Annotated in this window: 43 protein-coding genes and 4 pseudogenes; 15 read left to right on the forward strand and 32 right to left on the reverse strand. The window is 70.2% G+C overall.

Features of this window, described 5'->3' with window-relative positions; genetic code table 11:
• A partial coding sequence (locus tag ACWD6R_RS27810) for an HpcH/HpaI aldolase/citrate lyase family protein (protein WP_451821213.1) occupies nt 1-348 on the forward strand: 348 nt, incomplete at its 5' end.
• Nucleotides 349-471: 123 nt separating this feature from the next.
• Here ACWD6R_RS27810 and lgt read toward each other — a convergent pair.
• The 11 genes from lgt to hisI form a co-directional block, all read right to left on the reverse strand.
• Nucleotides 472-1485, reverse strand: a complete 1014-nt coding sequence (gene lgt, locus ACWD6R_RS27815) for a prolipoprotein diacylglyceryl transferase (protein WP_451821214.1) — start codon at nt 1483-1485, stop codon at nt 472-474.
• Between the two features lie 122 nt (nt 1486-1607).
• Nucleotides 1608-2435 carry a thioredoxin domain-containing protein gene (locus ACWD6R_RS27820; protein WP_451821215.1) on the reverse strand — a complete coding sequence of 276 codons (828 nt, stop codon included), beginning with the start codon at nt 2433-2435 and terminating at the stop codon, nt 1608-1610.
• A gap of 76 nt (nt 2436-2511) precedes the next feature.
• Entirely contained in the window at nt 2512-3324 is an 813-nt protein-coding gene (gene trpA, locus ACWD6R_RS27825) for a tryptophan synthase subunit alpha (RefSeq protein WP_451821216.1), read from the reverse strand.
• Entirely contained in the window at nt 3321-4607 is a 1287-nt protein-coding gene (gene trpB / locus ACWD6R_RS27830; protein ID WP_451821217.1) for a tryptophan synthase subunit beta, read from the reverse strand. The genes trpA and trpB overlap by 4 nt, the downstream gene beginning before the upstream one ends.
• 136 nt (nt 4608-4743) lie before the next feature.
• Nucleotides 4744-4962, reverse strand: a complete 219-nt coding sequence (trpM, locus tag ACWD6R_RS27835; protein ID WP_266986747.1) for a tryptophan biosynthesis modulator TrpM — start codon at nt 4960-4962, stop codon at nt 4744-4746.
• A gap of 8 nt (nt 4963-4970) precedes the next feature.
• Complete coding sequence (gene trpC, locus ACWD6R_RS27840) at nt 4971-5780, reverse strand: indole-3-glycerol phosphate synthase TrpC (RefSeq protein WP_451821218.1); 810 nt, start codon at nt 5778-5780, stop codon at nt 4971-4973.
• Nucleotides 5781-5895: 115 nt separating this feature from the next.
• Entirely contained in the window at nt 5896-6432 is a 537-nt protein-coding gene (locus tag ACWD6R_RS27845) for a DUF2752 domain-containing protein (protein WP_451821219.1), read from the reverse strand.
• Nucleotides 6433-6487: 55 nt separating this feature from the next.
• Nucleotides 6488-6739, reverse strand: a complete 252-nt coding sequence (locus tag ACWD6R_RS27850) for an HGxxPAAW family protein (protein ID WP_451821220.1) — start codon at nt 6737-6739, stop codon at nt 6488-6490.
• 187 nt (nt 6740-6926) lie between these two features.
• Nucleotides 6927-7580, reverse strand: a complete 654-nt coding sequence (locus ACWD6R_RS27855; RefSeq protein WP_451821221.1) for a TIGR02234 family membrane protein — start codon at nt 7578-7580, stop codon at nt 6927-6929.
• 14 nt (nt 7581-7594) lie between these two features.
• Nucleotides 7595-9082, reverse strand: coding sequence for an anthranilate synthase component I (locus tag ACWD6R_RS27860; protein ID WP_451821222.1), 1488 nt, complete (start codon nt 9080-9082; stop codon nt 7595-7597).
• Nucleotides 9083-9093: 11 nt separating this feature from the next.
• Entirely contained in the window at nt 9094-9474 is a 381-nt protein-coding gene (hisI, locus tag ACWD6R_RS27865; protein ID WP_451821223.1) for a phosphoribosyl-AMP cyclohydrolase, read from the reverse strand.
• A gap of 85 nt (nt 9475-9559) precedes the next feature.
• Here hisI and ACWD6R_RS27870 point away from each other — a divergent pair, with 85 nt between their 5' ends.
• The gene (locus tag ACWD6R_RS27870; RefSeq protein WP_451821224.1) at nt 9560-10192 is read left to right on the forward strand and encodes a TIGR03085 family metal-binding protein; all 633 of its coding nucleotides are present in this window, start codon (nt 9560-9562) and stop codon (nt 10190-10192) included.
• 201 nt (nt 10193-10393) lie between these two features.
• On the opposite strand, the gene hisF is transcribed toward ACWD6R_RS27870, so the two are convergent.
• Genes hisF through hisD form a run of 8 tightly spaced genes read right to left on the reverse strand, consistent with a single transcriptional unit; the run spans nt 10394 to nt 16161 of the window.
• Nucleotides 10394-11149 carry an imidazole glycerol phosphate synthase subunit HisF gene (gene hisF, locus ACWD6R_RS27875; protein WP_366690769.1) on the reverse strand — a complete coding sequence of 252 codons (756 nt, stop codon included), beginning with the start codon at nt 11147-11149 and terminating at the stop codon, nt 10394-10396.
• Entirely contained in the window at nt 11146-11544 is a 399-nt protein-coding gene (locus tag ACWD6R_RS27880) for a RidA family protein (protein WP_406418554.1), read from the reverse strand. The genes hisF and ACWD6R_RS27880 overlap by 4 nt, the downstream gene beginning before the upstream one ends.
• A complete protein-coding gene (priA, locus tag ACWD6R_RS27885; RefSeq protein ID WP_266986723.1) occupies nt 11541-12269 on the reverse strand; it encodes a bifunctional 1-(5-phosphoribosyl)-5-((5-phosphoribosylamino)methylideneamino)imidazole-4-carboxamide isomerase/phosphoribosylanthranilate isomerase PriA in 729 nt (242 codons plus the stop codon). The genes ACWD6R_RS27880 and priA overlap by 4 nt, the downstream gene beginning before the upstream one ends.
• Nucleotides 12269-12910 carry an imidazole glycerol phosphate synthase subunit HisH gene (gene hisH / locus ACWD6R_RS27890; protein ID WP_451821225.1) on the reverse strand — a complete coding sequence of 214 codons (642 nt, stop codon included), beginning with the start codon at nt 12908-12910 and terminating at the stop codon, nt 12269-12271. The genes priA and hisH overlap by 1 nt, the downstream gene beginning before the upstream one ends.
• Before the next feature lie 11 nt (nt 12911-12921).
• A complete protein-coding gene (locus tag ACWD6R_RS27895; protein ID WP_451821226.1) occupies nt 12922-13089 on the reverse strand; it encodes a hypothetical protein in 168 nt (55 codons plus the stop codon).
• Complete coding sequence (gene hisB, locus ACWD6R_RS27900; RefSeq protein WP_451821227.1) at nt 13086-13682, reverse strand: imidazoleglycerol-phosphate dehydratase HisB; 597 nt, start codon at nt 13680-13682, stop codon at nt 13086-13088. Before hisB ends, ACWD6R_RS27895 begins: the two co-directional genes overlap by 4 nt.
• Entirely contained in the window at nt 13679-14815 is a 1137-nt protein-coding gene (locus ACWD6R_RS27905) for a histidinol-phosphate transaminase (protein ID WP_451821228.1), read from the reverse strand. The genes hisB and ACWD6R_RS27905 overlap by 4 nt, the downstream gene beginning before the upstream one ends.
• Complete coding sequence (gene hisD, locus ACWD6R_RS27910) at nt 14812-16161, reverse strand: histidinol dehydrogenase (RefSeq protein ID WP_451821229.1); 1350 nt, start codon at nt 16159-16161, stop codon at nt 14812-14814. Before hisD ends, ACWD6R_RS27905 begins: the two co-directional genes overlap by 4 nt.
• 169 nt (nt 16162-16330) lie before the next feature.
• Here hisD and ACWD6R_RS27915 point away from each other — a divergent pair, with 169 nt between their 5' ends.
• From ACWD6R_RS27915 to ybaK, 4 genes are all read left to right on the forward strand, one after another.
• The gene (locus ACWD6R_RS27915; protein WP_451821230.1) at nt 16331-17944 is read left to right on the forward strand and encodes an oxidoreductase; all 1614 of its coding nucleotides are present in this window, start codon (nt 16331-16333) and stop codon (nt 17942-17944) included.
• Nucleotides 17945-18176: 232 nt separating this feature from the next.
• Entirely contained in the window at nt 18177-19214 is a 1038-nt protein-coding gene (locus ACWD6R_RS27920; RefSeq protein WP_451821231.1) for a hypothetical protein, read from the forward strand.
• Between the two features lie 5 nt (nt 19215-19219).
• Nucleotides 19220-19969 (forward strand): LON peptidase substrate-binding domain-containing protein, encoded by a 750-nt coding sequence (locus ACWD6R_RS27925; protein ID WP_451821232.1) that lies wholly within the window; start codon nt 19220-19222, stop codon nt 19967-19969.
• A gap of 17 nt (nt 19970-19986) precedes the next feature.
• Nucleotides 19987-20496, forward strand: coding sequence for a Cys-tRNA(Pro) deacylase (gene ybaK / locus ACWD6R_RS27930; protein ID WP_451821233.1), 510 nt, complete (start codon nt 19987-19989; stop codon nt 20494-20496).
• A 612-nt stretch (nt 20497-21108) separates the two neighbouring features.
• Here ybaK and ACWD6R_RS27935 read toward each other — a convergent pair.
• The 4 genes from ACWD6R_RS27935 to ACWD6R_RS27950 all read right to left on the reverse strand — a co-directional run bounded on the left by ACWD6R_RS27935 (nt 21109) and on the right by ACWD6R_RS27950 (nt 25122).
• Nucleotides 21109-21843 (reverse strand): ABC transporter permease, encoded by a 735-nt coding sequence (locus ACWD6R_RS27935; protein ID WP_451821234.1) that lies wholly within the window; start codon nt 21841-21843, stop codon nt 21109-21111.
• Between the two features lie 34 nt (nt 21844-21877).
• Complete coding sequence (locus tag ACWD6R_RS27940; protein ID WP_451821235.1) at nt 21878-22771, reverse strand: ABC transporter permease; 894 nt, start codon at nt 22769-22771, stop codon at nt 21878-21880.
• 19 nt (nt 22772-22790) lie between these two features.
• Nucleotides 22791-23765, reverse strand: a complete 975-nt coding sequence (locus tag ACWD6R_RS27945; protein ID WP_451821248.1) for an ABC transporter ATP-binding protein — start codon at nt 23763-23765, stop codon at nt 22791-22793.
• A gap of 91 nt (nt 23766-23856) precedes the next feature.
• Nucleotides 23857-25122, reverse strand: a complete 1266-nt coding sequence (locus ACWD6R_RS27950; protein WP_451821236.1) for an NYN domain-containing protein — start codon at nt 25120-25122, stop codon at nt 23857-23859.
• Nucleotides 25123-25345: 223 nt separating this feature from the next.
• Between ACWD6R_RS27950 and ACWD6R_RS27955 the strand changes: the two genes are divergently transcribed.
• Nucleotides 25346-25525 (forward strand): hypothetical protein, encoded by a 180-nt coding sequence (locus tag ACWD6R_RS27955; protein WP_393305241.1) that lies wholly within the window; start codon nt 25346-25348, stop codon nt 25523-25525.
• Nucleotides 25526-25615: 90 nt separating this feature from the next.
• Here the strand turns inward: ACWD6R_RS27955 and ACWD6R_RS27960 are convergent.
• Nucleotides 25616-25963, reverse strand: a pseudogene (locus ACWD6R_RS27960) (DNA polymerase III subunit alpha); the annotation flags it as partial.
• 643 nt (nt 25964-26606) lie between these two features.
• On the opposite strand from ACWD6R_RS27960, the gene dnaE reads away from it, so the two are divergent.
• The gene (dnaE, locus tag ACWD6R_RS27965) at nt 26607-30149 is read left to right on the forward strand and encodes a DNA polymerase III subunit alpha (RefSeq protein WP_451821249.1); all 3543 of its coding nucleotides are present in this window, start codon (nt 26607-26609) and stop codon (nt 30147-30149) included.
• A gap of 135 nt (nt 30150-30284) precedes the next feature.
• Here dnaE and ACWD6R_RS27970 read toward each other — a convergent pair.
• Nucleotides 30285-30784, reverse strand: a pseudogene (locus tag ACWD6R_RS27970) (RNA-guided endonuclease InsQ/TnpB family protein); the annotation flags it as partial.
• Nucleotides 30675-30917: a recombinase family protein gene (locus ACWD6R_RS27975; RefSeq protein ID WP_451821237.1), complete on the reverse strand. Its 243-nt coding sequence runs from the start codon at nt 30915-30917 to the stop codon at nt 30675-30677. The gene ACWD6R_RS27975 and the pseudogene ACWD6R_RS27970, both read right to left, overlap by 110 nt.
• A gap of 202 nt (nt 30918-31119) precedes the next feature.
• Between ACWD6R_RS27975 and ACWD6R_RS27980 the strand changes: the two genes are divergently transcribed.
• From ACWD6R_RS27980 to ACWD6R_RS28005, 6 genes and pseudogenes are all read left to right on the forward strand, one after another.
• Nucleotides 31120-32448 (forward strand): DUF2252 domain-containing protein, encoded by a 1329-nt coding sequence (locus ACWD6R_RS27980; RefSeq protein WP_451821238.1) that lies wholly within the window; start codon nt 31120-31122, stop codon nt 32446-32448.
• A 66-nt stretch (nt 32449-32514) separates the two neighbouring features.
• Entirely contained in the window at nt 32515-33246 is a 732-nt protein-coding gene (locus ACWD6R_RS27985) for a hypothetical protein (RefSeq protein WP_451821239.1), read from the forward strand.
• A 45-nt stretch (nt 33247-33291) separates the two neighbouring features.
• On the forward strand, nt 33292-34107 hold the full coding sequence (locus tag ACWD6R_RS27990; protein WP_451821240.1) for a DsbA family protein: 816 nt from the start codon (nt 33292-33294) through the stop codon (nt 34105-34107).
• A gap of 240 nt (nt 34108-34347) precedes the next feature.
• Nucleotides 34348-34503, forward strand: a pseudogene (locus ACWD6R_RS27995) (alkaline phosphatase D family protein); the annotation flags it as partial.
• Nucleotides 34502-34642, forward strand: a complete 141-nt coding sequence (locus ACWD6R_RS28000) for a hypothetical protein (RefSeq protein ID WP_451821241.1) — start codon at nt 34502-34504, stop codon at nt 34640-34642. The pseudogene ACWD6R_RS27995 and the gene ACWD6R_RS28000, both read left to right, overlap by 2 nt.
• Before the next feature lie 286 nt (nt 34643-34928).
• The gene (locus ACWD6R_RS28005) at nt 34929-35912 is read left to right on the forward strand and encodes a zinc metalloprotease (protein ID WP_451821242.1); all 984 of its coding nucleotides are present in this window, start codon (nt 34929-34931) and stop codon (nt 35910-35912) included.
• Between the two features lie 58 nt (nt 35913-35970).
• Here ACWD6R_RS28005 and ACWD6R_RS28010 read toward each other — a convergent pair whose 3' ends face one another.
• From ACWD6R_RS28010 to ACWD6R_RS28035, 6 genes and pseudogenes are all read right to left on the reverse strand, one after another.
• Nucleotides 35971-36540 carry a dienelactone hydrolase family protein gene (locus tag ACWD6R_RS28010; protein WP_406418590.1) on the reverse strand — a complete coding sequence of 190 codons (570 nt, stop codon included), beginning with the start codon at nt 36538-36540 and terminating at the stop codon, nt 35971-35973.
• Between the two features lie 94 nt (nt 36541-36634).
• Nucleotides 36635-38220 (reverse strand): annotated as a pseudogene (locus tag ACWD6R_RS28015) (Na+/H+ antiporter).
• A gap of 142 nt (nt 38221-38362) precedes the next feature.
• Complete coding sequence (locus ACWD6R_RS28020; protein ID WP_451821243.1) at nt 38363-38842, reverse strand: GNAT family N-acetyltransferase; 480 nt, start codon at nt 38840-38842, stop codon at nt 38363-38365.
• A complete protein-coding gene (locus ACWD6R_RS28025) occupies nt 38839-39780 on the reverse strand; it encodes an RluA family pseudouridine synthase (protein WP_451821244.1) in 942 nt (313 codons plus the stop codon). The genes ACWD6R_RS28020 and ACWD6R_RS28025 overlap by 4 nt, the downstream gene beginning before the upstream one ends.
• A gap of 23 nt (nt 39781-39803) precedes the next feature.
• Entirely contained in the window at nt 39804-40418 is a 615-nt protein-coding gene (lspA, locus tag ACWD6R_RS28030) for a signal peptidase II (RefSeq protein ID WP_451821245.1), read from the reverse strand.
• A 58-nt stretch (nt 40419-40476) separates the two neighbouring features.
• The gene (locus ACWD6R_RS28035; RefSeq protein ID WP_451821246.1) at nt 40477-41337 is read right to left on the reverse strand and encodes a TraR/DksA family transcriptional regulator; all 861 of its coding nucleotides are present in this window, start codon (nt 41335-41337) and stop codon (nt 40477-40479) included.
• Between the two features lie 538 nt (nt 41338-41875).
• On the opposite strand from ACWD6R_RS28035, the gene ileS reads away from it, so the two are divergent.
• The gene (ileS, locus tag ACWD6R_RS28040) at nt 41876-45034 is read left to right on the forward strand and encodes an isoleucine--tRNA ligase (protein WP_451821247.1); all 3159 of its coding nucleotides are present in this window, start codon (nt 41876-41878) and stop codon (nt 45032-45034) included.
• Nucleotides 45035-45242: the final 208 nt, after the last annotated feature.

Consider the following 45242-nt stretch of genomic DNA (forward strand, 5'->3'; position numbering starts at 1 on the left):
CTGGACTGGTCGCGCAGCCGGGTGGTGGTTGCCGCCCGCGCGGCGGGGCTTGCCCCGCCGACCCAGTCGGTGTTCCCGGACGTCCTGGACCTGGACGGGCTGTGGCAGTCCTGCGTGCACGGGAGGGCGCTGGGGTTCGTCGGCCGGGCGGCGATCCACCCCCGGCAGCTGCCGGTCATCGAACGGGCATTCCGGCCGACGGCGCAGGAGATCGAGGCGGCGCAGGAGATCGTGGCGGCTGCACTGACGGACGCGGGTGCGCTGGCGCTGCCGGACGGCCGATTCGTGGACGCGGCGGTGGTGGCCTCGGCCCGCCGGACGCTGGCGCTGGCGGAACGGGTGGGGTGACGGCGGAAAATCCAGCCCCTCCGGCGATCGAGGGGCGGGGGTCCGGGCGTACAGACCCCGGTGGGGGAACAGCGAAAGGCCCCGAGCCGTTTGGTTCGGGGCCTTTCGTACAGATGGGTGGCGTCAGACCTTCTTCGCTGCCTCTGCGGTGCCGTTCTTCTCCGGCGCCTCGGCATCGGGCGCCTCCGCATCCGGCGCCTCAGCATCGGGCGCCTCCACATCGGGCGCTTCCGCATCGGGCGCCTCCGCATCGCCGTCACGGTCCGTGTCACCGGCGGCATTCGCGTCGGGCGCCGCGTCCTCGACACCCTCGGTGTCCTCGGCCGCTCCCGGCTCGACGACCTCCTCGCGCCCCGGCCGTACCTTCGCCGAGATCACGATGTACGTCACCGCCAGCACGAACACGATGAGCGCGGTCCACACGTTCAGGCGCAGGCCCAGGATGTGGTGCGCCTCGTCGACCCGCAGGTACTCGATCCAGGCGCGACCCGCGCAGTACGCCGCGACGTACAGCGCGAACGCCCGCCCGTGTCCGAGCTTGAAGCGGCGGTCCGCCCAGATCACCAGCAGGGCGACGCCCACGCACCACAGTGACTCGTACAGGAACGTCGGGTGGTACGTGCCGGCGACCCGGTTGGGACCTTCGCTGATCTTCAGTGCCCACGGCAGATCCGTCGGCTTGCCGTACAGCTCCTGGTTGAACCAGTTGCCCCAGCGGCCGAACGCCTGGGCGATGGCGATGCCGGGGGCGAGCGCGTCGGCCCAGGCGGGCAGCGGGATCCCTCGACGGCGGCAGCCGATCCAGGCGCCGACCGCGCCGAGCGCGATCGCGCCCCAGATACCGAGGCCCCCCTGCCAGATCTTGAAGGCGTCGACCCAGTTCTCACCGTCGCTGAAGTACAGCTGGTAGTCGGTGATGACGTGGTAGAGCCGGCCGCCGACGAGACCGAAGGGCACGGCCCAGACGGCGATGTCGGCCACCGTGCCGGCTCTGCCGCCCCGGGCGATCCAGCGCTTGTTGCCGAACCAGACGGCGACAAACACACCGATGATGATGCAGAACGCGTAGCCGCGAAGCGGGATCGGGCCGAGATTGATCACGCCGGTCGACGGGCTGGGAATATAGGCAAGGTCCATGACAGGGTCGACGCTACCCTGCCGGGCGGGAGGTGCGGCAACCCGCCCGACAACTTCTGGGTAACGAGCCGGTCATCTGTTCCCCACCCCGGCCGGCCCGGAGCCCACGTCCACGCGGTGCCTCAGGAACCGGACGGCGACGGGGTGACCTTCGCCGGCTGCTTGCCCTTGTTCGCCTCGGCGACCCACTTCTTCAGGTTCGCCACGGTGATCGTTTCGTTCCCCTTCTTCGGGAAGATCGATTCACCGTTGAGGAGCGCGGTCGGCGTGCCCTGGAATCCACCGTTCTGGAACGCGGTGTTGGACTTCTGGACCCAGGTGTTGTGCGTGCCGTCCTCCACGCAACTGCGGAAGGCGGGCGTGTCGAGGCCCCCGACCTTGCCCGCCAGCTCGATCAGCTTGCTGCTCTTGCCGAAGGCGTCGTCGGTCTCCGGCGGCTGATTGCGGTAGAGGACGTCGTGGTACGCGGAGAACTTCCCGACGTCCTGTGCGCAGGCGGCCGCATTGGCCGCGTCCAGCGATCCGGTGCCGCCGAGGTTGCCGTCGATGAGCGTGGCCAGGTGGTACTGGACCTTGATCTGTCCGGTGTTTTCCAGCTCGTGGATCGTGTCCCGGAACGCATTCTCGAACTGGGCACAGACCGGGCAGCGGAAGTCCTCCCAGACCGTGAGCGTGGACGGGGCGTCGTCCGCGCCCACCTGGATGGCCAGGCTGTCCTTGCCGGTCGCCCCCGACGGTGCGACCGCGGGCCCCGACCCGCTCGCCTTGTTGCCCTTGCCCCCCGAATTCGCGGCGATCACGCCGATGACGGCGGCCAGCGCCAGCACACTCACCACAGCGGTGGAGACGATCAGCGTGCGCCGGCGGCGCTCGCGCGCCTTCTCCTGCTCGCGCTGCTGGACGAGCCGGTCGCGCGCGGCCCTTTTTCCCTCTTCGTTCTTCTCGCTCACACCCGCAGCAACGAACCGGGGAGGCACGTGCGTGCCTCCCCGGCCCCAGATCCACTCGTATGGATTACACCCGATGTCAGCGCTTTCGAACGCCTTCGGCCAATTCGCCCGCCAATGAGCGGACCGCGGCGAGACCGGACGCCTCGTCGGGGGCGTCCAGGATCCGCTTGACGAAGGCGGAGCCGACGATCACCCCGTCGGCGAAGACGGCGACCTCGGCGGCCTGCTGGGCGTTGGAGACGCCGAGGCCGACGCAGACCGGGAGCTCGGTCGTGGCGCGGGTGCGCCGGACCAGGTCCTGGGCCTGCTCGCCGACCGATTCGCGGGTGCCGGTGACCCCCATCAGCGAGGCCGCGTAGACGAAGCCGGAGCCGGCCGCGGTGATGGTGGTGAGGCGCTCGTCCTTGCTGCTCGGTGCGACGACGAAGACGGTCGCGAGACCGTGCTTGTCGGCGTGCTCGCGCCACACCGAGGACTCCTGGACCGGCAGGTCGGGCAGGATGCACCCGGCGCCGCCCGCCTCGGCGAGCTCGGCGGTGAACCGCTCGATGCCGTACCGGTCGATGGGGTTCCAGTACGTCATGACAAGGATCGGGGCTCCGGTCGCCTCGTACGCCTCGCGGACCGTACGCATCACGTCGGCGATCTTCACGCCGCCGCGCAGAGCGATGTCGTCGGCGGTCTGGATGACCGGTCCGTCGAGCACGGGGTCGCTGTGCGGCAGGCCCACCTCGACGACATCGGCGCCACCGGCGACGACGGCCTTGACGGCCTCGATGCCGCCGTCGACCGTCGGGAACCCGGCCGGCAGGTAGGCGATGAGCGCGGCACGGTCCTCCGCCTTGGCGGCGGCGAGGGCGGCGCTCAACAGCTCGATGTTGCCACTCACTTGGCGTCCTCCTCGATCTCGGCGTCGCCGTTCCCCGCGTCCGCCTCGACGGTCGCGTCCACGTCGTACAGCCCGAAGTAGCGGGCCGCCGTGTCCATGTCCTTGTCGCCGCGGCCGGACAGATTGACCACGAGCAGTCCGTCCTTGCCGAGCTCCTTGCCGACCTCCAGGGCTCCGGCCAGCGCGTGGGCGCTCTCGATGGCCGGGATGATCCCTTCGGTGCGGGAGAGCAGCAGCAGCGCCTGCATGGCGGCGTCGTCGGTGACCGCGCGGTACTCGCCGCGGCCGATGTCCTTGAGGTACGCGTGCTCCGGGCCGATGCCTGGGTAGTCCAGACCGGCCGAGATGGAGTACGGCTCGGTGATCTGGCCTTCGTCGTCCTGGAGGACGTAGCTGCGCGAGCCGTGCAGGATGCCGGGCTCGCCCGCGGTCAGGGTCGCCGCGTGCTCGCCGGTCTCCACGCCGTGTCCGGCGGGCTCGCAGCCGATCAGCCGGACGTGCGCGTCCGGGATGAAGGCGTGGAACAGGCCGATGGCGTTGGAGCCGCCGCCGACACAGGCGATCGCGGCGTCCGGCAGCCGGCCGGTCCGCTCCAGGATCTGCCGGCGGGCCTCGACGCCGATGACACGGTGGAAGTCGCGGACCATCACCGGGAAGGGATGCGGGCCGGCGACCGTACCGAAGAGGTAGTGGGTGCGGTCCACATTGGCGACCCAGTCGCGGAACGCCTCGTTGATGGCGTCCTTGAGCGTGCGGGAGCCGGACTTCACGGCGACGACCTCGGCGCCGAGCATCCGCATCCGCGCCACGTTCAGCGCCTGCCGCTCGGTGTCGATCTCACCCATGTAGATGGTGCATTCGAGGCCGAAGAGGGCACACGCGGTCGCGGTGGCGACGCCGTGCTGGCCGGCGCCGGTCTCGGCGATGACCCGGGTCTTGCCCATGCGCTTGGTGAGCAGCGCCTGACCCAGCACGTTGTTGATCTTGTGCGAGCCGGTGTGGTTCAGGTCCTCGCGCTTGAGGAAGATCCGGGCGCCGCCCGCGTGCTCGGCAAAGCGTGGGACCTCGGTCAGCGCACTGGGCCTGCCGGTGTAATTCACCATGAGCTCATTGAGCTCGGCGGCGAAGGCAGGGTCGGCCTTCGCCTTGTCGTACTCGACGGCGACCTCGTCCACGGCGGCGACGAGCGCCTCCGGGATGAACTTGCCGCCGAACGCGCCGAAGTAGCCCTCGGCGCTGGGGACCAGACCCTCGGGGTCCGGAATGAAGAAGTCAGATGACATCCGACGTGCTCCTCGTCATGGCAACGGGTGGGTTCACCGTATGCGCCGTCAACGGAGCTCCGCCGCGACCGGGGGCGGTCGGACGGTTCGGTCGTACGTACGAGAGGGGTGATGCGGGTACGTCGGCCGGGGCTCGCTACAGCGCGGTCCCCGTGCGCCATCGCATGCCGTTGACCTGGCCGGGCTCGTCGCCGATCACATACCGCACCCGCCGTCCGTGCACGCGGCGCGCGGGGGCGCGGCAGCCGCGGGGGCGGCAGCCGCGCGCCAGCGGCGCGTGCGGGTCCCGGGCAGCCGTCACCATGGCCAGGCGCAGGCGCGGCCGGGTGCGGGGCAGGGGACGGTCGGCGGACATGGTGCGGGTCAGCCCCGTCCGTGCCGCAGGGCCGGGTGGGCGCCCGCGGCTACCAGGTCGGCGACAGCGGCCCGCGGGTCGCGGCCGGTGACCAGGGACTCGCCGACGAGTACGGCGTCGGCGCCGGCGTTGGCGTAGGCGATGAGGTCGTGCGGGCCGCGGACGCCGGACTCGGCGACCTTGACGATGCCCGCCGGGATCTCGGGGGCGACACGCTCGAAGATGGAGCGGTCGACCTTGAGGTCCTTCAGACTGCGCGCGTTGACACCGATGATCTTCGCTCCGGCGTCGACGGCGCGCTCCGCCTCCTCCTCGTCGTGCGCCTCGACCAGCGGCGTGAGGCCGATGGACTCGGCGCGCTCGATCAGGGAGACGAGGGCCTCCTGGTCGAGGGCGGCGACGATCAGCAGGGCGAGGTCGGCGCCGTAGGCGCGGGCCTCCCAGAGCTGGTACGAGGTGACGATGAAGTCCTTGCGCAGGATCGGGATGTCGACCTTGGCGCGGACGGCTTCCAGGTCGGCGAGCGAACCTCCGAAGCGGCGCTCCTCGGTGAGGACGGAGATGACGGACGCGCCACCGGCCTCGTAGTCCGCGGCGAGCGCGGCCGGGTCGGCGATCGCGGCCAGGGCCCCCTTGGAGGGGCTGGAGCGCTTGACCTCGCAGATGACGGTCACGCCCTCGCCACGCAGGGCGGCGACTCCGTCCTTGGCCGCCGGAGCGCGCGCCGCGCGTTCCTTGAGCTCGTCGAGGCTGACACGCGCCTGCCGCTCTGCGAGGTCGGCGCGGACGCCGTCGATGATCTCGTCGAGCACACTCACGCGAGCGGCCCCCTTCCGGGACGGTGATGAGGGAACAGGATCAGCCATCTCGATGGTATCCGTAGGAGGGCCGAGGGCCCGCATCCGGCCACCGAAACTCCCACCAGCTGGGCGTTCACGGCGCCAGTACTGATCCGAACGGCAGATTCCGGACGACGGTGAAGATCAGCAGCACGGCGCCGATCCCCCACCAGTAGACCGGTGCGAGGTTGATCCGTACGGGCATTCCTCTGCTCGCGCGGACCATCCAGACCACCCAGACGGCGGCGAAGATCGCGTAGCCGACGACGGCGAGGGCATTGGAGCCGAAGGCGGCGGCGATATCGCCGTGGGCGACGGCGTGGGCGCTGCGCAGCCCGCCGCAGCCGGGGCAGAACAGGCCGGTGACCTGCAGCATCGGGCAGACCGGGTAGTGGCCGGGCTGGTTGGGGTCGACGGCGCCGACGTAGCCGAAGGCCGCGATGACGGCCGCCATGACCGCCACCGGGGTGGCGAGCCGCCGGAAGGGTGCTGCGGGCACGGGCGCCGGCGGGAAGGCCGGCGCGGGCTGACCGGGCGCCGGAACGAAGACCGGCGCGGGCTGCCGGCCGGGCGGGCCCGGTGCGGCTGCGGGAGAAGGCGAGGCGTCCACCCGGTGATTGTCCCCGCTCACGCGGAAAGGCGCAGCCCGGGTCGGGCTGCGCCTTTCACGATGGCTCCGACCGGGGTCAGGAGGACGTCTGGGCCTGCCCGGCTCGCGCCCGGGCGGCGGCCATCTCCGCCGACTCCTTCGGCATGCCGAGACCGGCGGCCTTCATCGCGAGACCGACGATTCCGCCGATGACGATGACCGCGATACCGCCCCAGAAGCCGAGCGGGTTGGCCGCGACCATGAAGACGCCTGCGACGCAGAAGCCGATGAACGCGATGATGACACCGGTCCAGGCGGCCGGGGTGTGTCCGTGGCTGCTGCCCGCCATGAGTTGCTCCTCGTTGGTGTTGCGCTGTGGGTATCGCTGTATCGCTGTACGCAAAGCTGGTGGCGCTGTGCTGCCGCTGTGCAGAAAGCTCGCCGCCATTGTCCCGTACGGACGGGTGCGGCGTGAGCTGGGGGTCGCATCCGGGGCGTGTCCCCCCGGTCACGCCCCGCTCGTGCCGGGAGGTCCTTCAGTGCGTCGGGTCCTCGCCGCGGTCCAGGGCCTTCCACAGGTCCTCGGGCCGGTCCGGGTCCGGGGCGGCGCGGGGGGCCTTGCGGGGGCGCGGAGTGCCGTCGCGTTCGTACCGGCCCGACATGGTCGGCCAGAGCTTCCCGTACCGCAGGGCGAGCAGCCCTGCGATGAGGATCAGCAGTCCGCCGGCGGCGGTGACGTACGGCCAGGCGGTGTGGCTGAGGGCGTCGATGGTGGCGGAGGTGTCGCCGGTGGTCTGCGCCGCCTTCTCGTCGAGGGCCGCTCTGTCGGAGGCGCCGAGGTAGGCGCTCAGTCCGGCACCGAGGCCGCTGAGGGCGAGCAGCCCGGCGACGAGCAGCCGGCCGGCGCTGCGGACGGCGAAGACGGCGACGAGGGCGGCCAGGCCGACGATGGCGAGGGCCGCCGGGAGTCCGGTGACGTCCTGGCCGTCGGCGGTCAGAGGCAGGGAGCCGCCGCCGACGGCGGCCTTGCCCTCGGCCCAGGTCTGGCCGGAGGCGAGGAGGACGACGGTGGCACCGACCGCCCCGAGAAGCAGGCCGGCGGCCAGGCTGCGGCGGCTTCCCGGGGCGTCGGGCGCGGTGGCGGCTTGGGCACGGGGCTGGGGTACGGGGACAGCACTCACGTACTCCACTATCCCTTACCGTGTCACCGCTCGTGGAGGCGGTTGGCCGTATGCACGGCCCGCAGGACCGCGGCGGCCTTGTTGCGGCATTCGGTGTCCTCGGCGACCGGGTCCGAGTCGGCGACGATTCCCGCTCCGGCCTGGACGTACGCGGTGCCGTCGCGCAGCAGAGCCGTACGGATCGCGATCGCGGTGTCGGAGTCCCCGGCGAAGTCGAGGTAGCCGACGCAGCCTCCGTACAGTCCGCGGCGGGTGGGTTCGAGCTCCTCGATGATCTGCATGGCCCGCGGCTTGGGGGCGCCGGAGAGCGTCCCGGCCGGGAAGCACGCGGTCAGGACGTCGAAGGCGGTACGGCCTTCGGCGACGCGGCCGGTGACCGTGGAGACGATGTGCATCACATGCGAGTACCGCTCGATCGACATGAAGTCGACGACCTCGACGCTGCCGGGCACGCAGACCCGTCCCAGGTCGTTGCGGCCGAGGTCGACGAGCATCAGGTGCTCGGCGCGTTCCTTCGGGTCGGCGAGGAGCTCGTCGGCGAGCGCCTGGTCCTCCTGCGGGGTGGTGCCGCGGGGCCGGGTCCCGGCGATCGGGTGGACCATCGCCCGCCCGTCCTCGACCTTGACGAGGGCTTCGGGGCTGGAGCCCGCGACATCGAAGCCGTCGAACCGGAAGAGATACATGTACGGCGACGGGTTGGTCGCGCGCAGCACCCGGTAGACATCCAACGCGCTTGCCGTGCACGGGGTTTCGAAGCGCTGGGACGGGACGACCTGGAATGCTTCGCCGGCCCTGATGCGCTCCTTCACGTCGACGACGGCGTCCTGGAAGGCCTGGCCGCCCCAGAGCGCGGTGTACGGCGGGAGCTCGGACGGCGGGAGGGTGGCGGGGGCGCTCTCGACCGTGCGGGAGAGGTCCGCCTCCATGGCGTCGAGCCGGGCGACGGCGTCGGCGTACGCCTCGTCGACCCCGGTCTCCAGGTCGTTGTGGTTGATCGCGTTGGCAATGAGCAGGACGCTGCCGTCCCAGTGGTCGAGGACGGCCAGGTCCGAGGTGAGGAGCATGGTCAGCTCGGGGAGCTGCAGGTCGTCGCCTCCGTGCTCGCCGATCCGCTCCAGTCGGCGCACGATGTCGTAACCGAGATAGCCGACCATGCCGCCGGTGAACGGCGGCATGCCGGAGTGCAGGTCGCGCGGGGTGTGCAGGGCCTCGACGGTGGCGCGCAGGGCGTCCAGCGGATCCCCGTCGACGGGGACGCCGACGGGCGGGGTGCCGAGCCAGTGCGCCTGCCCGTCGCGGACGGTGAGGGTGGCGGCGCTGCGGACGCCGATGAAGGAGTAGCGGGACCAGGTGCGGCCGTTCTCCGCGGATTCGAGGAGGAACGTGCCGGTGCGCTCGCCCGCGAGCTTGCGGTAGAGCGCGACCGGGGTGTCGCCGTCCGCGAGGAGCCGGCGGCTGACGGGGATGACGCGCCGGTCGGCGGCCAGCTTGCGGAAGGTATCGAGATCCATGGCGGCTGACCCTACTGAGCGAGCGGGAGTACGTCTGCGTCGAAGCAGGTCCGGTCGCCGGTGTGACAGGCGGCACCCGTCTGGTCGACCTTGACGAGGACGGTGTCCGCGTCGCAGTCGAGGGCGACGGACTTGACCACCTGGATGTGGCCCGAGGTGTCGCCCTTGACCCAGTACTCCTGGCGGCTGCGCGACCAGTAGGTGCAGCGGCCGGTGGTCAGGGTGCGGTGCAGGGCCTCGTCGTCCATCCAGCCGAGCATGAGCACCTCACCGGTGTCGTACTGCTGGGCGATGGCCGGGACCAGTCCGTCGGCGCCGCGCTTGAGGCGGGCGGCGATGGCGGGGTCCAGGCTGCTGGCGGGCGGGGTGCTGGGCGCGGGCATGCTGGTCATAGGCCCCATTCTGCCGTGGCCGCGAGGGCGGTTCCGTGAGGCGTCCACTGGGCGGACCGCGGGACCCGGTCGTACGCTGGCGGTCATGTCGACCCATGCGAAGCGCGAACGACTTCTGCTTGCCGACCTGTTGGAGGCGGCGGGCCCCGAAGCCGCCACCCTGTGCCACGGCTGGACGGCCCGGGACCTGGCGGCCCATGTCGTGGTGCGCGAGCGCCGACCGGATGCGGCGGCCGGGGTGCTGCTGAGCCCGCTGAAGAACCGGCTCGAACGGGTGCAGGCCGAGTTCGCCGAGAAGCCGTACGACGAACTCATCCAGCTGATCCGTACGGGGCCGCCCCGGATGTCGCCGTTCGGGCTGAAGCAGCTGGACGAGGCGGCCAACACGGTGGAGTTCTACATCCACGCCGAGGACGTGCGCCGGGCGCAGCCCGACTGGTCGCAGCGGGAGCTGGACCCGGTCTTCGCCGATGCGCTCTGGTCGCGTATGGAGAAGGCGGCGCGGCTGATGGGACGCAAGGCGCCGGTGGGTCTTGTGCTGCGCCGCCCGGACGGGCAGACCGCGGTGGCGCACAAGGGCACTCCGGTGGTGACGGTCACCGGCGAGCCGGGCGAACTACTGCTCTTCGCGTCCGGGCGGCAGGACGCGGCCCGGGTGGAGGTCGAGGGCGACAAGGAGGCGGTGGCCCGGCTGCGGACGGCGGAGCTCGGCATGTAGGACGACGGGTCGCGCGGCCGCCGGTGCCCGGCGGCGATTCCGCCGGCGTGCCGTACGCGCGGCCCGCCGCCCGATGTCAGTGCGGCAGTTCCGCGCGGCGCAGTCGGGTGAACAGCAGGCCGACCACGGCCCCCGCCCCGCCCAGCGCCGCGCTGACGGCGAAGACCGGCGCGGTTCCCCAGGCGGCGACGGCCGCGCCGGTCAGCGGACCGGGTGTCCGGCCTCCCGCAGCGCGTCCTTGACCTCGGAGATCCGCAGATCGCCGAAGTGGAAGACGGACGCGGCGAGAACCGCGTCGGCGCCTGCCGCGATGGCGGGTGCGAAGTGCGCGAGCCGGCCCGCGCCGCCGGAGGCGATGACGGGGACGGTGACGTGTGTGCGGACCGCCGCGATCATCTCGGTGTCGTAGCCGTCCTTCGTGCCGTCGGCGTCCATCGAGTTGAGCAGGATCTCGCCCGCGCCCAGCTCGGCGGCCCGGTGCGCCCACTCGACGGCGTCGATGCCGGTGCCTTTGCGGCCGCCGTGTGTGGTGACCTCGAAGGTGCCCGCGGGGGTACGCCGGGCGTCGACGGACAGCACGAGGACCTGCCGGCCGAACCGCTCGGCGATCTCCCGGATGAGGTCCGGGCGGGCGATCGCCGCGGTGTTGACGCCGACCTTGTCGGCGCCGGCCCGCAGCAGTTTGTCGACGTCGTCGGCGGTACGGACACCGCCGCCTACGGTGAGCGGGATGAAGACCTGCTCCGCGGTGCGGCGCACCACGTCGTAGGTCGTCTCCCGGTCGCCGCTGGACGCGGTGATGTCGAGGAAGGTCAGCTCGTCGGCGCCCTCGGCGTCGTACAGCTTGGCCATCTCGACAGGGTCACCCGCGTCGCGCAGGTTCTGGAAGTTGACACCCTTGACGACCCGGCCGTTGTCGACGTCCAGGCACGGGATGACACGTACCGCGAGACTCATTGCGCACCTTCCCGGTAGGCCTCGATCTCGACCTCGACGACCAGGCTGGGGTCGACGAAACCGGAGACGATGATCATGGAAGCGGCGGGGCGGACGTCATCGAACAGCTCCTTGTGGGCGCGGCCGACTTCGTCCACGTCCCGGGCGTGCGTGAGGTACATCCGGGTACGGACGACGTCCTCGCGGCCCAGCCCCACCTGCTTCAGCGCGTCGAAGGCGACGTTGAAGGAGGCGACGGCCTGCTCGTACGGGCCGCCCGCGGAGATCTGTCCGTTGACGATCGACGTGCAGCCGGCGACCAGGACCAGCCCGTTCGGCAGCTGCACCGCGCGGGAGTAGCCGAACTTGTCCTCCCAGGGGGCGCCGGAGGAGATGCGGTTGACGGAGTCGGTCATCCGGAGACCACCTGCAGCGCCTCTTCGAGGGTGAACGCCTTCGCGTACAGCGCCTTGCCGACAATCGCGCCCTCGACGCCGTCCGGCACGAGCGAGGCGATCGCCCGCAGGTCGTCCAGTGAGGAGACGCCGCCGGAGGCGACGACGGGCTTGTCGGTGGCGGCGCAGACGTTCTTCAGGAGCTCCAGGTTGGGGCCCTGGAGCGTGCCGTCCTTGGCGATGTCGGTGACGACGTAGCGGGCACAGCCCTCGGAGTCGAGGCGGGCAAGGGTCTCGTAGAGGTCGCCGCCGTCGCGGGTCCAGCCGCGGCCGCGGAGCGTCGTACCGCGGACGTCGAGGCCGACAGCGATCTTGTCGCCGTGCTCGGCGATGACCTTGGCGACCCACTCGGGGGTCTCCAGCGCGGCGGTGCCGAGGTTGACCCGGGTGCAGCCGGTGGCGAGGGCGGCGGCGAGCGAGGCGTCGTCACGGATGCCGCCGGACAGCTCGACCTTGATGTCCATGGAGCGGGCGACCTCGGCGATCTGCGCCCGGTTGTCACCGGTGCCGAACGCGGCGTCCAGGTCGACGAGATGCAGCCACTCGGCGCCCGCCTTCTGCCAGGCGAGGGCGGCCTGCAGGGGGTCGCCGTACGAGGTCTCGGAGCCGGACTCGCCGTGCACGAGGCGGACGGCCTGGCCGTCGCGGACGTCGACGGCGGGGAGGAGCTCAAGCGTGGTGGACATCAGAGTGTTCCGATCCAGTTGGTCAGCAGCTGGGCGCCGGCGTCGCCGGACTTCTCGGGGTGGAACTGGGTGGCCCACAGGGCGCCGTTCTCCACGGCGGCGACGAACGGCTCACCGTGGGTGGCCCAGGTAACCCGGGGGGCGCGGATCCTGGCGTTCGTGACTTCGAGGCTCCAGTCGTGCACCGCGTACGAGTGCACGAAGTAGAACCGGGCCTCGGGGTCGAGACCGGCGAAGAGCTCGGAGTCCTCGGGGGACCGCACGGTGTTCCAGCCCATGTGCGGGACGACCGGGGCCTGCAGCGGGGCGACGGTGCCGGGCCACTCGTCGAGGCCCTCCGTCTCCACGCCGTGCTCGATGCCGCGCTCGAAGAGGATCTGCATGCCGACGCAGATGCCCATCACGGGCCGGCCGCCGGAGAGCCTGCGGCCGATGACCCATTCGCCGCGGGCCTTCTTCAGCCCCTCCATGCAGGCGGAGAACGCGCCGACGCCGGGCACCAGCAGCCCGTCGGCGTTCATCGCCCGGTCGAAGTCGCGGGTGATCTCGACGTCCGCGCCGACGTGGGCGAGGGCGCGCTCGGCGGAACGGACGTTGCCGAAGCCGTAGTCGAAGACGACGACCTTCTTCTTCTCACTCACAGGTCGCTCCCTCAGTCCCAGAGTCCCTGGATCCGCATGACACCTGCGACCAGGCACATCACGGATCCGATCCCGAGCAGCACGACGACGCCCTTGGGCATCTTCTGCTTCGAGAAGGAGTAGACGCCACCGGCCAGGAAGAGGCCGAGGACGATCAGAACGGTATTGAGGCCGGTCACAGCGCGCCCTTCGTGGAGGGAAGAATTCCGGCGGCACGCGGGTCGTGCTCGCAGGCGTACCGCAGGGCGCGGGCGAGCGCCTTGAACTGGCACTCCACGATGTGGTGGGCGTTGCGGCCGTACGGGACGTGGACGTGCAGGGCGATCTGCGCCTGGGCGACGAACGACTCCAGGATGTGCCGGGTCATCGTGGTGTCGTACGAGCCGATCATCGGCGCGATGTTCTCCGGCTCGGTGTGCACCAGGTAGGGGCGGCCGGAGAGGTCGACGGTGACCTGGGCGAGCGACTCGTCCAGCGGGACGGTGCAGTTGCCGAAGCGGTAGATGCCGACCTTGTCGCCGAGCGCCTGCTTGAAGGCGGCGCCGAGGGCGAGGGCGGTGTCCTCGATCGTGTGGTGCGTGTCGATGTGCAGGTCGCCCTCGGTCTTGACCGTGAGGTCGAAGAGGCCGTGGCGGCCGAGCTGGTCGAGCATGTGGTCGTAGAAGCCGACCCCGGTCGACACGTCGACCATTCCGGTGCCGTCGAGGTTGACCTCGACGAGCACGGACGTTTCCTTGGTGGTGCGTTCCACGCGGCCTACGCGGGGGCTCATCCGTCGTGCTCCTTCTTGGCGAACTCATTTACAAGCGTGCGTACCGCGTCGAGGAACGCGTCGTTCTCTGCCGGGGTTCCTGCGGAGACCCGCAGCCATCCCGGTACGCCGTTGTCCCGGACCAGGACGCCCCGGTCGAGGATCTGCTGCCAGGCGGTGTGGCTGTCGGCGAAGCGGCCGAACTGGACGAAGTTGGCGTCCGAGTCCGTCACGTCGAAGCCGAGGGCGCGCAGTTCGGTGACGATCCGGTCGCGCTCGCTCTTGAGCTGCGCGACGTATCCGAGGAGCGTGTCGGTGTGCTCCAGGGCGGCGAGCGCCGTGGCCTGGGTGACGGAGGACAGGTGATACGGCAGCCGCACCAGCTGGACGGCGTCCACGACGGCCGGGTCGGCGGCGAGGTAGCCGAGCCGCAGACCGGCGGCGCCGAACGCCTTCGACATGGTGCGCGAGAGCACCAGGTTGGGCCGGCCCTCGATCAGCGGGAGCAGCGAGGGGTGGTGACTGAATTCGCCGTACGCCTCGTCGACGACGACCATCGAGGGCCTGGCGTCCTGGGCGGCGTCGTACAGCGCGAGGACGGTGTCGGCGTCGACGGCGGTGCCCGTGGGGTTGTTGGGCGAGGTGATGAAGACGACGTCCGGCCGCCGCTCGGCGATGGCCTCGCAGGCCGCGTCGACATCGATCGTGAAGTCGTCCTTGCGCGGTCCGGAGATCCAGCCGGTTCCGGTGCCGCGCGCGATGAGGGCGTGCATCGAGTACGAGGGCTCGAAGCCGATCGCGGTGCGTCCGGGTCCCCCGAAGGTCTGCAGCAGCTGCTGCAGCACCTCGTTGGAGCCGTTGGCAGCCCAGACGTTGGCGAGACCGACCTCGTGGCCGGCGGTGCGAGTGAGGTAGCGGGCCAGTTCGGTACGGAGTTCGACGGCGTCCCGGTCGGGGTAGCGGTTGAGGTCGCGGGCGGCCTCGCGGACGCGCTCGGCGATGCGGTCGACGAGCGCCTCGGGGAGCGGGTACGGGTTCTCGTTGGTGTTCAGCCGTACGGCCACGTCGAGCTGGGGCGCGCCGTACGGGGACTGACCACGGAGCTCGTCCCGGATCGGCAGGTCGTCGATACGGGTGGTGTTGCTGTTCGTCACTGCTGCGGAACCTTCCAGCCACGGTGCTCGTCGAGTTCGCCTTCGGCAAAACGGGCCTTGAGAGCGGCGCCGTGGGCGGGGAGATCCTCCGCCTCGGCGAGGGTCACGACATGGTGGGTGACCTCGGCGAGCGCGTCGCGTGTGTAGTCGACGATGTGGATACCGCGCAGGAAGGACTGCACGGACAGGCCCGAGGAGTGGCAGGCGCAGCCACCGGTGGGCAGGACGTGGTTGGAGCCGGCGCAGTAGTCGCCGAGCGAGACCGGGGCCCACGGGCCGACGAAGATCGCTCCGGCGTTGCGGACCCGGTCGGCGACGGCGGCGGCGTCGGCGGTCTGGATCTCCAGGTGCTCGGCGGCGTACGCGTCGACGACCTTGAGGCCGTCCTCCAGATCGTTGACCAGGACGATCGCGGACTGGCGGCCGGCCAGTGCGGGCTCGATCCGGTCGGTGACGTGCTTGGTCGCGGCGATCTGCGGCTTCAGCTCGGCCTCGGTGGCGGCGGCCAGTTCCTCGGAGTCGGTGACGAGGACGGCGGCGGCCATCGGGTCGTGCTCGGCCTGGCTGATCAGGTCGGCGGCGACGTGCACCGGGTCGGCGGTGGAGTCGGCGAGAATCGCGATCTCGGTGGGTCCGGCCTCGGCGTCGATGCCGATGCGGCCCTTGAGGAGGCGCTTGGCGGCGGCGACATAGATGTTGCCGGGACCGGTGACAAGGTTCACCGGGAGACATTCGGCCGTTCCGTACGCAAACATCGCGACGGCCTGGGCGCCACCGGCGGCGTACACCTCGTCGACGCCGAGCAGGGCGCAGGCGGCGAGGATGGTGGGGTGCGGCAGGCCGCCGAACCCCTTCTGCGGCGGGGAGGCGACGGCGATGCCCTCGACACCCGCCTCCTGCGCCGGTACGACGTTCATGACCACGGAGGACGGGTAGACGGAGCGCCCGCCCGGCACATACAGCCCGACGCGCTCGACGGGCACCCACTTCTCGGTGACGGTACCGCCGGGGACGACCTGCGTGGTGTGCGTGGTGCGGCGCTGCTCGTGGTGGACGAGTCGGGCGCGGCGGATCGACTCCTCCAGGGCGGCCCGTACGGCGGGGTCGAGCCGGTCCAGCGCCTCGGAGAGGGCCGCGGCCGGGACCCGGATCGAGTCGACCCGTACGCCGTCGAATTTCTCCCCCCACTCGATCACTGCTGCTGAGCCACGATGGCGTACGTCCTCGCAGATGGGGCGCACCGTCTCCAGTGCGGCTTCCACGTCGAACTCGGCTCGGGGCAGCAGGTCGCGCAGGTCGCCGCCCTCGGGGAGGGCATTGCCGCGCAGATCGATTCGAGAGATCACACCCCAATTCTCTCAGACCGCCTCCGGCGGCAGTTCGCCCGTATCACTGGCTGATACATGACCCGGCTGTCACGGCCGACTACTCCCGGCCACTACTGACCGCGAGCGTTCACACCGTCACCCAGAGGGAACACAGAGGGAATAACAGCTGCAAGCGGAAGGGGCCCCGGTGACCGAACCGCAGGACAGCGAGATCCCGGACAGCCTCAGCGCGGCGGAACTGGGCATGTGGCGGGCGTTCCGGAACGGCAGCACCTACGATCTGCGCGCCCGCGACCCGATGCGGGACGACCCGTTCGCGCCGACGGTCTGGGGCGCCGAGCGCAGTGTGGACGCCCGTGTCGTCGCCCGGCTGCTGCTGAGCGGGCCGCCCGCCCGGCCGGGACGGGTCGCCGCGCTGAAGCTCCGGGGCGTACGGATCACCGGGACACTCGATCTCGCGGGCGGGCGTGTCGCTCCGTACGTGGAGCTGACGGGCTGCCGCTTCGAGGAGGAGGTGGTTCTGCCGGAGTGTCACTTCACGACGTTGCGGATGGTCGGCTGCGCGGCGCCGCGGCTGGAGGCGGCGCGACTGCGCACCGAGGGCGATCTGCATCTGCCGCGCTGCCGGATCGAGCGCGGGATCCGGCTCACCGACGCCCATATCGGCACCGACCTGCTGCTCAACCAGATTGAGCTCGGGGCCGACCGGCAGGGCCGGGCGCTCGCCGGGGACGGTCTGGCGGTCGCGCAGGACCTGCAGGCGGAGATGGTCGAGACACGTGGCGAGCTGAGTCTGCGCGGTGCGAAGGTCGGCGGTTCGCTGAGTCTGCGCGGCAGCCGGCTGCGGGCGGGGCGTGGCCGGCGCGCACTGAACGCCCCGCAGCTGACGGTGGAGCGGACGTTGTACATGACCGAGGCGTGGGTCAGCGTCGACACGGGGAACCCGGGCACCACTCCCCCGTACGGCATCGTCAGGGCCCAGGCCCAGGCCCAGGCCCCGGCGCACGGCACCCGGGCGCAGGTCTTCGAGTGCCGCGGCGGGGTGCGGCTGGACGACGGGCGGTTCGGTGATGCGGTCGACCTGCACAAGGCCAGGTTCGTGCTGGCGCCCCGCGAGGAGCTGTCGCTGCGCCGGATCGTCGCCCCGGAGCTGCGGTTCAACGCGGAGCGCCCGGAGGAGGGCCGGGTCGTGCTCAACGGCGCGAAGGTCGTCACGCTGATCGACGTGTCGACCAGCTGGCCGGGGCCGGGCGGGCTCGCGATGGGCGGTTTCGTCTACGAGAACCTCGTCCCGTACGGGCACTTCCCGCTCTCCCGCCGCCTGGAGTGGCTGGCGGCGGCGACCCCCGAGTACGTACCGGAGCCGTACGAACGGCTGGCGACGGTGCTGCGCAACTGCGGGGAGGACGCGGACGCCCGCGAGGTGCTGCTCGCCAAGCAGCGGCGCCGGCGCGAGACGCTGCCGCCCGCCGCGAAGCTGTGGGGGATCCTGCAGGACTGGACGGTGGCGTACGGCTACCGGCCCGGGCGGGCGGCGGTGTGGATGGCGGTGCTGTGGGCGGCCGGGGCGGTGGCCTTCTCGCAGTACGAGCCGGCGGCGATCAAGCGGGACGAACACCCGGAGTGGAACGCGGCGCTGTACGCGCTGGATCTGCTGGTGCCCGTGATCAACCTCGGGCAGGACGGGTACTGGCGGATGGAGGGCGGCTGGCAGTGGGCGGCGGCAGCACTGGTGCTGCTGGGGTGGATATTGGCCACGACGGTGGCGGCGGGCGCGTCCAGGCTGCTGCGCCGCGGCTGACCGGGCACGGCCGGGACGGGCCGCCCACGGCCCGCAGACAAGGGCCCGGCGGACACTCCGACGACCGTTCTCCCCCGGCCGACCAGCACGGACACCAACCACCGGAGCAAAATAATCAAGCCGGATCCCACCCCATCCTTTACTCTTTATTGACCTCGCTCAGGGCAACCCGTGCACTCGGCACCAAAGCTTCACAGCGCCCCTCTGGCGCCGCCTCGACCAGCGCTTTTCAATGATCTGCACCATGTCATTCCTTCGCGCCCTACTCCGTACCGCGCGCATGATCCGGCACGCCCCACAGCTGTCCGCCGGACTGCCTGCGGACGATACGGTGCTGCTCGACGCCCCCGACGAGCGGCTCTCCCCCGCGCTCGTCGCCGCCGCCCTCGGGGAGTACGAGCCGGCCGCCAAGCTCCTCGCCACCACCCGGGACGCCGCCGAGTGGGAGAACCGCGACCGTTACCTCGGCCGGCTCGTCACCTTCGCCCGCCACCGCGACAGCTGGCTGACCGACTGGCTCGCCGCCGCCCCGCACGACCCGGACGCACTGCTCGTCAAGGCCGAACTGGCGGTCCGGCGGGCCTGGGAGTCGCCGGCCCGCGCCGAGCAGCTGCGCGACGTGGCACCACTGATCACCGCGGCGGCCGAGAGCGATCCGCGCGACCCGGTGCCCTGGCGGCTCGCGCTCGACCACGCCCGCGGCACGCATGCCCCGCACACCGCCTTCGAGGCGCTGTGGGAGCAGGCCGTCCGGCGCTCCTCGCACCACTACGGCTGCCATGTCGCGGCGCTGCAGTACCTCTCCGCCGCCTGGTACGGCTCGCACCGCGAGTGCTTCGACTTCGCCGAACAGGCCGCCGAGGACTCGCTGCCCAGCTCGCTGGTGCAGGCGCTGCCGGTGCGGGCCGCGTTCGCGCTGCTGAGCGCCGGCCCCGGGGCACGGACCACATCGGTGCTGGAGGAGCGGATCGACAGGGCCGCGGATCTGGCGGTCGCGCTGTCCGCCACGTACGAGCCGGGTGATCCGTGGCCGGCCGAGGTCCGCAATCTGCTGGCGTACGTGCTGGTCGTCCGGGGTCGCTGGGACGAGGCGCTGGAACAGTTCCGGCTGATCGGACCCCATGCGACGTCGTTCCCGTGGTCGCCGGTCTCCGACGATCCGCTCGGCCAGTTCCTGGACGCGCGGGACGGGGTACGCCTCCAGGTGGCATCCGGGATGCCTTTGCGGTACCGGGCCGACCACGGCGGGTCGCGCGGCCATTACGCTTGACCGTTGTGACCACCGCTCGTCTGCCTCTCTTCCCGCTGAACGCGGTGCTGTTCCCCGGCCTCGTGCTGCCGCTCAACGTCTTCGAGGAGCGGTATCGCGCCATGATGCGCGAGCTGCTGAAGACCGATGAGGACGAACCGCGCCGCTTCGTCGTCGTCGCGATCCGCGACGGCCGCGAAATCGCTCCCACCGCCGCCGGAATGCCGGACGCCACCACGGTGCCCTCCGCCACCGGGCGCGGTCCCGCGGACGGCTTCGGCCCCGACCCGATCCAGACGTTCCACCGGGTCGGCTGTGTCGCGGACGCGGCAAAGATCCGGGAACGCGCGGACGGCAGCTTCGAGGTCCTGGCAACCGGCACCACCCGGGTCAAGCTGCTCTCGGTCGACGCGAGCGGCCCCTACCTGACGGCCGAGGTCGAAGAGCTCGACGAGGACGCCGGCGACGAGGCGGGCGCGCTTGCCGAGGGCGTACTGCGGGCGTTCCGCAGCTACCAGAAGCGACTGGCCGGAGCGAGCGAGCGTTCCCTGACGACGGGCGCGGAACTGCCGGACGACCCGTCGGTCGTCTCGTACCTGGTGGCCGCCGCCGCGGTCCTCGACATCCCGTCGAAGCAGCGACTGCTGCAGGCCCCGGACACGGCGACGCGCCTGCGCGAGGAACTGATGCTCCTGCGCTCCGAGACGGCCGTCATCCGGCACCTGCCGTCCCTGCCCGCAGTCGACCTGACCAGGGCGCCGACCCACCCCAACTGATGCGAGGACCCTGCCCCGTGGCAAAGAAGCCGAAGAAGAACCAGCAGTCCGGCTCCGGCGGCACTCCGGCGACGGTCGCCCTGACCGGGGCGGGCACCCCTTTCACGACCCACGCGTACGAGCACGACCCGGCCTCCCCCTCGTACGGTGAGGAGGCGGCGGAAGCGCTGGGCGTCTCCCCCGACCGGGTCTTCAAAACCCTGGTGGCCGACGTGGACGGCACCCTGACCGTGGCGGTCGTCCCGGTGGCCGGCACCCTGGACCTGAAGGCCCTGGCAGCGGCGGTCGGCGGCAAGCGGGCCGCGATGGCGGACCCGGCGGCGGCGGAACGCACGACGGGCTATGTACGGGGCGGCATCTCCCCCCTGGGCCAGCGGAAGCGGCTGCCGACGGTGCTGGACGAGTCGGCGCAGTCCCACGAGACGATCTGCGTATCGGCGGGCCGCCGCGGCCTGGAGGTGGAACTGGCCCCGACGGATCTGGCTTCGCTGACGGGGGCGGTGTTCGCGGCCATCGGCCGGGCGTAGCATTCGCGGCCATCGGCCGGGCGTAGCACACGCGGCCCCGGGGCACTCTCAGCCCCAGGGCATTCGCAGCCCAGGGTCGCTTCCAATCCCAGGGGCATGCGCAGCCCCAGGTCACTTCCAGCCCGGCGTCACATCCAGCCCGTCCGGCGATTGATGACCGGGGGCCGGGGCAGAGCCCCGGCTGCGGGACGGGGCGGGGTGGGGTTGACAGCTGCTTGGCTGGGAGCATGCACGAGGTCGTTTTAGCTCGATCGTGTGACGGTCGGTTGATGGGCTTGCGGTGGGCCGGGAAGACCGCGCTAGCCTGACCGGGCGAGCTGGGACACCGGGTGCGGTGCCGGCGTGCGGGGCCCCTGCTTCACCAGCGAGATGGTTCAGGGCCTCCCCGTCGTCACTGACCGCACCCATCTGGCCAGGTCGTGAGGGACTCCGCCCTTCCGGGACCGGACCACGGACAGGATCCGTGTCGCCGCCCTGAGGTGAAAGCGAACGACCAGTGCGCCCAAGACCGTTCGGGGCGCGCCAGTGCGCGGACTCACTTCCGCTCACCGCCAAGGAACGGTGAGGTCCCGCGCAGCGGCCCTACCCCCGTAGCCCCACCCGCCCCGCTCCCTACGGCTCCGCCGGAGGCGAAGGCGAAGGCGAAGGCGAAGGCGAAGGCGAAGGCGAAGGCGAGGACGGGGACCCCGCCGAGCCCGCACCCCCCGGCCCAGCCCCCGGCACCCCCCAGACTCCCCACTCCGGCTCCGGATCCCGCGGCCCGAACGCCGCGGTCAGCGCCAGATGAACGACCATCGCCGCCAGCGACCAGGCCAGCAACGCACCCTTCGCATGCAGGTCGAGCGGCGCATCGAACACCACGCCCTTGCCGGCCTCACGCGCATGGGCGACCACATCACGTTCCGGTCCGAGCCAGACGCCCACCCCCCAGGCCACCAGCGACCCGAGCAGCCCGCCCAGGGCGAGCCCCACGACCAGCGCGATCCCGCCACGTCGGTGGCACCAGAAGGCCAGCGCCGCAGACACCGCCCCGAACGCGAGCGCGAGCAGCACGAACGTCCCGTCGCTCCCGATCGCCTCCTCGCCCTCGCTGTCCTTGAGGAAGACCGCATGGCTGTCGGAGATCAGCGGGACCCGCGGCGACAGCCACAGCCACAGCAGTCCGAGCCCGAGGCCCGCCACCGTCAGCAGGACGGCGACGACGGCCGCCCGCCGCAGATCCGCCCGCGAATCACGCTCCTCCTGAGACCCCAGGAGGGTCCCGGGACCGGAGCCACCGCCCTTCGGCGGCGTCTGCCAGGGGTCATTGGGCGAGGGCTGGTCGGGCGGTGTCAGAGGTGCGGTCACCGTGCCATCGTGCCAGGCGCCCCTGTGCCGCGCCTCACCGGACCGCTGCCCTGCGGTACGCCCAGGTCGCCACGGCCAGTGAGAGGACACCGACGACGGCGCAGACGGCAAGATCGAGGACGACGACCGCCCAGTCGGGATGGGCGTCGAACGACCGCGACAGGGCCTCGACCCCGTACGTCGAGGGCAGCAGATCGCGCGCCCAGCCGATCGGCGCGGGCATCCGGCCGGCCGGCAGCACCCCCAGCAGCAGCGCCGCCGACATGCCGAGCTGTCCGAGCAGTGTGGCGAGCTCCTGCCGGGGCGCGAGCAGTCCGAGCGCGGCGCCCAGCCCGGACAGCGCTGCCCCGGCGAGCGGAATGACGGCGACGAGCACCCACAGATGCGTCATCGGCAGCTGGAAGAGCACGCTCCCGGTGACCGCAGTGACGATCGTGCCGGGCACCGTGAAGGAGGCGTACGCCCCCGCCGCACCGAGCACCACCGCGGCCGGCGGCACCGGCAGGGTGGCGTAGTGGTCGAGCCCGCCGCCGGCCCGTAGCTGTCCGAAGTACTGGGCGAGCAGATTGAGTGCAACGAAGGCGACGACGAGGACGCTGGATCCGGCGACGACGGCCCGTGCCTCGGAGCCGCCGTCGACGACCCCGCGCATCAGGATCATGATCCCGACGGACTGGAAGGTCGCCACGAAGAGCAGCGGGATCCGGGCGACTCTGGCCCGGGACAGCTGGGCGCGGTAGACGGCCGCGAGCGAGGGAAACAGCCGGGCCCGCGGCGCGAGCGGCGCGACAACGCCACCGAGGCGGTCCTCGGCCCCGGCCCCGGCGGGAGAACCGCTTCCGGCCGTCGTCCGAGCCCCGGCCGCCTCCGCAGGAACACTGCTCGTCACCTGGTGCTGCTCCCGTTCGGTCCCTGCCCGGCCGTACATCCGTACCCGATCGCCGCGGTCATGCCTTCACCAGCCCCTGTGTAGCGTCCCCGCCGAGCGCCAGGTAGACGTCCTCCAGACTCGGCGTCGCCAGAGTGAAGTCGTCAAGTGCGGCGAACGCGGCCCCGCCGGTCACCGCGGCGACCGCTGCCCGTGCCTCCTCCGGCCCGAGCCGCAGCACCCAGCGGCGCCCCGACTCCTGCGCGGACTCCCGCAGCGCGGCCACCTCGGGAACGTCCAGCGGCGCGCGGTCGCGCCATACCAGCTCGACCCGGACCTCGCCCGCCACCCGCTCCTTGAGGCCGGTGGGCGTGTCGCAGGCGATGACCTTGCCGCGTTCGAGGACGGCGACCCGGTCGAGGACGGTCTCGGCCTCGATGACGTTGTGGGTGACCAGCAGCACCGTCGTACCGCGCTCGGCGCGGCGCCGGTCGACGGCGGCCCAGACGGCGCGCCGGGCGACGGGGTCCATCCCGGTCGTCGGCTCGTCCAGGATGAGGACCGGCCGCTCCCCGACCAGGGTGGCGGCGAAGCAGGCGAGCCGCCGCTGCCCGCCGGAGAGCTTCTTCAGGGGGCGCGCCGCGATGTCGGTGAGGCCGAGTTCTTCGAGTACGGCGTCGCGCGCGGCGCGGGCCTCCCGTACCGCGAGTCCGCGCAGCCGCCCGGTGGTCTCGGCGGCGAGCGAAACGGTCAGCTCGTCGAGGGCCGTGGACTCCTGCCCGAGGTAGCCGATCAGCCGGGAGGCCCGCTCGGGGTGGCGCACGAGGTCGTGCCCGAGCATCTCGACGCTGCCGGAGTCGGGCCGCATCAGCCCGGTGAGCTGGCGTACGAGGGTGGACTTGCCCGCGCCGTTGGGCCCGAGAAGTCCGAAGATCTCACCGCGTCGGACGTCGAGGCTGATCCCGTCGGTCGCGCGCACCTCGGGGGTGGCGGGTGTGCCGCGGCGGCCGCGGGCGGCTGGATAGGTCTTGACCAGATCACGCACCGCGCACACGGTCCCGGTCGCCGTCTGCGCCTGTGCTGTGCCCGTCACGAGGTACGAGGGTACGGGGTCGGACGCCTCCTATTGCGCCCGGGCTGCCGGACTACTCCACCGCGGGGGCGTGTTCGGCCGCCGCGCGTACGTCGATCTCACGCCAGAAACCCGCCCGGATCGCGTATCGGTCGTGTTCGTCGATCTGGTCGTCCTTGTGGGCGAGCAGGCCGAACCGCGCCGCGTACCGCAGCAGCTCGCCGTCGATGCGGTGCGGGATCCGCGGATACATGGTGGACAGCTTCTGCAGATGGACGGTCTCCGGCAGCCGTTCCATCCAGCGCCGGGCGAAGACCTGACCTACCTCGAACGGGTCACCGCCGACCGTGGTGATGTCCTCCTCACGGTCCGCCCAGCGCTGCTCGGCGGAGGTGAGCTGGGCGAGAGTGGGCAGCGAGGCGGTCTCGGCGGGTTCGCCGAGCGGTCCGCCGCGCTCCATCCAGCCCTTGTCGGAGGACCAGCGCAGGGTCGCGGTCGCCGGGGGCTGCGCCGCGGGCTGCGCGGCAGCGATCGGGGTGCCGGGGCCGCGCAGGGTGCCCGCCAGATCCTTGGGGGTGGGGACGCCCTTGCCGCCGTGCGCGGCCGGGGCGTGCGCGGTGTCCTCGCCGGTGGGCGCCGCCGCGCCGTCGCGGGCGGCGGCCGCCTGGGCCTCCGAGGCGCGTTCGGCGGAGGCGGCGAGCGCTGCCTCGGGCAGCGGCGCGGAGAGGATCGCGGCGATCTCGGGGCGGGGTGCGGGGGGCGGGGCGCAGCTGCCGCCGTTGTCCTTGGCCCGCACGGCCTGGGTGATCCAGGCTCGGTCGAGCACCCGGCGCTCGTCGGCCTCGGCGACCAGGTCCTCGGACTGGTTGTAGTCGCCGTCGGCGGCCTGCACGGCCCAGAGATGGACAGCCACGCCGTGTTCCTTCGCGGACATCAGTCCGGGCAGCAGATCGCCGTCGCCGGTCACCAGGACGACATCGGAGCAGGCGCGGTTCCTGGCCAGTTCGGTGAGTTCGGCGTGCATGGCGGCGTCGACGCCCTTCTGCGCCCAGCGCCCGTCACTGCGTGTGAGCGCACCGAGCCTTACGGTCACCCGGGGCATGACGCGCAGCCTGCGGTGCTCGGGCTGCGGTACGCGGTCGGGGGCGCCGTCGAACCAGTAGATCCGCAGCAGCGGCTGCCCCGTATCGGCTTCGGCTCGCTCGCGCAGGCCCTGAATCAGCGCCGCATGGTCGACGGTGATGCGGGAACGGGCGGGCTCTCCCGCCAGCAGACTCGCGGCTGCGCCCAGCAAATAGCCGGCGTCCACCAGGACGACGCAACGGTCCACGCGTTCCACCCTCTTCCAGAATTCGGGAATGGCTTCTGCTCAGGGTTTCCTCGAAGTCTGCCCGACGGCGTGAGGGTTGACGGCCGGAACTCGATCATCGGCGTGGCGGATGCGGAAAACGGCGCATGATACCCCCTCATTACGCACGGTAATGATCCAACATGCGCTGTATATGCCGGTATGTGAATCTGACAGCGGTCCTGGCCCCGAGATTCCGCACAGGAGGAACACCATGGCCAAGAACAAGAACCGCAAGCAGGGCAGCCAGCAGAACCGCGCGTCCATACCGGAGCGCGGCGCGGAGGAGACGAAGTCGACGGCTTACGAGTCGCAGACCCAGTCCCAGTCGCAAGCCCAGGGCAGCCCTGCTGATGTTGCCCGTAAGCACCAGCGGCGCTTCGGCCACAACTGACCGGTCAACTCCGGTCCGGCCACAGGCCGGTAGCCGGGAGAGGCGCTCCCGCATGCGCGGGGCGCCTCTCCCGTGCGTTGCGGCGGCCGCTCAGCCGGCCAGGCAGGACGGGCCGAGCAGCACTTTCAGGTCACCGAAGAGCGCCGGGTCGGGCTGGACCCGGTGCCGGTCGAGCCAGAGGACGGTGGTCTTGCGGGGGCCCTGGAGCTTGATCCGTACCTCGGTGTTGCCGCGGTGGTTGCTGAGCACCTCGCCGAGGCGGGCGACCATCGGCGGGGTGATCCTGACCGTCGGGATGGTGAGCACCACCGGTGCGTTGGTCCCGGCCGACGAGAGGTCGGGGACCTGCATCTCCATGGCGACCAGCCGCGGAATGTCCTCGCGCTTGTCGAGCCGTCCCTTGACGAAGACGACGGTGTCCTCGACGAGCTGGGTGGACCGACGGATCGCCGTGAACCAGGCCGAGCAGATGGGAGCGCCCGCATGGGCGGTGCGGGCAGAGATCGATGCATGCGGTCCGAGAGGCGAGACTGAGCGGCCCGCCACACTGAGGACACTTCCGGCCGGGGACGACGGCCCGGACGCCGGCCGCGGCGACGGCGTAGATCTGGCGGCCCCAGCCGATGGTGTCGATGTCTGTGGCCTTCTCGCACCACACGGGAGTGCCGTAGTCGGGGGCGAAGCCAGCCAGGGCCCAGTAGCGCTCGCCGATTGCCACAAGCTCAGGGTCGGCATCGTCGTCAGCGATGACGGCCGGGATGAGCTTGGCGAGGTCGTCGACCGTGGGCTGCTGTTCGGGGATCTCGCTCGTCACAGCCGCCACCCTATGGGCTCCCACCGACAGCCCCGGTTGCTGCCCAGCCGATCACGAGATGGCTACGCTAGGCAGATTTACGGGGACTCTGAGCGATCGTGCGAGGTCGCTGCTTTGCCCCGTTTCCAATCACTCGGCGGGGAGGCGGGAACGGCGTTCCGGAGGGGGCTTGAGGGTTAGGGTGGAGGCTTCCCAAGACCCTTCCTCGGAGGTGCCTAACCGGTGGCCGACAGCTTTGTTCACCTGCATAATCACACCGAATACTCGATGCTCGACGGTGCTCAGCGGCTCAAGCCGATGTTCGCCGAGGTCGAGCGTCAGGGCATGCCCGCCATCGCGATGAGCGACCACGGCAACATGTTCGGAGCGTACGAGTTCCAACAGGTGGCCAAGGGCTTCAAGGGCGTGAAGCCGATCATCGGGATCGAGGCGTACGTCGCCCCGTCCTCGCGCCGGAACCGCAAGCAGGAGTTCTGGGGGCCCGGCGGTGTGCGGGCGATGTCGGACGACGGCGAGGGTTCGAAGGACGTCTCCGGTGGCGGCCGCTTCACCCACATGACGATGTGGGCACGGAACGTCAAGGGACTGCAGAACCTGTTCTACATGTCGACGGAAGCGTCGTACACGGGCCAGTTCCCGGCTGGCAAGCCGCGCATGGACATGGAACTGATCTCTGAGCACGCCGAGGGGATCATCGGGACGACCGGTTGCCCCTCGGGCGCGATCCAGACCCGGCTGCGCCTGAACCAGTACGACGTGGCCCGGGAAATCGCAGGCCAGTACCAGGACATCCTCGGGAAGGAAAACTACTTCCTGGAGCTGATGGACCACGGCCTGGACCTGGAGCGCAATGTCCGCGCCGACCTGCTGCGTCTGGCTAAGGATCTCGACATCCCGCTGCTGGCCACCAATGACGCGCACTACGTTCTCGAAGAGCACGCGGACGCGCACGACAACCTGCTGTGCATCGGCGTGGGCAAGAACAAGGACGACCCGGGCCGGTTCAAGTTCAACGGCACCGGTTACTACCTCAAGACCGCTGCTCAGATGCGGGAGCTCTTTTCCGAGATCCCCGAGGCGTGCGACAACACTCTGCTGATCGCGGAGCGCATCGAGTCGTACGCATCGGTCTTCGAGAACGTCGACGAGATGCCGAACTTCCCCGGCGTTCCCGAGGGCGAGACGCAGGAGTCCTGGCTGCGCAAGGAGTGCCTCAAGGGCCTCGCGATGCGCTACGGCGACCCGATCCCGTCCGAGGTCCTGGAGCGTTTCGAGACCGAGATGTCAGTCATCGGCCCGATGAACTTCTCCAGCTACTTCCTCGTCGTCGCTGACATCTGCCAGTACGCCCGCGACCAGAAGATCCCCGTCGGCCCGGGCCGTGGCTCGGCGACCGGCTCAATCGTCGCGTACGCCACCCGTATCACCGAGTTGTGCCCGCTGGAGCACGGTCTCCTTTTCGAGCGGTTCCTGAACCCCGAGCGCATCAACCCGCCGGATGTCGACCTCGACTTCGACGACCGTCACCGTGACCGCATGGTGCGCTACGTCGTCGACAAGTACGGCGACGAGTTCACCGCCATGGTGAACACCTTCGGCAAGCTCAAGGCCAAGAACGCGATCAAGGACACGTCGCGGCTCATGGGCTACCCGTTCAGCCACGGTGAGCGGATCACGAAGGCCCTGCCGCCGGACGTGATGGGCAAGTCCATCCCGATCAACGGGATCTTCGACGAGAGCCACCCCCGTTACGGGGAAGCCGGCGAGATCCGGCAGATGTACGAGAACGAGCCGGACGTCAAGAAGGTCATCGACGGCGCCAAGGGCGTCGAGGGCCTGATCCGTAACACCGGCGTCCACGCGGCCGCGGTCATCCTGTCGAAGACACGGCTCACCGACCGTATTCCGCTCCACATGCGCGCCAAGGACGGCGTCAAGATCACCGGTTTTGACTACCCCAGTTGTGAGGACATGGGGCTGGTCAAGATGGACTTCCTGGGGCTTAGGAACCTGGGTGTGATCGATCATGCGATCCAGAACATCCGGGAAAACCGCGGCATCAACATCACCACCGACACGGTCCCGCAGGACGGCGCCCAGCCGATCCCGCTGGATGACGCCACTACCTTCCAGCTCCTGGCCCGCGGCGACACCTTCGGCGTGTTCCAGCTCGACGGCGGCGGCATGCGCACGCTGCTGAAGTTGATGGAACCCTCCCGATTCGAAGACATCGCGGCCGCCCTCGCTTTGTACCGGCCGGGTCCCATGGCGGCGAACGCACACACCAACTACGCACACCGCAAGACCGGCCGCCAGGAAATCGAGCCGATCCACCCCGAGCTGAAGGACGCCCTGGAAGGCATCCTCGGCAACACCTTCCACCTGCTCATCTACCAGGAGCAGATCATGGCCATCGCGCGAGAGCTGGCCGGTTACACCCTGGGCGGCGCCGACCTGCTGCGTCGAGCCATGGGCAAGAAGAAGCCTGAGGTTCTGGCCGCCGAATGGGACAAGTTCCACGCCGGTATGCGGAATAATGGGTACTCCGAGGAGTCCATCAAGGCGCTGTGGGACGTCATGCTCCCCTTCTCCGGGTACGCGTTCAACAAGTCCCACACCGCCGGATACGGGCTTGTCTCGTACTGGACCGCCTACTTGAAGGCGAACTACCCGGCCGAGTACATGGCCGCACTCCTCACCTCCGTAGGGGACGACAAGGACAAGGCAGCGATCTACCTGGCTGACGCTCGGAAGCTGGGCGTTCAGGTACTCCAGCCGGACATCAACGAGTCCGTCGCCAACTTCACCGCCATCGGCGACGACGTACGGTTCGGGCTCCGTTCGGTGCGTAACGTCGGTGAAGGCGTCATCGAGTCCCTGGTGGCTTCCCGCAAGTCCAAGGGCAAGTACACCTCCTTCTCCGACTTCCTCGACAAGGCCGATATCGGGGCCCTCAACAAGCGGGCCGTCGAATCGCTGATCAAGGCCGGCGCCTTCGACTCCCTCCAGCACACCCGCAAGGGACTGTCGGCCGCGCACGAGGACGCCATCGACGCGATCATCCCGGTGAAGAAGCAGGCCGCGATCGGGCAGGACGACCTGTTCGGCGATCTCGGTGGCGACAGCGACGATCCGGTCTTCGGCCTGGACTTCCCCATCGATGACAGCGAATGGCCACGCAAGCTACTGCTGGCCGCAGAGCGCGAGATGCTCGGCCTGTACGTCTCCGCGCACCCGCTGGACGGTACCGAGCACATCCTGGCCCGCAACCGGGACACCACGATCAGCGAACTCCTCGGCTCAGGCCGCACGGAAGGCGTCCTGCAGCTGTCCGGACTCATCACCAGCGTGGACCGCCGGATGACCAAGCAGGGCAACCCCTGGGCGATCATCAACCTCGCGGACCGTGACGGCGAGATGGAGATCCTGTTCTTCCCGGCCACTTACACCCTCGTCCAGCACGCCCTGATCCCCGACTCCGTCGTCTCCGTCCAAGGACGCCTCAACGACCGTGACGGGGCGGTCAGTATCTTTGGGCAGGAGATCCAGGTGCTGGATGTTTCTTCGGCAGAGAGCGGCGGCCGGCCACCGGTCATGCTGTCGTTCCCCGCCCACAAGATCAACGATCCGACGGTCGCCGAGCTGAAGCGCATCCTCACCGCTCACAAGGGCGAGAGTCCGGTACGGATGCGGGTCCAGACGCCCGCGAAGAGCATCCTGTACGAGCTGGGATTCCTGGTGGACCCGACCTCGGTCGCCTCCGACATCAAGGGCACCTTCGGCCCCGACGCCTGGCAGGGCGTGGCGTGAGCGCCCCGAGGAGATCCTCCTCCAACTCGACGAACTGCCGCCGTGCCCGTGCTGCGGCAGAGCGGGCCTGCTACAGGCCCAGGCCCGTTTCTCCCATTCGTGACTCCTCCACCCCGTGAAGGGAGTGGCTTCTCGCTATGCCGGGTTGGAGTCGCGACGGACCGGCCCGGCCCGTAGAACATTGAGTGCTCCCACCGTGTCAGCGTGCGAGGTGTGGCCGCAGCTGACGCAGCGAAACTTCTCCTGTGTGGGCCGGTTCTCCTTCGTGGTGTGTCCACACTCGGGGCACGTGCGGGAGGTGTTGCGGGGGTCCCCGGCCATCACTTCCCGCCCGGCGCTTTCAGCCTTTGTGTTCAGGATCGCGAGGAACACCCCCATCCGGTGTCAGCGATCGAACGGTTCAATCCCGCTTTGGCAGCCGCCTCGTTGGGCAGGAAGCTGCTCGGCGTCTCGGGATCGGGCCTGAGTGCGGGGGCCTTGCTCATGTTGCGGATCTTGAGGTCTTCGTGCGCAATGAAGTCGTACTCACGGACCAGGCCGAGCGCGGTCTTGTGCGCGTGGTCGAGCCGCTGGCGGCGGACCTTGCGGTGCAGGGCGCTCCCCCGGCGACGCCCCGCCCGACACGTTGCTGTCCTGGAACACGCGCAGGACGGTCCAGCCCTGTCGTTCCGCATAGGCCCGGCATGACGCCTCCTGCCTGGCCAGTGAAGTACTCGATTCCGTGGTTCGCGACAGCCTCACGTAGATCACCGCACGCAAGACGTTCATGGATTCCCTCCGGTCACCCCAATGCACCCATCCATGACTGTTGCGAAGGTCGGACCATCTGAGGTGAAATCACCCGCACGTCACCCGAATCAGTGACTGCGGCCGTACTTCCCGGGCCCGGGCACTGATGCGGCGCCTCCGGCGTTCTCAGCAGGAGGACATACGGCAAGACCCCGTCATCAACCAAGGAAGCAGGCCGGCAATGCGCAGCACCTTCGAAGTCTCGGACACTGAACGCGAGGAGCAGATCCTCGCGGTCTTCGAGACCGCTTTCGGAGAGCTCCTGGCCGCAGACCCGACCGCCTTCCGGGTCAAGTTCCGCAAGATGGCCGCATCAGCGTTCGCGTTCTATCGGGGCACGGCCTGCCTGTATTACGCCGATCTCGGCTCGACGAGGAACTCGGACCCCTATCTGGACGAACGAACCAGCAGGGTGTGGGTGCACGGCGATCTGCACGCCGAGAACTTCGGCACTTACATGGATGCCAATGGCCGCCTTGTCTTTAATGTGAACGACTTCGACGAAGCCTTCGTAGCCCCGTTCACCTGGGACCTCAAGCGGTTCGCCGCCTCCGTCGCCCTGATCGGGTACGCGAAGGCGCTGGGCGACGACCAGATCAGTGAGCTCGTCCGGGTCTACGCGGCGGCCTACCGCGAGCGGATCCACGCGCTCGCAACAGGCGCGAAGAACGACGAAGTGCCCCCGTTCACGCTGGACACCGCCGAGGGGCCGCTGCTGGCCGCGCTGCGCGACGCCCGGTCGCTGACCCGGTTCTCGCTGCTCGACTCGATGACGGAGATCCGGGACTTCGAGCGCCGGTTCGCGGACGGCGGCGGCGCGATCGATCTGGACGCGGCGACGCGTTATAAGGTGCTGGCGGCGTTCGACGGCTATCTGGAGACGCTGCCCGAGTCGAGCCTGACCCGCCCCGACTCGTACCGGGTGAAGGACGTCGTCGGCCGTCGCGGCATCGGTATCGGCTCGGCCGGGCTGCCCTCGTACAACATCCTTCTGGAGGGCAACAGCGACGCCCTGGAGAACGATGTGGTGATCTATCTCAAGCAGGCGCAGACCCCGGCGGTCTCCCGGCACATCACCGACGCGGCCGTCCGCGACTACTTCCAGCACGAGGGGCACCGCACGGTCATCTCCCAGCGCGCCCTGCAGGCGCACGCCGACCCGTGGCTGGGGTGGACCGAGCTGGACGGTGCCGGTCAGCTGGTCGCCGAGGTCTCGCCGTACGCGGTGGACCTGGACTGGTCCGACATCGACGAGCCCGACGAGATCGCGGCGGTCGTCGCCGACCTCGGCCGGGCGACGGCGACGATGCACTCCGCCGCGGACGACGAGAGCGGCCACTCGCTGGTGCCGTTCTCCACGGAGCGGGCGATCGACGCGGCGATCGCGGCGGACGAGGAGGGCTTCGCCGACCTGCTGGTGGACTTCGCCCACAGCTACGGCGCCCGGGCCCGCGCCGACCACCAGATCTTTGTGGATCTTTTCCGCAACGGCCGCATCCCGGGGCTGTAGGTCTCCTCGCGGTGCCACACCCCCTTTAGGCGGCGCTGACAGGTTCACATGGCACACTCTCGGACGATGGACATATCCGGGACGCAGCTCAGAGTCGTACGCGCGGCGCTATTCACAGCGCTCGTCGTGACGCTCTCCGCTGCGTCCCATGTGCTGCTCTCCCAGGTCCCACTGCCGCTGACCGTGGTCGGCGGGCTGGCCGGTCTGGTCTTCGCCGCGGCGTACGCGCTGGCCGGCCGGGAGCGCGGTTTCGGCGCGATCGCCGGGCTGCTGGTGCCGCTGGAGCTGGCCGCGGACACGGTCTTCACCACCGGCCAGCACCTCTGTTACGGAGCGGCGGGCGGCCCGATCGCGGGTCCGCTGCGTTCGGTCGGCGTCGATGTCCTGTGCGGCGGCGGCGAGGTCGGTACCGGTGGGGCGCAGCTCGGCGGGGTCGGCGCGGCCGGCACCCCGCTCGCCTCCGTGACCGATGCCGGACATGGTGCCGCCGCCCTGCTGGCCTCTCCCGGCCCCGCTGTGCCGTGGCTGCTGCTGGCCGCCCATGTGTCGGTCGGTCTGCTGGCCGCGGCGTGGCTGCGGCGTGGCGAGTCCGCGCTCGCCGGCCTGCTGCGGGCGGTCGCCGCCACGGCGTTCCGGCCGCTGCTGATCGCGGTCGCCGTGGCGGGTACGGTCCGCCGCTCCGTACGGCGTGCCGCCCGGCCCGCCCCGTACCGCCCGCACCTGCTCGCGCATGCCCGCCTCCTCGTGCACTCCGTGGGACGGAGGGGACCGCCTCGCTCGGCCTGCGCCACCGCCTGAGCCCGGACAGTCCCTGACAACCCCACACACCACGGAGAAACAGCCATGAGCAATCGCAACAGCCAGGCCAACAAGGCAGCCGCCCGTGAGCGGCTGCGCGCGGAGCGCGAGCGCCAGGCCAAGAAGGACAAGATCCGCAAGCAGGTGTTCGTCGGCGTCTCGGTGGTCGCCGTGCTGGCGATCGCCGGCGGCGTCAGCTACGGCGTGATGCAGATGAACAAGCCCGGTCACTGGGAGGCGGCGGCGGACGCGAAGAACGTCACCGCGCCGAAGAACACGTCGGGCACCGACGGCACGACCGTCGTCATCGGCAAGTCGACCGCCAAGAAGACCCTCGAACTGTACGAGGACTCGCGCTGCCCGATCTGCGGCCAGTTCGAGCAGACCGTCGGCGAGACGATCCACAAGGACGTCGACGCCGGCAAGTACAAGGTCAAGTACATCGGCGCCACGTTCATCGACAACAGCGACAACGGCGAGGGCGCCAAGAACGCGCTCAGCGCGCTGGGCGCGGCGCTCGACGTCAGCCCGCAGGCGTTCCTCGACTACAAGTTCGCGCTCTACTCCGCGAAGTACCACCCGGAGGAGTCCGACGACAAGTTCGCCAAGGACTCGTACCTGATCAAGGTCGCGAACACGGTGGACGAGCTGAAGGACAACAAGGCGTTCCAGAAGGACGTCAACGACGGCACGTACGACAACTGGGCGATGAAGATGTCCGCGGCGTTCGACAAGAGCGGCGTGAAGGGCACCCCGACGCTGAAGATGGACGGCAAGACGCTCACCAGCGAGGGCAGCGAGAACGCCCCGATGAGCGTGGCCGACTTCAACACCGCGATCACCAAGGCACTGAAGGGCTGACAACCGGCAGCGGTTTCCTTGGACCGACCGGCAATTGGGGGGTGGGTGAAGGAGCGGGGCTGGGGTGCGTGCATCGCAAGGCGAAGGATTGAGCCATGGCGGAGCCATGGTGATGGACGACAACGCCGCGAGGTGCGTCCCCCAGCCCCGTGACGCCGCCCCCCAATTGCCGGCCGGTCTTACGGGCGGGCGAACTTCCGTGGTTCGCCCGCCCGTTCGCCTTACCGGCCAGTAGGGTTCTGGGAGTCCGGCTATTCCTCCCCGTACCGCCATCTCGCAGCCCGCGCCGATCTCGACGCTGTCCTCCATCTCGGCGATTACACCTATGAGTACGCGTCCGGCAGCTACCCGAACGCGAAGTACGTCGTACGACAGCGCGAGCCGGCCCACGAGATTGACCGCCGAGCGCTCGCAGATGGACTACTACGCGGTCTCCGACAAGACGAAGCGGGACGCGAGCTCCGCCTGGACGTGCTCGTACCGGACGCTCAGCGGCACCCAGAAGGTCGAGCGGGCGTACCGCCCGGTGCGCTGAAACGTCTGGTTTCGGCCACGGCGGGCCATGTTGACGGCGCATTACGTCGCTACGGCGGGTGGCGTGTTCCCTGGATCCAATGGGGACACACCACCCGTCGGGGTAACGCGCGACGTTACGTCCGTGTCTCAAACCCTGGAACGGACAGAATTATTTCTCCCCGTTTCCCCGGTTTGCCCCACGATTGATTGGGCCTGATCAGTGCTCCTCAAGGTGTGACATGCGCACGTAATCTCCCGGCGGCGGGTGAGGAAATCCCTCCCCCACGCTTCAGCGAGGAGTACTCGTGCGCACTCTTGCCCGTATATCGCCACGTATACGTCACCGTGCGATCGGCATCGCCGTCCTGGCCGGAACCCTGGCCCTGGCACCGCTCTCCGCTCCCTCCGGCGCGGCCGCCGCCAAGGTGTCCACCGCCTCCGCCTCGGCGGAGAAGTGCGCGAGCACCGACGCCACCGCGCGCGAGGCCCGTCCTTCGGGCACCAAGCACGCCTCCGACCCCAACGAACTGACCGCGACCCAGGCCAAGGCCATGGACACGCAGCTCAAGGCGAGACTCGCGGACCGCCGGGCCAGCGGCGCCACGCTCGCCGCCGGAGCAACCATCCCGGTCTACTTCCACGTCATCCACTCCGGCGCCACCGGCAAGCTCACCTCCGGCGACATCAGCAGCCAGATGAGCGTGCTGAACGCGGCATACGGCGGCCAGGGCACCGGCAACACCAACTCCGGCTTCCAGTTCTCGCTGGCCGGCACCGACTACACGGACAACGCCACCTGGTACAACCTCTCCTCGGGCTCCTCCGCCGAGAAGGCCATGAAGACGGCGCTGCGCAAGGGCGGCAAGAACGCGCTCAACGTCTACACCGCCAACCTCGGCGGCGGGCTGCTCGGCTGGGCGACCTTCCCCAGCTCGTACAACTCCAGCCCGAGCATGGACGGCGTGGTCATCCTCGACACCTCGCTGCCGGGCGGCTCGGCCACCAACTACGACGAGGGCGACACCGCCACCCACGAGGCCGGCCACTGGATGGGGCTTTACCACACGTTCCAGGGCGGCTGTAACGGCAACGGCGACTACGTCTCCGACACGCCGGCCGAGCAGAGCCCCGCGTTCGCGTGCCCGACCGGACGCGACACCTGCACCAAGAAGACCGGGGTCGACCCGATCCACAACTTCATGGACTACACCTACGACTCGTGCATGTACCAGTTCACCGCGGGCCAGGTGCAGCGGATGAGCGACAGCTGGACCGCCTACCGCGCCTGATCCCGGCGTACGGACGAGGGGCCCCGCACACCGTCATGGTGTGTGGGGCTCCGGCCGTCTACAGAGTGGCGAGGAAGCCGAGGGCGACCTTCCACGTCAGATCGGCCGACGCCGCGTCGTAGTCCGGCAGGTCCGGGTCCGTGAAGAGGTGGCCCGCACCGGGGTACCGGTAGATCTCCACATCGGCGCCGGTCCGCTGCATCTGCAGATACCAGGAGTTCAGCCAGTCGTGCGTCTCGAACGGGTCGGGGTCGGCGACATGGAGCTGCACGGGCAGCTCGTCGACCTCCGCGTTCTCCGCGATGTCCGACGTGCCGTGGAAGAGCAGCAGCCCGCGCGCCTTCTCGTCACCGAGTGCCAGGGTCTGAGCGGTGGCGGCGCCGAAGGAGAAGCCGGCGTAGACGAGACCGCGCTCGGAGTAGGGGGCTGCGGCCAGCACAGCGCGCTTGAGCAACTCGTCCTTGCCCAGCTCGTCCCTGAAGGCCATGCCTTCCTCGACGGTCTCGAACGTGTGCCCGTCGAAGAGATCGGGCACGTGCACCTCGTGCCCTGCGCCGCGCAGCCGGGCGGCGGCCGCGTGCACCGCGGGGCGCAGACCGTACGTCGAGTGGAAAAGCATGATGTTCATGGGAGCAATGGTGCCAGTTTCGATCGACAGCATGGAGAACGACGGGACGGAGAACGTTCTGCGTCCGCTGGTCACGGCCGCGGGGGCGCCCGGGTCAGCGCAGGCTGCGTACGTCCAGCTGCCGCAGCACCCGGTCGACCACTTCCGGGTCCGTCCCCGACTCGCTGCGCGCGGACAGCACCGCGTGCCGGGCGGCGGACATCATCTCGAGCTGCACCCGGTTGACCGCCCGGAACCGCTCGGCGCGCTTCGCGTACGCCTCCCGCCGGTCCTCGTCGACCATGTCGGGGCTGATCCGCGCCCCCACGTCGTACGCCAGCCGATGCAGCCGCTCCACAACCTCCTCCGTGAACTCCTCGACCTCCTGGATCTCCTTGAGCCGGTGCCTCGCAGCCTTCGCGGCGCGCAACGCGAGGTCCCGTTCCAGCGCGGCCTCGGCGTCCGTGTCGGCGCGGACGCCGAGCTTCCGTACCAGCCACGGCAGGGTGAGTCCCTGGACGACCAGGGTCGCCATGATCACGACGAAGGCGATGAAGACGATCTCGTCGCGGCCGGGGAACGGTTTCCGTCGTCCGTCTCCAGCGGGATCGCGAGGGCCAGCGCGACGGAGGCCACCCCGCGCATCCCGGCCCACCACATCACGACGGTCTCGCGCCAGCTGGTGGGGATCTCCTCGCTGTAGTCGCGGCGGGTGTGCAGCCGCTTGGCCAGCCAGGTGGCGGGCAGCAGCCACAGCAGCCGTACGCCGACGACGACCGCGACCACCACCAGGCCCCAGCCGGCCATCTGCCAGGCGCGCCCGTGCGACGTGCCGAAGACGTTGTGCAGTTCGAGACCGATCAGGCCGAAGGCGACGCCGGTGACGAGGGTGTCGACGATCTCCCAGAAGCTGCGGCCGGCGAGCCGGCCCAGCACGTCGTCCGCGTCGGCGGTGTGCTCGGCGAGGAACAGCGCGGTGGTGAGCACGGCGAGCACGCCCGACCCCATGAGCTCCTCCGCGAGCACATAGCTCACGAACGGCACCAGCAGCGTCAGCCCGACCTGGAGCGTCGCATCGCCGAGCAGACCCATGAGTTTGATGGTCAGCCAGCCCACCGCGAGACCGACCGCCACGGCGACCACGGCGGAGAGGATCAGCAACCCGAAGGCCTCCGGCAGCGAGAAGGTGCCACTCACCGCGGCGGCGATCGCCACGTGGTAGAGCACGATCGCGGTCACGTCGTTGAACAGTCCCTCGCCCTCCAGGATGGAGACGAGCCTGCGCGGCAGCCCGAGCGATCCCGCGACGGCGGTCGCGGCGACCGGGTCGGGCGGGGCAACGAGCGCGCCGAGAGCCACGGCGGCGGCGAGGGGCAGACCGGGGACGATCGCGTTGGCGACGGCGGCGACGGCTGCCGTCGTCACGAAGACCAGTGCCACGGCCAGCAGAAAGATCGGTCGTTTATTGGCGGCGAACTGCCGCCAGGAGGTGCGCTGCACGGAGGCGTAGAGCAGCGGCGGCAGCAGCGCGGGAAGAATGATCTCCGGCGGGATGTCCACATTCGGTACGAAACTGAGGAACGCCATGCCGACTCCGGCGAGCGTCATCAGTACCGGCGCGGGCAACCCGAGACGTTCCCCCAGTGGCACCGTGACCACGGCTCCGAGTAACAGCAGGAGGAGCAGTGCCAGTTGGTCCACGATGTGCCTTCCGGAGCGGGAGCCGGGTCCGCGCGACGTGCCGTCGAACGGGACCTGGACGCGCTGGGGTCTGCCGGACTGACGGAGACGTGCGCGAGGGTGTCGTTCAGGTTCGTACGACCGGAGCGGCGCCCGGTGTGATCTACAGGCTGCGGCGCATCGCCCGGTGGGGGATCCCCGCATCCGGGAACTCGGGGCCGTACGCCACGTACCCGAGCCGCTCGTAGAAGCCGAGCGCATGGGTCTGGGCGTGCAGGTCCACAGCGGCCAGACCGAGACCGCGGGCCGCGTCCTCGATGGCCCGGACCAGCGCCGCGCCGACCCCGAGACCGCGCGCCCGGCTGGTCACCGCGAGCCGTCCGAGCGAGCCGACGGTGAGGTCGCCACCGGTCTTGGCGGCCACGCCCGCGCCGTGCAGCAACTGTCCCGTGCCGAGCGCCACACCGTCCGCCGCGACGGCGATCACATGCAGCGCGTCCGCGTCGTAGGCGTCGTACTCGATCTCCTCGGGCACGTTCTGCTCGCCGACGAAGACCTCCTTGCGGACCTGGAAGCAGGCCGCGAGGTCGCTCTCGTCGACGGCTGTGCGCGTGGTGTACGGGGCCGGGGTTCCGGTGGTCACTGGCTCTCGGCCGCAATCCTGTCGAGGGCCTGCTGCAGGTCGTCCGGATAGCTGCTGGCGAACTCCACCCAGCTGCCGTCCGACGGGTGCTCGAAGCCGAGCCGGACCGCGTGCAGCCACTGCCGTGTCAGCCCGAGGCGCTTGGCCACCGTCGGGTCGGCGCCGTACGTCAGGTCGCCGACGCAGGGGTGGCGGTGGGCGGACATGTGCACCCGGATCTGGTGCGTACGGCCCGTCTCCAGCTTGATGTCGAGGAGGCTCGCGGACCGGTACGCCTCGATCAGGTCGTAGTGCGTCACGGAGGGCTTGCCCTCGGCCGTGACCGCCCACTTGTAGTCGTGCGTCGGGTGGCGCCCGATGGGGGCGTCGATGGTGCCGCTCATCGGGTCCGGGTGGCCCTGGACCAGCGCGTGGTACTTCTTCTCGACGACCCGGTCGCGGAACTGGCCCTTCAGCAGCGTGTAGGCCCGCTCGGACTTGGCGACGACCATCAGGCCCGAGGTGCCGACGTCGAGGCGGTGGACGATGCCCTGGCGCTCGGCGGCGCCCGAGGTCGAGATCCGGTAACCCGCCGCGGCGAGACCGCCGATGACCGTCGTGCCGGTCCAGCCGGGGCTCGGGTGGGCTGCGACCCCGACCGGCTTCACGATCACGACGATGTCGTCGTCGTCGTGCACGATCTCCATGCCCTCGACGGGCTCGGCGACGATCTGCACCGGAGCGGGTGCCTGCGGCATCTCCACTTCCAGCCAGGCACCGCCCTGCACCCGCTCGGACTTCCCGACCACAGCGCCGTCCACCTGCACCTTCCCGGCAGCGGCCAGCTCGGCGGCCTTGGTGCGGGAGAAGCCGAACATGCGGGAAATGGCGGCGTCGACACGCTCGCCTTCCAGACCGTCGGGAACGGGCAGGGTGCGGACCTCGGGATACGTACTCACCAGTCGAGTATGCCTTGCCGCTGCTAGTCCTTGTGCACGGTGCCGTCGGGGTCCAGGCCCCTGAAGGAAAGGATCACGATCAGGATGCCGCCGCAGACGATGGCGGAGTCCGCGAGGTTGAAGACGGCGAAGTGCGCGGGGGCGATGAAGTCCACCACCGCGCCCTTGAAGAGGCCGGGCGAGCGGAAGATCCGGTCGGTGAGGTTGCCGAGCGCACCACCGAGCAGCAGACCGAGCGCGATCGCCCACGGCAGGCTGTAGAGCTTGCGGGCGAGGCGGGCGATGACCACGATCACCGTCGCCGCGATGGCGGTGAAGATCACCGTGAACGCCTCGCCGATACCGAAGGCGGCGCCCGCGTTCCGGATCGCGTCGAAGCGCAGCCACTCGCCGAAGATCTCGACGGGCTGCTGGTGCTCCAGCTTCGCGACCACGATCATCTTGCTGATCAGGTCGAGCAGATAGGCGAAGACGGCCACGGCGAAGAGCACCATGATCTTCCGCTTGCCCTTGCCGGGGGCCTCGGCCCGGTCCGTGTCCGCGCCCCCGGGCTCACCCCGCACCTCGTCCTCGGGGCCCCCGGTCCCCTCAGCATCAGGGATGTCCGGCGTACCGATGATGCGCTCCGCCTCTGCCACGTGAGTCCCTCAACCTAGGTTCCTGACCGAAGACGAGGGTACGACACACCTCCCTGAATCAGCCGCGACGCTCCTGCTTCTGTTTGTCCTCGACACAGAGCGTCGCCCGGGGGAACGCCTGCATCCGCGCCTTGCCGATCGGATTGCCGCAGATCTCGCACAGTCCGTAGGTCCCCGTGTCGAGCCGGGCCAGCGCCCGCTCGGTCTGCTCCAGCATCTCCGTGGCGTTGGCGGCGAGCGCCATCTCGTGCTCGCGGGTGATGTTCTTCGTGCCGGTGTCCGCCTCGTCGTCACCGGCCCCGTCACCGGAGTCGCGCATCAGCCCGGCGAGCGCCGCACCCGACGCCTCCAGCTCGCTGCGGAGCCGCATGACCTCGCTGGTCAGCTCGGCCCGCGCCTCGGCAACCTCCTCCGGCGTCCAGGGGTCCTCGCCCGGCCGTACGGCCAGATCCCCGGGCGCCGTCGCGGCGGCGACCCGGGCGGGCGGCACCGGTGCCGCGTCCTTGCCGGACGTGCGGGTCCGGGCTGCGCTCTTCTTGGCTACCACCGTGTGGGCTCCCGTCTGTTCGGCGGCCTCGGCCGCCCTCGTGGCCGCCGCAGCGGCCTTCTTCGAAGCCTTCTTGACTGCGTTCTTCCTGGCAGCGGCCTTCGTGCCAGGTGCCGCGTGCCCGCCGCCGGTGTCACCGTCGGCCGTCCGCTCTCCGTCCGCCTCGTGCGCGGCCGTCTTCGGTGCCGCAGCCTTCTTCGCCGCAGCCTTCCTCGCCGCGGTCTTCTTCGCCGCGGCCTTCTTCGCCGCGGCCTTCACCGGAATCGGCTCCAGGACGGTCTCCGTGCCCGTGTCTCCGTTCGTCTCCTCGGCCGCCGCACCCGTGGATCTCGCTGACGCCGACTTCTGTACGGCGGTCTTCTTCGCCACCATGGCCGCGGCCCCTTCACATATTGTGATCTTGCACGCGAATCGTGCTGGGACGATAAATCGACCCCAGCCCCGCGGCAACGGGGCACGCCGCCGAATCGCCTCTCCCCGTGTCGGATCAGCGCGCGCCTGAAACCGTTGTTCCCAGCTCCCCGCCCGGTAATCCGCCCTCCGCTACCCCGCCGGGACTCCGCACGCCCCGTCTCGCCATTCGGGTCACGCCCGCACCCCCCGGATAAACCGGTCGGCCGTCGCCCGTACGGGCCCGTACACTGGGCCCAGCGAGAGGCGTGGATGGGACGAGTAGCGTCGTACGCAGCCAGGAGCGACCCGGGGACGGTGGAAGCCCGGGGGCGAGCGCGTCGTGAAGATCACCCGGAGCCGTCGGAAGAACGCCGCAAGGCAAGTAGAACCGGCATCGCGACCCCAATGAGGGGGCCACGGGCGCACACCCGGGGCCAAGGAGGGTGGTACCGCGGGAACCGTACGGTTCTCGTCCCTCCGACGGGAGTGGAAAACGTCCGCCGGAGGAATCTCGCCCATGACATCGCCGCAGTACCGCCAGGTACCCGCCCAGGTCGACCTTCCCGCGCTGGAGCACGCCGTGCTCGACTTCTGGCGCGAGAGCAAGGTCTTCGCCAAGAGCCTCGAACAGTCCGAGGGCCGCCCCGAGTGGGTCTTCTACGAGGGCCCACCGACCGCCAACGGCATGCCCGGCGCCCACCACATCGAGGCCCGCGTCTTCAAGGACGTCTTCCCCCGCTTCCGCACCATGCAGGGCTACCACGTGGGCCGCAAGGCCGGCTGGGACTGCCACGGACTGCCGGTGGAGCTCGCTGTCGAGAAGGAGCTGGGCTTCAACGGCAAGAAGGACATCGAGGCGTACGGCATCGCCGAGTTCAACGCCAAGTGCCGCGAGTCCGTGACCCGCCACACCGACGCGTTCACCGAGCTCACGACCCGGATGGGCTACTGGGTCGATCTGGACGACGCGTACCGCACGATGGACCCGTCGTACGTCGACTCCGTCTGGTGGTCCCTGAAGGAGATCTTCAACAAGGACCTGCTGGTCCAGGACCACCGCGTCGCACCGTGGTGTCCGCGCTGCGGCACCGGCCTCTCGGACCACGAGCTGGCCCAGGGTTACGAGACGGTTGTCGACCCCTCGGTCTTCGTACGCTTCCCGCTCACCTCCGGCCCGCTGGCCGGCGAGGCCGCGCTGCTGGTCTGGACGACCACCCCGTGGACCCTGGTCTCCAACACCGCCGTCGCCGCGCACCCCGACGTCACGTACGTCGTCGCGAGCAACGGCGAGGAGAAGCTCGTCGTCGCCCAGCCCCTCCTGGAGAAGGCACTCGGCGAGGGCTGGGAGCTCACCGGCCAGTCCTTCACCGGCCGCGAGATGGAGCGCTGGACGTACGAGCGCCCGTTCGCCCTCGTCGACTTCCCGAGCGACAGCGCCCCGGCGCACTACGTCGTCAACGCCGAGTACGTGACGACCGAGGACGGTACGGGTCTGGTCCACCAGTCCCCCGCCTTCGGTGAGGACGACCTCAAGGTCTGCCGCGCCTACGGCCTGCCGGTCGTGAACCCGGTCCGCCCCGACGGCACCTTCGAGCAGAACCTGCCGCTGGTCGGCGGCGTCTTCTTCAAGAAGGCCGACGAGGCGCTCACCGAGGACCTGGCCGCCCGCGGCAAGCTCTTCCGCCACGTCCCCTACGAGCACAGCTACCCGCACTGCTGGCGCTGCCACACCGCGCTGCTCTACTACGCGCAGCCGTCCTGGTACATCCGTACGACCGCCATCAAGGACCGGCTCCTCGAAGAGAACGAGAAGACCAACTGGTTCCCCGACTCGGTCAAGAACGGCCGCTTCGGCGACTGGCTGAACAACAACGTCGACTGGGCGCTGTCCCGCAACCGCTACTGGGGCACCCCGCTGCCGATCTGGCGCTGCGAGGACAACCACCTCACCTGCGTCGGCTCCCGTGCCGAGCTCACCGAGCTCACCGGAACCGACCAGTCGGACCTGGACCCGCACCGTCCGTTCATCGACGCGATCACGTTCACCTGCTCGCACGAGAACTGCCAGCTGGAGGCGTACCGCGTCCCGGAGGTCATCGACGCCTGGTACGACTCGGGCTCGATGCCGTTCGCGCAGTGGGGCTACCCGTACAAGAACAAGGAGCTGTTCGAGAGCCGCTACCCGGCGCAGTTCATCTCCGAGGCGATCGACCAGACCCGCGGCTGGTTCTACACGCTGATGGCCGTCGGCACGCTGGTCTTCGACAAGTCCTCGTACGAGAACGTGGTCTGCCTGGGCCACATCCTCGCCGAGGACGGCCGGAAGATGTCCAAGCACCTGGGCAACATCCTCCAGCCGATCCCGCTCATGGACCAGCACGGCGCGGACGCGGTCCGCTGGTTCATGGCGGCGGGCGGCTCCCCGTGGGCGGCGCGGCGCGTGGGCCACGGCACGATCCAGGAGGTCGTGCGCAAGACCCTCCTCACGTACTGGAACACGGTCGCCTTCCAGGCGCTGTACGCGCGCACGTCGGACTGGGCGCCGTCCGCGGCCGACCCGGCCCCGGCGGACCGCACAGTCCTTGACCGCTGGCTGCTCAGCGAGCTGAACGCGCTGGTGGACCAGGTCACGCAGGCATTGGAGGGGTACGACACCCAGCGCGCCGGCAAGCTCCTGTCCGCGTTCGTGGACGACCTGTCCAACTGGTACGTGCGCCGCTCCCGCCGCCGCTTCTGGCAGGGTGACAAGGCGGCGCTGCGCACGCTGCATGAGGTCATCGAGACGGTCACGCGTCTGATGGCCCCGCTGACCCCGTTCATCACCGAGCGGGTCTGGCAGGACCTTGTCGTCCCGGTGACTGCGGACTCCCCGGAGTCGGTGCACCTGTCCTCCTGGCCGAAGGCGGACCTGGCCGCGATCGACCCGGCGCTCTCCACGCAGATGGCGCTGGTGCGCCGCCTGGTCGAGCTCGGCCGCGCCACGCGCGCCGAATCGGGCGTCAAGACCCGCCAGCCGCTGTCCCGCGCCCTGGTCGCGGCGTCTGGCTTCGAGTCGCTCTCCCCCGAGCTGCATGCCCAGATCACCGAGGAACTGAACGTCTCCTCGCTCGCCTCCCTCTCGGAGGTCGGCGGCTCGCTGGTCGACACGACGGCGAAGGCGAACTTCCGGGCACTGGGCAAGCGGTTCGGCAAGGGCGTCCAGGCGGTGGCGAAGGCGGTCGCGAACGCCGACGCGGCGGCGCTCTCCCTGGCCCTGCGCGAGGGCACGGCGTCGGTCGAGGTCGACGGCGAGACAGTCACCCTCGCCCCCGACGAGGTGATCATCACCGAGACGCCGCGCGAGGGCTGGTCGGTGGCGTCCGACTCGGGCGCGACGGTCGCGCTCGACCTGGAGATCACCCCGGAGCTGCGGCGTGCGGGCCTGGCCCGTGACGCGATCCGGTTGATCCAGGAGGCCCGCAAGAACAGCGGCCTGGACGTGGCGGACCGCATCGCCGTCCGCTGGACGTCCACGTCCCCCGCGACGGTCGAGGCGCTGACCGAACACGCGCCGCTCATCGCGGACGAGGTGCTGGCGCTGGACTACGCGCAGGGTGAGGCGGACGGGGCGTACGGCACTCCGTTCGAGGACGAGGGTCTGGCGCTGACGTTCCGCCTCCGCAAGACGGAGCAGTAACCCGCACCACGAGAGGCCCGGCCGGACACGTTCCGGCCGGGCCTCTCGCTGTTCCCCCGGCCGTCCCTTGCCGAAGCCGGGGGCCCGCCCCCATACCCAGCCTCGCCGGCGTTTGAGAGCCTGTCGGGTGACCTTCGATCGGAAAGCGGACGCGGTCTGGTACGTGCGATTCCAAGGCGCCGGAAGGCCCTCGGATGGGGTCTCCCCT

Source organism: Streptomyces sp. NPDC005151, from assembly GCF_053599875.1.

Coding starts and splice junctions, on each gene's coding strand:
- lgt (WP_451821214.1), bottom strand. CDS start 1,485: ATGGACCTTGCCTATATTCCCAGCCCGTCGACCGGCGTGATCAATCTC.
- trpB (WP_451821217.1), bottom strand. CDS start 4,607: ATGTCATCTGACTTCTTCATTCCGGACCCCGAGGGTCTGGTCCCCAGC.
- trpM (WP_266986747.1), bottom strand. CDS start 4,962: ATGTCCGCCGACCGTCCCCTGCCCCGCACCCGGCCGCGCCTGCGCCTG.
- ACWD6R_RS27850 (WP_451821220.1), bottom strand. CDS start 6,739: ATGGCGGGCAGCAGCCACGGACACACCCCGGCCGCCTGGACCGGTGTC.
- ACWD6R_RS27860 (WP_451821222.1), bottom strand. CDS start 9,082: ATGGATCTCGATACCTTCCGCAAGCTGGCCGCCGACCGGCGCGTCATC.
- hisI (WP_451821223.1), bottom strand. CDS start 9,474: ATGACCAGCATGCCCGCGCCCAGCACCCCGCCCGCCAGCAGCCTGGAC.
- ACWD6R_RS27870 (WP_451821224.1), top strand. CDS start 9,560: ATGTCGACCCATGCGAAGCGCGAACGACTTCTGCTTGCCGACCTGTTG.
- hisF (WP_366690769.1), bottom strand. CDS start 11,149: ATGAGTCTCGCGGTACGTGTCATCCCGTGCCTGGACGTCGACAACGGC.
- ACWD6R_RS27880 (WP_406418554.1), bottom strand. CDS start 11,544: ATGACCGACTCCGTCAACCGCATCTCCTCCGGCGCCCCCTGGGAGGAC.
- priA (WP_266986723.1), bottom strand. CDS start 12,269: ATGTCCACCACGCTTGAGCTCCTCCCCGCCGTCGACGTCCGCGACGGC.
- hisB (WP_451821227.1), bottom strand. CDS start 13,682: ATGAGCCCCCGCGTAGGCCGCGTGGAACGCACCACCAAGGAAACGTCC.
- ACWD6R_RS27920 (WP_451821231.1), top strand. CDS start 18,177: ATGATCTGCACCATGTCATTCCTTCGCGCCCTACTCCGTACCGCGCGC.
- ACWD6R_RS27940 (WP_451821235.1), bottom strand. CDS start 22,771: ATGTACGGCCGGGCAGGGACCGAACGGGAGCAGCACCAGGTGACGAGC.
- ACWD6R_RS27955 (WP_393305241.1), top strand. CDS start 25,346: ATGGCCAAGAACAAGAACCGCAAGCAGGGCAGCCAGCAGAACCGCGCG.
- dnaE (WP_451821249.1), top strand. CDS start 26,607: ATGCTCGACGGTGCTCAGCGGCTCAAGCCGATGTTCGCCGAGGTCGAG.
- ACWD6R_RS27975 (WP_451821237.1), bottom strand. CDS start 30,917: ATGAACGTCTTGCGTGCGGTGATCTACGTGAGGCTGTCGCGAACCACG.
- ACWD6R_RS27980 (WP_451821238.1), top strand. CDS start 31,120: ATGCGCAGCACCTTCGAAGTCTCGGACACTGAACGCGAGGAGCAGATC.
- ACWD6R_RS27985 (WP_451821239.1), top strand. CDS start 32,515: ATGGACATATCCGGGACGCAGCTCAGAGTCGTACGCGCGGCGCTATTC.
- ACWD6R_RS27990 (WP_451821240.1), top strand. CDS start 33,292: ATGAGCAATCGCAACAGCCAGGCCAACAAGGCAGCCGCCCGTGAGCGG.
- ACWD6R_RS28010 (WP_406418590.1), bottom strand. CDS start 36,540: ATGAACATCATGCTTTTCCACTCGACGTACGGTCTGCGCCCCGCGGTG.
- ACWD6R_RS28035 (WP_451821246.1), bottom strand. CDS start 41,337: ATGGTGGCGAAGAAGACCGCCGTACAGAAGTCGGCGTCAGCGAGATCC.
- ileS (WP_451821247.1), top strand. CDS start 41,876: ATGACATCGCCGCAGTACCGCCAGGTACCCGCCCAGGTCGACCTTCCC.